Annotated in this window: 30 protein-coding genes (2 of these 30 running past the window's edge); 18 read left to right on the top strand and 12 right to left on the bottom strand. The window is 44.3% G+C overall.

Features of this window, described 5'->3' with window-relative positions; translation table 11 throughout:
- Together R8G66_06755 and R8G66_06750 are read right to left on the bottom strand one after the other, a co-directional pair.
- Positions 1 to 347: the 5' portion of a hypothetical protein gene (locus tag R8G66_06755; protein ID MDW3192043.1), read on the bottom strand. The gene continues 340 nt to the left of window position 1, outside the view; the window shows 347 of its 687 coding nt (coding positions 1-347); it begins with the start codon at positions 345 to 347; the stop codon falls past the left edge of the window.
- A 64-nt stretch (positions 348 to 411) separates the two neighbouring features.
- Positions 412 to 1,290, bottom strand: coding sequence for a hypothetical protein (locus tag R8G66_06750; GenBank protein ID MDW3192042.1), 879 nt, complete (start codon positions 1,288 to 1,290; stop codon positions 412 to 414).
- 174 nt (positions 1,291 to 1,464) lie between these two features.
- On the opposite strand from R8G66_06750, the gene R8G66_06745 reads away from it, so the two are divergent.
- From R8G66_06745 to R8G66_06725, 5 genes are all read left to right on the top strand, one after another.
- Positions 1,465 to 3,639: a S9 family peptidase gene (locus R8G66_06745; protein MDW3192041.1), complete on the top strand. Its 2,175-nt coding sequence runs from the start codon at positions 1,465 to 1,467 to the stop codon at positions 3,637 to 3,639.
- A gap of 58 nt (positions 3,640 to 3,697) precedes the next feature.
- On the top strand, positions 3,698 to 5,644 hold the full coding sequence (locus tag R8G66_06740; protein ID MDW3192040.1) for a sensor histidine kinase: 1,947 nt from the start codon (positions 3,698 to 3,700) through the stop codon (positions 5,642 to 5,644).
- A gap of 78 nt (positions 5,645 to 5,722) precedes the next feature.
- Positions 5,723 to 6,340 carry a response regulator transcription factor gene (locus tag R8G66_06735; protein MDW3192039.1) on the top strand — a complete coding sequence of 206 codons (618 nt, stop codon included), beginning with the start codon at positions 5,723 to 5,725 and terminating at the stop codon, positions 6,338 to 6,340.
- Between the two features lie 175 nt (positions 6,341 to 6,515).
- Positions 6,516 to 7,562 carry a hypothetical protein gene (locus tag R8G66_06730; GenBank protein ID MDW3192038.1) on the top strand — a complete coding sequence of 349 codons (1,047 nt, stop codon included), beginning with the start codon at positions 6,516 to 6,518 and terminating at the stop codon, positions 7,560 to 7,562.
- A gap of 202 nt (positions 7,563 to 7,764) precedes the next feature.
- Complete coding sequence (locus R8G66_06725; GenBank protein MDW3192037.1) at positions 7,765 to 9,204, top strand: P-loop NTPase fold protein; 1,440 nt, start codon at positions 7,765 to 7,767, stop codon at positions 9,202 to 9,204.
- 98 nt (positions 9,205 to 9,302) lie between these two features.
- Here R8G66_06725 and R8G66_06720 read toward each other — a convergent pair whose 3' ends face one another.
- Positions 9,303 to 20,093 carry an Ig-like domain-containing protein gene (locus R8G66_06720; GenBank protein MDW3192036.1) on the bottom strand — a complete coding sequence of 3,597 codons (10,791 nt, stop codon included), beginning with the start codon at positions 20,091 to 20,093 and terminating at the stop codon, positions 9,303 to 9,305.
- Positions 20,094 to 20,549: 456 nt separating this feature from the next.
- On the opposite strand from R8G66_06720, the gene R8G66_06715 reads away from it, so the two are divergent.
- On the top strand, positions 20,550 to 21,101 hold the full coding sequence (locus R8G66_06715; GenBank protein ID MDW3192035.1) for a DUF2165 domain-containing protein: 552 nt from the start codon (positions 20,550 to 20,552) through the stop codon (positions 21,099 to 21,101).
- Positions 21,102 to 21,313: 212 nt separating this feature from the next.
- On the opposite strand, the gene R8G66_06710 is transcribed toward R8G66_06715, so the two are convergent.
- Positions 21,314 to 21,691: a DUF2200 family protein gene (locus tag R8G66_06710; GenBank protein MDW3192034.1), complete on the bottom strand. Its 378-nt coding sequence runs from the start codon at positions 21,689 to 21,691 to the stop codon at positions 21,314 to 21,316.
- A 618-nt stretch (positions 21,692 to 22,309) separates the two neighbouring features.
- Between R8G66_06710 and R8G66_06705 the strand changes: the two genes are divergently transcribed.
- Together R8G66_06705 and R8G66_06700 are read left to right on the top strand one after the other, a co-directional pair.
- Positions 22,310 to 23,284 carry a hypothetical protein gene (locus R8G66_06705; protein MDW3192033.1) on the top strand — a complete coding sequence of 325 codons (975 nt, stop codon included), beginning with the start codon at positions 22,310 to 22,312 and terminating at the stop codon, positions 23,282 to 23,284.
- The gene (locus tag R8G66_06700) at positions 23,281 to 23,871 is read left to right on the top strand and encodes a hypothetical protein (protein MDW3192032.1); all 591 of its coding nucleotides are present in this window, start codon (positions 23,281 to 23,283) and stop codon (positions 23,869 to 23,871) included. The genes R8G66_06705 and R8G66_06700 overlap by 4 nt, the downstream gene beginning before the upstream one ends.
- A gap of 186 nt (positions 23,872 to 24,057) precedes the next feature.
- Here R8G66_06700 and R8G66_06695 read toward each other — a convergent pair whose 3' ends face one another.
- Positions 24,058 to 28,131 (bottom strand): two-component regulator propeller domain-containing protein, encoded by a 4,074-nt coding sequence (locus tag R8G66_06695; GenBank protein ID MDW3192031.1) that lies wholly within the window; start codon positions 28,129 to 28,131, stop codon positions 24,058 to 24,060.
- A gap of 386 nt (positions 28,132 to 28,517) precedes the next feature.
- Here R8G66_06695 and R8G66_06690 point away from each other — a divergent pair, with 386 nt between their 5' ends.
- Positions 28,518 to 29,408: a LysR family transcriptional regulator gene (locus R8G66_06690; protein MDW3192030.1), complete on the top strand. Its 891-nt coding sequence runs from the start codon at positions 28,518 to 28,520 to the stop codon at positions 29,406 to 29,408.
- A gap of 133 nt (positions 29,409 to 29,541) precedes the next feature.
- On the opposite strand, the gene R8G66_06685 is transcribed toward R8G66_06690, so the two are convergent.
- Together R8G66_06685 and R8G66_06680 are read right to left on the bottom strand one after the other, a co-directional pair.
- Complete coding sequence (locus tag R8G66_06685; GenBank protein MDW3192029.1) at positions 29,542 to 30,180, bottom strand: hypothetical protein; 639 nt, start codon at positions 30,178 to 30,180, stop codon at positions 29,542 to 29,544.
- 359 nt (positions 30,181 to 30,539) lie between these two features.
- Positions 30,540 to 42,941, bottom strand: coding sequence for a cadherin domain-containing protein (locus R8G66_06680; protein ID MDW3192028.1), 12,402 nt, complete (start codon positions 42,939 to 42,941; stop codon positions 30,540 to 30,542).
- 226 nt (positions 42,942 to 43,167) lie between these two features.
- Between R8G66_06680 and R8G66_06675 the strand changes: the two genes are divergently transcribed.
- A complete protein-coding gene (locus R8G66_06675) occupies positions 43,168 to 45,279 on the top strand; it encodes a histidine kinase dimerization/phosphoacceptor domain -containing protein (protein ID MDW3192027.1) in 2,112 nt (703 codons plus the stop codon).
- Positions 45,280 to 45,291: 12 nt separating this feature from the next.
- Positions 45,292 to 45,873, top strand: a complete 582-nt coding sequence (locus R8G66_06670) for a response regulator transcription factor (protein MDW3192026.1) — start codon at positions 45,292 to 45,294, stop codon at positions 45,871 to 45,873.
- Between the two features lies 1 nt (position 45,874).
- Here the strand turns inward: R8G66_06670 and R8G66_06665 are convergent, their stop codons facing one another.
- Positions 45,875 to 46,435 carry an EF-hand domain-containing protein gene (locus tag R8G66_06665; protein MDW3192025.1) on the bottom strand — a complete coding sequence of 187 codons (561 nt, stop codon included), beginning with the start codon at positions 46,433 to 46,435 and terminating at the stop codon, positions 45,875 to 45,877.
- Positions 46,436 to 46,562: 127 nt separating this feature from the next.
- Between R8G66_06665 and R8G66_06660 the strand changes: the two genes are divergently transcribed.
- Positions 46,563 to 47,687 carry a histidinol-phosphate transaminase gene (locus R8G66_06660; protein MDW3192024.1) on the top strand — a complete coding sequence of 375 codons (1,125 nt, stop codon included), beginning with the start codon at positions 46,563 to 46,565 and terminating at the stop codon, positions 47,685 to 47,687.
- Between the two features lie 313 nt (positions 47,688 to 48,000).
- Here R8G66_06660 and R8G66_06655 read toward each other — a convergent pair whose 3' ends face one another.
- Both R8G66_06655 and R8G66_06650 read right to left on the bottom strand, forming a co-directional pair.
- A complete protein-coding gene (locus R8G66_06655; protein ID MDW3192023.1) occupies positions 48,001 to 49,632 on the bottom strand; it encodes a D-aminoacylase in 1,632 nt (543 codons plus the stop codon).
- 72 nt (positions 49,633 to 49,704) lie between these two features.
- Positions 49,705 to 50,547, bottom strand: coding sequence for an AraC family transcriptional regulator (locus R8G66_06650; GenBank protein MDW3192022.1), 843 nt, complete (start codon positions 50,545 to 50,547; stop codon positions 49,705 to 49,707).
- 133 nt (positions 50,548 to 50,680) lie between these two features.
- Here R8G66_06650 and R8G66_06645 point away from each other — a divergent pair, with 133 nt between their 5' ends.
- The 4 genes from R8G66_06645 to R8G66_06630 all read left to right on the top strand — a co-directional run bounded on the left by R8G66_06645 (position 50,681) and on the right by R8G66_06630 (position 54,625).
- A complete protein-coding gene (locus R8G66_06645) occupies positions 50,681 to 51,649 on the top strand; it encodes a phytanoyl-CoA dioxygenase family protein (protein ID MDW3192021.1) in 969 nt (322 codons plus the stop codon).
- Positions 51,643 to 52,080: a Dabb family protein gene (locus tag R8G66_06640; GenBank protein ID MDW3192020.1), complete on the top strand. Its 438-nt coding sequence runs from the start codon at positions 51,643 to 51,645 to the stop codon at positions 52,078 to 52,080. Before R8G66_06645 ends, R8G66_06640 begins: the two co-directional genes overlap by 7 nt.
- Before the next feature lie 6 nt (positions 52,081 to 52,086).
- Positions 52,087 to 52,881, top strand: a complete 795-nt coding sequence (locus tag R8G66_06635) for an SDR family oxidoreductase (GenBank protein ID MDW3192019.1) — start codon at positions 52,087 to 52,089, stop codon at positions 52,879 to 52,881.
- Between the two features lie 70 nt (positions 52,882 to 52,951).
- Positions 52,952 to 54,625 (top strand): sodium:solute symporter, encoded by a 1,674-nt coding sequence (locus R8G66_06630; GenBank protein ID MDW3192018.1) that lies wholly within the window; start codon positions 52,952 to 52,954, stop codon positions 54,623 to 54,625.
- A 411-nt stretch (positions 54,626 to 55,036) separates the two neighbouring features.
- Here the strand turns inward: R8G66_06630 and R8G66_06625 are convergent, their stop codons facing one another.
- Positions 55,037 to 55,501 carry a MaoC family dehydratase gene (locus R8G66_06625; GenBank protein MDW3192017.1) on the bottom strand — a complete coding sequence of 155 codons (465 nt, stop codon included), beginning with the start codon at positions 55,499 to 55,501 and terminating at the stop codon, positions 55,037 to 55,039.
- A gap of 36 nt (positions 55,502 to 55,537) precedes the next feature.
- The gene (locus R8G66_06620; protein MDW3192016.1) at positions 55,538 to 56,521 is read right to left on the bottom strand and encodes an aldo/keto reductase; all 984 of its coding nucleotides are present in this window, start codon (positions 56,519 to 56,521) and stop codon (positions 55,538 to 55,540) included.
- A 121-nt stretch (positions 56,522 to 56,642) separates the two neighbouring features.
- Here R8G66_06620 and R8G66_06615 point away from each other — a divergent pair, with 121 nt between their 5' ends.
- Entirely contained in the window at positions 56,643 to 57,566 is a 924-nt protein-coding gene (locus R8G66_06615; GenBank protein ID MDW3192015.1) for a hypothetical protein, read from the top strand.
- A gap of 70 nt (positions 57,567 to 57,636) precedes the next feature.
- A protein-coding gene (locus tag R8G66_06610) for an amidohydrolase (GenBank protein MDW3192014.1) crosses the window boundary here: on the top strand, positions 57,637 to 57,671 show its beginning. The gene runs 1,390 nt beyond the window's last position; the window shows 35 of its 1,425 coding nt (coding positions 1-35); its start codon is at positions 57,637 to 57,639; its stop codon lies beyond the right edge, outside the window.

Raw genomic sequence — 57,671 nt, 5'->3', positions numbered from 1 at the left:
GTGTTGCTGAGCGCAAATCCAAGCTTTCGCAAACCCATATCTTCCGTCTCTCCTTGCAAGAAGTAATAGAAATTGGTATTGGTCGTTCCTGCCGTATAATTAACACTTTGAATGACCGTATTGTCTTTCTGATTATACAGTTTGATCTCGCCTTCCGTGTTATTGAAAATGTATAATTCCAACGGTGGTGCGTATTTCGTAACCATGTCGCCACTTTCGTTGAAATACACCCTTGCAGTAGAACGGATGGTCTGTCCCTGGGTGTTTACCCTTCGCACCATTTCAAAAGAAACCGTATTGTAACCCTGAAAGAAAGTCAACAGCGCCAATACTAGGCTATAGTACATACTTTTTTGAGGTAAAGATAGAAATTTTGAGCATCCGCGTGGGTCAAAAATTGTTCGTAAGGTGCTAAAAGGATCTTCCCAGTTGCAAGGCACCGTGAAGAGGAAGTAGCTCTCGAGATAGGAATTCCTCCGTTTCTAATGGTTTCCAATTGACCAGCTCCCATAATCGATCATAAATCGGTACCGCCAAGGTCAAAATGCCATTTCTTATTACGATGATCAGGTCGTTACGGATCAATCGCTGCAACCTGAGTTGTTCATCAAGTTCCAGTAAAGCGTTTACAAATTCCGGATTAGGATCCCAATCGCTTTTGGTGAGTAAAAAATATCGATCGGTTAAGCCACCTTCCCCCCTTAAGGCCTTGCACTTTTTCTCCAGGGACGCATAAGCTGGGTGACTTCTTCCGATGATCAATCCCTCTGTAATCGTAGCAACGGGCAAGGCAACACTCACGATCATACCATCGAAGAGCACCTGATCTGATCGTAGGGATTCAATGAATCGTTGCTCTACCTTGGCTTGTACTGATGAAAATGTAACTCCTTCATACGTACCCTGCAATAAGTTACGTGCTTCAAAGTGATTGTAAGCTACCCCCCACATGTCTCGAGATATCTGAGCATCATAGTCAGGCACTTCCTTCAAATATCCCAGATCATCGGCCAGGTGTCGTGACAACCCAAGATGAAATTTCTGAAAATTGATCAGCTGCAATTCTTTGTAGGCGCGGAAGTAAATGGCGGTTACGACAGAAAAGGAAAGTAGTCCTATGGTCAGCAGGAAATAAAACATATTTCCTCGCATGTTTCTAGGCAGTCCAAAATCCAGATAAGGCATCAAAAAACACACCATTGCATAGACAGCAAACACCATCAGTAAAGGGCGAAATTTACTAACGATCTGTTCCCGGTACTGTTCCATGGACCGAAGTGTCGGTTTCATTCGGTCAAAAAGAGATTTGATATGGGGTATCGGCGTTTCCAATGAAGTATCAATGATAATATGATACGATGAGTTCCCTAACTCATAAGAATGAATTTCGCATCTTCCTAAGATATGCGTTTGGATTTCTGCATACAAAAGATCAATTTCCGCACCTGAAGAAAAAACAAATACATGAAAAGAATCAGCCTATTCAGCTTCGGACTATTGTTGATCTTTGCATTTGGTTGCCAACAGGCAACTCAGAATGAATTAGCTATGACTAAAAAGGAAGTTACCTACCCCATTGCCGAAAAGAAGGATTCGGTCCTCACCACGAATGGAGACAGTCGTGTAGATCCCTATTTTTGGATGCGACTAACGGATGAACAGAAAGTTGCGAAAAATCCGGACGCTCAAACACAACAAGTACTCAATTACCTGGAAGGAGAAAATGCATACACCTCTCAGGAGATGAAAGACACAGAAAAACTGCAAGAAACGCTCTATAACGAAATAGTAGGGAGGATCAAGCAGGATGACGAATCCGTTCCTTATTTCCAAAATAAATACTGGTATTACACCCGATACGAAGAAGGCCAGGAATACCCTATTTATTGTCGAAAAAAGGGATCCCTTGATGCTGCAGAGGAAATCATCCTTGATGTAAACAAGGAGGCTGAAGGTTATGAATACTACAGCGTGCGAAGTTTGGCCGTCAGTCGTGACAACAAAATTTTGGCGTTCAATCAGGATACGCTGAGTCGAAGGATCTTTACGATTCGATTCAAGAACCTGGAAACGGGTGAATATCTGGAGGACGAAATTCCGAATTCAGATGGAGGTGGTGCCTGGGCGAATGATAATCAAACGTTTTTCTACACCAGAAAAAACAAAGTATCACTCTTGTCAGAAAAAATCGCAAGACATTCGCTTGGAACAGATGCCTCAAAAGATGTGGTGGTTTATGAAGAGAAAGACCCCTCCTTTTATATCGGCGTTTCCAAATCCAAATCCAGTCAATATCTGATCATCTCCAACACCAGTACGTTGGTGAGTGATTACTATATCCTGAATGCAGATGATCCGATGGGTGAATTCCAACAATTCAGTCCAAGAGAAGATCGGCACGAGTACAGCATCGACCATTTTGAAGATAAGTTCTATGTGGTCACGAACTGGGATGCCGAAAACTTCCGCCTGATGGAAACACCGGTTACGGCAACCGCTAAAGAAAACTGGAAAGAGGTGATCCCTCATCGTCCAGAGGTGCTGCTCAGAGGAATTGATGTTTTTCAACACTATTTGGTCATTTCTGAGCGATCTAATGCACTCACACATCTTAAAGTGATCGATCAGCGAAACCAGGTGGAACACTATTTGAAATTTGAGGAAGAAGCCTATGTGGTGTACTCCAGTAACAATCTCGAATTTGACACCAAGACCCTCAGGTTTGGCTACTCATCCCTGACCACTCCAATTTCTACCTACGATTATGACATGGAGACCCAGGACAGGGAATTGAAGAAACAGCAAGAAATAGTCGGCGGTCACAATTCCGAAGAGTACGATACAGAGCGATTTTTTGTAACTGCCCGAGATGGTGCGGAAGTTCCTGTTTCTCTGGTTTACAAAAAAGGTATGGTGAAAAATGGAAATGCTCCGCTCCTGCTTTATTCCTATGGTTCCTATGGCAGTTCCACTGATCCCTGGTTCAGTTCCATTAATTTGAGTTTGCTGAATCGAGGTTTCATCTATGCCATCGCTCACATTCGCGGTGGACAAGAAATGGGCCGAAAATGGTATGAAGACGGCAAGATGTTCAAAAAGAAAAACACCTTCTATGACTACATAGATTGTGCAAAATACCTGATCGATGAAAAATACACCAGCGCGGACCACCTGTATGGATATGGAGGAAGTGCTGGAGGCCTGCTTATGGGGGCTGTAAGTAATCTGGCCCCGGAACTATTCAATGGCATCATCGCTGAAGTTCCTTTTGTGGATGTAGTTTCCACCATGCTCGATGAGTCAATTCCCCTTACTACCAACGAATTTGATGAATGGGGTAACCCAAAAAACCTGGAATCTTATCAATATATGCTATCCTACTCACCATATGATCAGGTGGCCGAACAGGATTATCCCAACATGCTGGTCACTACAGGTTTGTTTGACTCACAAGTGCAATATTGGGAGCCGGCTAAATGGGTAGCAAAATTAAGAGATAAAAAGACAGATGATAATCTCTTGCTGCTTCACACCAATATGGGGGCAGGACATGGTGGCGCATCTGGTCGATTCAAACGGTATAAAGACCGGGCTCTGAATTATGCTTTCTTGTTGAAATTAGAGGGGATTGAGAATTAAATTAGATGGGTATTTGATACAAAAGGATTAATACGTCTTTTTTGGCTACTTTAATCTCATGAAAGTCGCCATTTCATTTCTATTCACTGCCTTATACATCAGCTCCATCGCTCAAGTTCCTTCTGATAGCCTGCTACGAAGTTGGGTCCAGGGTTTTCGAACGCATTACTACAGCGATACGGCTAAAAGCAATGCTTATGTGGATTCCATCAAATCACAGCTGGTAGATCGTACTGACACGGCCCTTTACTGGGAAGCACAGTACCTGGGGTATTCGGCATATATCAATGCAAGAACTGCAGATTTTGAACGGATGTTGCCCAAGTTGATCCGAGCTCGGAAACTTCTGATGCAAGTAGGAACAGAGCAGGAATTGCAAGACATGAATTCCCGAATCGGGACGGCTTACATCACCGCAAAAACTTACGATTCAGCACTTACCTATGTGAAATTGGCACTGGAGGGCAATCAAAAACTAGGCAACGAATCTCGCGTCAACCGCGTGCTTGGGGACCTGTTCATTATCTATTTTTATAAAGGAGAATATGAACAGGCGCTGGATTATATCCTGGAACACGTGAATAAATCGCTGCAGCTATCCGATACTACCATCCTACCGCAAGCCTATACCAATTTGGCAGCCACTTATTTCCGTCTCGATAAAGTCGATTCCTCACATAAGTATCACCTAAAATCATTGTACTGGTCACAGTTTCGAGGGTCTCTGGTCGACCTGGGCTATTGTTATCTGAACCTCGGAGAGATCCATAGCACCAAAGACAATCTAGACAGTGCGTTGTTCTATCACCAAAAAGCACAGGAAGCTTTTGAATCCATTGATTTCAAAACAGGGCTGACCAGTAATAGCCTGAACCTCGGCAAACTCTATGAAAAAACCGGAGCTCTTGCTCAAGCATTACAATACACCCAGATTTCTGCCCGAATGGCGGAAGAAATAGGAGATCTGGCCCTACTCCGAGATGCCCTTGAAGTAGAAGTACGTTTACACAAAATACGAGAAGATTATTTATCCGCGCTGGCGGTTACTGAAAGAGCCAGCAACATTCAGGATTCTTTAGATACCCAGCTCAACCAGCAGGAAATGGATGAATTGATTACCCAATATGAAACCCGTGAAAAGCAGCAAAAAATTGACCTGCAAACCGCGCAATTAGCTGCTCAAGAGAAGACCTTACAACTAAATCGAGTCTTACTGATTGCCTCCCTCCTGATCATATTACTGATTATAGCCATTGCTCTGTTAATCCACAACCGCACGAAGAAAAAGCAAGAAGCGCAGCTGCAACAGGAACGCCTAAATGCACGGGAATCTGAGATACGTGCGACGGTGGCTTCACAGGAAAAAGAACGGGCCCGTTATGCCAGAGATCTTCACGATGGATTCGGGCAAATGATCTCAATCCTAACCATGAATCTCAAAAGTTTGGCCCCAAATACTAAACCCGATGAAAGACAAGAAGTCTTTGACGCTTCGGAGCAATTACTCAAAGACATGTACAAGGAATTGAAGAGCATTTGTTTCGATCTAATGCCTCACACCTTAGTACAACATGGTTTAACTGAAGCCGTCAATGAATTCTCGGCAAGGGTCAACCAGAGTGGGCAAGTCAGGATCGAAACCAATTATTTCGGAATAGAAGATAGACTTGCCGATGTACAGGAGATCGCATTTTATCGCATCATACAAGAATGGATCAACAATATCCTGAAGCATTCAGATGCTCGTAAGGTGACTATCCAACTAACCAGAGATGATTCAGAGATCACACTAATGATCGAAGATGATGGTAGCAGCATCGATCAACAGCGACTCTTCCATGGATCGGGCAATGGCTGGAAAAACCTTCAGGCCCGAACCAACCTGATCCAGGGAACCTTGGAATTGGAATCAACGACCGGTGTAAAAGGCAATTCTCTGATCTTAAATGCACCGAGTCAATTTGACCTTCATCCCACACCTCAAAATACCCTCTCCACGGTATAGTTAATTATTATCCGCTAGTTGTTCTTTGATCCCATGAATTGGTTATCTTTCAACAAGACAAAGAGCAATCGGCACAACATGAAGATTTTCTTAACTGACGACCACACCATTTTACTCAGTGGCCTTGTGAAAATCCTGTCACTAGAAGATGGATTGGAAGTTGTTGGATCTGCTACCTCCATACAGGAGACCTATGACAAACTTACTCGTGTTACACCTGATATTCTCATCACAGACTATAACCTTCCGGATGGAGACGGGCTCACGCTCATCAGAAAAGTCAAACGGAAATATCCCTCTATCAAGATCATCGTATTAAGCATGCACGATGAGGCACACCTGGTTCAGGAAATATTAAAAGAAGGTATTTCGGGCTATTTATTGAAAAAGGACTCACATTCGGAATTGATCAATGCGATCCACGCTGCTGCTCAAGGGCAGGTTTATTTAAGTTCTGATATCAATAAGCTTCTAATATCGGGTCTGCATGGACTGAATGATCAGAAACTTCTTACGGATCGTGAACGAGAAGTACTCACACTGATTGCACAGGAATACACCAATAAAAAGATCGCTGAGGAATTATTCATTTCCGAGCGAACAGTAGAAACACACCGCAAAAACATCTTCAGGAAAACCCAGACGCATAATCTGGTTGGGTTGATCAAGTATGCTTATGCGAATAATTTGATTTAGCCTTCGTCGCTTCGACAAGCTCTGAGATCTGATCTCAGAGAACAAGAATTTATCATTTAGAATATTCTCACTTAGTCTTATCAGGGATTCATGGTAGAAGAATATACCATGGCAGTAGGATGAAAAAAGGCCGCTTCGGTGCTGGAATTTGATCTATAAATAAAAGATCAGACCCATGTCAATCCAACACAGAAATATCCTAGCGTCACTCCTGCTATGCTTGAGTTTGATCACTTATGCACAGAAAATCCCAGAAAAGAGTCTCAATGTACTTCAAATGAAATCCAAAGGTTTTTCCGAGGCTCCTAAAAAAGTATTCATCAAAAACTTCAAGATCTACTATCAGATGATCGCCGAAGCAGAAAAAACGAGTCACGGTGGCCGTCAATTTGGAGGCGGAAGCTACACAGGAGACGCAACCGCTCGATTGGCTGTCGGAGTTGAAGGGGTTGCCAGTGCAGATCTACAACAATTAACCAATGAGATCTACTCCGATTACCTGAATAAGCTGAAAGCACGGGGACTAGAGGTATATAATTCAAAGGACTACCCCAACATGGAATTCTTCGTAGAAGATCAATTACTGGAGGGCCCACGAATCAATCAAGAACAAATCAAAGGTAGCCTGATGGTCGTTCCGGAAGACTTCTCTTACTATGTTAAAAAACTCACCAAAAAAGGAAAAGAAAAAGGCAGTTTCATGTCTAATGTAGGTGGCCCACTGGCACAATTCAATTCAGCCATTTACCATACAGGATTGCCCAATGTTTCCAAGGAACTGGACGATGTGATCGTGGTTGACATCTCGATCAACGTACCTTCAATCTACCTTGATCCTAAATCGAGGCTTGGAACCGTAAAAATCAAAGGAGGTGCCTATTTGCGTCTAGAAAATGCCCGAGCCACTTATGTGTCTGGCAAGATGAAAAAGCCAGGTGCCCCCTCTCCTGACAAAGCCATTGAAGTTACTCTGACCAAGGCGGTACCGATCCCTGAAGTATTTGGATCTCAGAATTTCAAAACCCAGGCTTCCAAACAAAGAACCTCAGTTCCCGATTATGCGGCGTTCTTCACCGTACAGGACACCAAGGTGGAATTATCGAATACGATCAAATGTGAAGCGAGTGTTTACCAAGAAGAGGTTGGAAAAGTCGTCAAGGAATTTCTGGACCAGTCTATTACCAAATTAGGTCAAGGACTTAATGGTGAAAAAGTGAAGTAGGCCCAATTCAACTAAAAACGCCAAGATGCCCCTGCTACCCGGTTGGGGTTTCTTTTTTATTCAGGAGGCCAGCGCCTCCTGAAATATTCCTCCCTCGGCAAAGCCAAGGGAGTACCATTCGATCAATAAAAGAAATAATACTTAACGCCACTTCCGTCAATTAGGATCATACATATCTTACAAATTTTCCTATCTTTCGCACATGGCTAATATTCCAATTATCGCCGATGTGCCGGCACATAATCCGGGCCTTGGTTTCCCAGAGTATGCAGCAGCTTTGACCAGTGCCATCAAAGGTGGAGAACCCGCTCGATTTACCATCGGACTTTATGGTCCATGGGGCAGCGGTAAATCCTCTCTGTTAAGTGCCCTCCGAAATATTCTGGAAGAAGACAAAGGTGTCATTCCGGTCATGTTTGATGCCTGGCGATACGAAAAGTCACCCCAATTGATCGTTCCGTTACTACACAAAATCTTTAGGGCCTTAAAAGACCATAAGGACAAAAGCCTGTCGGAAACTGTCTCAAAGGCATTGAAATCGATCATGTTCAGTTTTAAGTTCAATGTCGGTGGCCTTGAAGTAGGTGTAGATAAGGAAAAGCTTCAAAAAGCACTGGGTGATGACCTGATGCCGCTGGACGAGGCATTCTCGAAACCATACGAAGAGCTGCAGAAGCTGTCCAAGTCATTGAAAGATGAACGCATCGTTGTACTTATTGACGACCTGGACCGCTGTTCACCTGACGCGGTAGTTTCTATTCTTGAATCCATCAAATTAGTGATGGACCTTCCGGGTTTCATCTTTGTGCTTGCCCTCGATTATGATGTATTGATCCATGCCGTAAAAGAGAAGTACCCGCACGTTTCTGCCGATGTTTATTTGCACAAGATCATTCAAATACCCTTCAGGGTGCCTCCTTTAGACTTGGAAGGGCAAAATTTTGTCCGGGAACTCATTCCGAATTGGGATCGTCTGCAAGATCAACTCTCTGATGATTTTGTAGAGGAGATCAGGACCATCGCCACAATGAGTTTAAATTCAAACCCCAGACAGATCAAACGTCTGGTCAATTCCTTCTTATTGCTGGACAGTGTCGTAAAACAGCGAGAAGTCAATTACGACCAGATCCGATTATTGTCGATACTGGCTTTTCAGCTTCGCTGGCCCAGTAACTTCTACGATTTTCAGGATGCCGTATTTGCCGGAGATGACGATCCTTTGAAAAAACTGCGTGAGGACGAAGAAGAACCTGAATTACAACGATTCATCTCACATTACTATAAAGGATCGATCCCTATATCGGAACTCAAAAATCTCCTTCAACTCACGGAAGTGGTTTCTTCTCAAGAGCAGAAAAGTGAGTCCGCCACGGCTAATAGTCTCACGGATGCCCGCGAGATCAATCGAGAAGGATTTCCTGCAGAGCTAGGGGAAAAGGGATTTGAAAAAAGCCCGCGAAGTGACAAACTCTACTACAACAGTAGTTTACCCAAGCTGAGGGTGTCTATTGGGAAACATGTTATCCGACTTGAACAAAAAGACAAAAAAGGTCGCTGGGATCTTTCCTCATCGTTCCTGCTGTCTAAAGAAACGGAAAAAGCATTGAAAGCACTTGATCAAATGGTGAAAGCGTACAAGTAATTGATCAAGAGGCTTTGAACCTCTTAAATTGTCATTAAAAAACAAAGAGCCATCACTTTTCAGTGAGGCTCCTTGTGCTATTGTTGCGGTGTTAAGGGCTATTTTTTCAGGAATAATTTTGACAGGCTTTCTTCTTTGGTAAGTATTTTCAACAGATAAGTCCCTCCTGTTAGATCTCTCACATCGATGTTGTTTACGCCATTTTCTCCGTGCAACACCCGGTTCCCCCGCAAGTCAAAGACACTAAACTGCACTACCTGTAATGACGATTCTATGTATAGAAAATCTGAACTGGGGTTAGGGTACACTTTAACCTGATCAACATTGAACCCTACGGATAAAGTCGTTTCTGTTAAAATAGCCTCTACAGCCAGTGTTCCTGCTTCATTGCTATTTCCTGCTGCATCTGTGGCAACTCCTGAAGCGATACTAATGGTGACAGTGCCTGTTTCTAAAGGGTTCACGACCGCTCCATAACTACTGCCGCTACCAGTGAATCCGGAAAGTGAACCATTCTCTATGGTAATATCGGACGCTTCAAATCCAGTGACTTCCTCATTGAAATTTATCATGATCTCAAATTCACCTGACACTTCCAAACTAGCAGTGGCAATCGTGACTGTTGGGGCAGTCGTATCCGCTTCTGTAAATTCGACGGACAAACTATTTGAGGCAGTATTGGCATTACCCGCGGCATCTGCCACTACTCCTGCTGCAATAGATATGTCGACAGTTCCTGATGCTGTCGGTGTAATTGTTGCCGAATAGACACTACCCGTACCTTGCAGATTTCCGGCGGTTCCATTACCCACCGTAATATCTAACAACTCAAGCCCGGTAACTGACTCACTGAAGGCTATCTCAATTTCAAAGGCACCGGAAACGGATGTATTTGCAGTAGTTATCGTCACCGATGGTGCTGTTGTATCAGGAGTACCATCGAAAGTTACGCTCAAAGTGTTTGAGGCCTCATTACCATTTCCGGCAGCATCGACAACAACCCCTTCCGCAATCGAAATGTCCACAGTTCCCTCTTCGTCGGGCGTGATGGTAGCCGTGTAGGTACTGCCTGACCCTTCAAGGCCCGCTGCTGCTCCATTGGTCACCGAAATGTCTGACAATTCGAATCCTGTCACCGATTCACTGAAATCAATATCGATCTCAAAAGACCCGGAAACCGACGTGTTCGCAGTAGTCAATGTCACAGATGGAGCGGTCGTATCGGAATTTTCTTCGAAAGTTACGCTTAGTGTATTTGACGCTGTGTTAGCATTTTCGGAAGCATCAGTAGCCACTCCTTCCGCAATCAAAATATCCACCGTTCCTGCTTCTTCGGGCGTGATGGTAGCCGTGTAGGTACTGCCTGACCCTTCAAGGCCCGCTGCTGCTCCATTGGTCACTGAAATATCCGACAGTTCAAATCCAATTACCGATTCACTAAAGGTAATCTCAATTTCAAAAGACCCGGAAACCGACGTGTTCGCAGTAGTCAATGTCACAGATGGAGCGGTCGTATCGGAATTTTCTTCGAAAGTTACGCTTAGTGTATTTGACGCTGTGTTAGCATTTTCGGCAGCATCAGTAGCCACTCCTTCCGCAATCAAAATATCCACCGTTCCTGCTTCTTCGGGCGTGATGGTAGCCGTGTAGGCACTGCCTGACCCTTCAAGATCAGCTGCAGACCCATTAGTAACTGAAATATCCGACAGTTCAAATCCAATTACCGATTCACTAAAGGTAATCTCAATTTCAAAAGACCCGGAAACCGACGTGCTTGCGGTCGTCAAGGTAACAGATGGAGCAGTGGTGTCGGCCGAACCATCGAAACTAACACTTAATGTATTTGATGCCGTATTAGCATTTCCAGCAGCATCCGCAGCCACCCCTTCCGCAATCGAAATGTCGACGGAACCTTCTTCAGATGGTGTGATTGTCACTGTGTAAACAGTACCAGAACCAGAAAGATCACTCGCTAGGCCATTCGTCACCGAAAGATCAGCTAATTCAAAGCCTGTCACGGATTCATCAAAAGTGATGGTGACATCAAATGCAGCACTGACATTTGTGTCAGAGGTCGAAAGTGTGGGTGTTGGAGGAGTGAAATCATAATTCACAGCTAGTTCTGTAGCTGCACTATTGGCATTGCCAGCAGCATCTGTGGCTACAGCAGCCACGACATTTACCGTTACTTCTCCTTCCGTTTCCGGAGTGATTGTTGTCGTGTATGTGGTACCAGAGCCTGCAAAATCACCCGCCACTCCATTATCAATCGTCAGATCATCTACGGTAAACCCATCTATTGATTCATCAAAAGTGATGGTCACTTCAAACGATGCATTGACATCAGTGGAAGCCGTAGAAAGTACCGGTGTAGGACCAGTTACATCATAATTAACAGACAGTTCAGAGGCCGCACTGTTGGCATTGCCAGCAGCATCTGTGGCCACTGATGACGCTACATTTACGGTAACATGTCCCTCGGTATCCGGTGTGATTGTCGCCATGTAGGTTGTACCAGTACCGGAAAAATCATCAGCTGCTCCATTATCAATCGCCAGATCGTCAACAGTAAACCCATCTACAGATTCATCAAAAGTGATGGTCACTTCAAACGATGCATTGACATCAGTGGAGGCCGTAGAAAGTACCGGTGTAGGACCAGTTACATCATAATTAGCAGACAGTTCAGAGGCCGCACTGTTGGCATTGCCAGCAGCATCTGTGGCCACTGATGACGCTACATTTACGGTAACATGTCCCTCGGTATCCGGTGTGATTGTCGTCATGTAGGTTGTACCAGTACCGGAAAAATCATCAGCTGCTCCATTATCAATCGCCAGATCGTCAACAGTAAACCCATCTACAGATTCATCAAAAGTGATGGTCACTTCAAACGAAGCATTGACGTCATTGGAAGCCGTAGATAGTATTGGCGAAGGACTGGTGACATCATAATTGACAGACAGTTCGGAGGCCGCACTATTGGCATTACCAGCCGCATCAGTGGTCACAGATGCTGCGACATTTACGGTAACTTCTCCCTCGGTATCTGGTGTGATTGTTGCCGTGAAAGTTGTACCAGTACCGGAAAAATCATCAGCCGCTCCATTATCAATCGCCAGATCGTCAACAGTAAACCCATCCACAGATTCATCAAAAGTGATGGTCACTTCAAACGATGCATTGACGTCATTGGAAGCCGTAGAAATTACCGGTGTAGGACCGGTTACATCATAATTAACAGACAGTTCAGAGGCCGCAGTATTGGCATTGTCAGCAGCATCGGTGGCCACAGATGACGCTACATTTACGGTAACTTCTCCCTCGGTATCTGGTGTGATTGTTGCCGTGAAAGTTGTACCAGTACCGGAAAAATCATCAGCCGCTCCATTATCAATCTCCAGATCGTCAACAGTAAACCCATCTACAGATTCATCAAAAGTGATGGTCACTTCAAACGATGCATTGACATCAGTGGAAGCCGTAGATAGTATTGGCGAAGGACTGGTGACATCATAATTGACTGAAAGTTCGGAGGCCGCACTATTGGCATTACCAGCCGCATCAGTGGTCACAGATGCTGCGACATTTATGGTAAGCTCTCCTTCAGCATCCGGTGTAATTGTTGCTGTGTAGGTAGTCTCGGAACCTGCAAATTCACTCGCTGCTCCATTATCAATCGTCAAATCATCAACTGTAAACCCATCTACTGATTCATCAAAAGTGATGGTCAGTGTAAACGCTGCGTTGACATTTGTCGAAGAGGTTGAAAGTACAGGAGTCGGACTGGTCATGTCATAATTGACTAACAATTCAGTAGCCGCTCTGTTGGCATTCCCCGCTGCATCATTGGCAGAAGAAGCTGCAAGATTCACGGTTACATCCCCTTCCGTTTCCGGAGTAATTAGTAAAGTATAACTGTTCTCGGAACCAGATAAGTCACTGGCAACACCATTACCAACGGTAAGGTCTACCAATTCAAAACCTGTTACCGACTCACTAAATGTAATGCTCACTTCAAATGCGGCATTGACGTCTTCATCCGTGGTTGAAAGAGTTACCGTAGGTGAAGTCGCATCATAATTGACTTCAAACGTAGTTGCGGCAACATTGCCATTGCCAGAGGCATCCTGAGCCACCGCTGCTACTACATCGACAGACAATGCCCCTTCCAATTGTGGTGTCAGGGTAACTGTATATTCCGAATCACTCCCACTGAAATTACTGGCATCTGCGTTAGATAGTGTCAAATCATCGATGGTAAATCCGGAAACGTCCGAGCTGAAAGTTATGGTCAGGTCAAAACTTGTTGCATTGGTCACTGCTGAAACTGTAGAAGAGAGTACGACAGAAGGACTCGTTGTATCATAAGTAACCGTGCTTCCATCAGTCGTTGCCGTTACTTCAGTTCCCACATTTCCAGCTTCATCAGCAAAATTGATGGTCAATGTTACCTCTCCTTCTGTATCATTATTCGTCATGGTATAGGTAGCCTCATAGGTGGTGGAACTCTGACTGGTCACAGTAGCTGTATTACCAGCAATGGTCACGGTTGGGTTCGCGGACAGGGCCTCTGAAGAAGTAATCGACAATGTGATCTCGTCCCCTTCTCTTGCCAGATTATTGGAAGCATTGTTAGAAGCGATGGATACATTGGTCAACGTGGGTTCCTCCGTATCAACTACGATGGCTTGATTGGCACTCAGCGATCCAGCGGCTCCAACTGTAGGCAAAGTAAGGTCCGCATCTACACCTGCAGGTGATTGAATGGTGTAATCGCCAACGTCAATGGAGGTAGAATTATAAGCCAAATCCGAGGAATTATGTCCTTCTATTACTGTATAAGTAAAGGTCACTGTCGAACCGGAGTTCGCACTCTGAGTAATGACTTGATCCGCAGAACCGGTTTCCAGCGCAAAACTTGGAGTTACTCCTGTACCACTGGAAGTAACATCACCATCAAAAGTGACGACAATGTCCAATACATCTCCTTCCGTATATGTTCCGTCTGTTGAAGTGACATTTGTAATTTCCGGCAGGTTATTGACGGTCAAAGTAAAGCTTTGATCATCCGAGAGTGTGCCATCGGAAACATTCAATACGATATTGTGATTTCCAAGCTCACCCTGGGTTGGCGTTCCTGTGATCTTAGGGCCTTGAGGTGTTAATTTTCGAATACGCCCATTATTCTGATCCGCTACAAAAACACTACCATCAGGACCCACTGCTACTGCAGAAATCGTATTAAACGCAGCGTCACTCGCTACTCCCCCATCTCCGAAAAAGCTTCCTGTATTATCATCATTTGCAATGATCGATACTTCATCGGAATCAATATTGTATACTTTGATTTGATTGGCAGGACTAAAGGAAGTAGTTCCATAAATATTACCGAGGTTATCAATGGCAATATCCTGGGTAGAAAAATGGATATCACTTGCGGCCGTTAGATCAGTCTTGTTATCACTCGCATCGATCTTGAGAAGACCAGTGGAGCCATCGTTTACTGCGTAGATATTTCCATCTTTATCTACCACAATATCAAATGGAAAGGTAACGCCTGTTGCTACCGTACTGATCATGCCATTTCCATCGATTTTCCTCACTGTGTTGTCTGACTGATCCGCCACGAAAATATTACCATCCTGGTCCACGAAAATCCCGCTATTCTGATTGAAAGTCGCAGCAGTGGCATTACCACCGTCCCCTGTACCAGCAGTACCTGAAATACCGGCAGCACCAGCAATTGAAGTTATCATGCCATTAATATCCAGTTTGCGAATGGCTCCTTCTACTGATATGAACAGGTTCCCTTCCGGTCCAACATGCAAATCGTTGATATTTGTAATTTGCGCATCAACTCCAGGTCCAGAATCTCCGGTATTGGCCGCGGTTCCATCTCCAATGATGGTAGAGATATTGCCATCAGTATCTACTTTGCGTATATAGTTTTCATGCGCGATGTAAATGTTTCCTGCCTGATCTGCAGCAAGATCATCCGGTGATCCGATTCCGGCTGCAGTAGCTACTCCTCCATCTCCATTAACCGTAAAGCTACCGTCTCCAGCAACAGTAGAGACCAGGAACTCGCTGGCTTCAAAAGTCAACCAATCAGGTAGTGTCGTCACGTCGAACGCAATGGCATCACCATCCATATCTGTTCCTTCCATGGTGTAAGTAAATGCCTGATCTTCGGTCGTAGTGGATGGTGCGGTGCTGGTAAACTCCGGTGCATCGTTCGTGTTTTTGACAAAAACGTTTAGCTCACTGGTAAAATCTGCCGTTCCGTCATTCATAGTGAATTCAACTGTATTGACTCCCACATCTTCATTGGTTGGGTTGCCAAAGACCGTGATGGCATGATAATGTTCCGTGATCGAATTGAATCCCAGGTCAGCTACCAGCAATGCGCCATTTTCAGGGTTTTGGATCATGCCTACAGGCGTATCGAGTGTGCTGGCTAAGGTAGAAACGGTCACCGTAGCTCCGTCAATATCCAATCTTCGGATCTGTCCATTTCCACTTTCAGCAACAAATAGCACAGAACCATCTCCATTGGTGGTGATTCCTGCAGGCTCATCAAAGAGCGCTGCACCACCATCTCCATCGGTAAATCCGATTGTGGCTGAAGTACCCGCCAACAAAGTCCTGGTCGTTCCATCAATACTGTATACCGTATGATCACCAAAATCAGTCACATAAAGTACTCCTGCATCATCCATGGCCAGTCCATAAGGCTGCGTGAAGGTAAAATCTACTCCACTACCATCTTTTAAGGTCGTGATCATGCCCGCACTAAGCTTCTTGATCACCACGTTGCCAGCATCTGTAATGTAGACATCACCATTAGAAGCCACCAGAACATTGGTCGGTGTATCAAAAGTAGCCGTCGCATTACTGGCAGCACCAGTAGCATTGCCTGCCGATCCATTTCCCGCAATGGTGGTTACGGTAACATTACCATCAACATCTGTGATCTTCCTTAAAGCATGGTTATCCTGATCAATGACATAGAGGTCACCATTGGCAGCTGCATCTATCGCAAAAGGGGTTTCAAAAGCGGCATTGAGGCCATCTCCATCTGTAAATCCAGGTGAATTATTGGCCTGTCCCGCAATCTGTGTTTGTGAACCACCTAAATTATCAACCCGGTAAATAGCGTTATTATCCTGACTGGTAAAGAAGAATTGATCATCGCTATGAACAAGATCTGTCACTCCTGTACTGGAAACAAAAGTGAAAACTTCTGTAGTAAGGTCTGCTGACATCCAGGAAGGTTTATCAGTAACGGATAGATTGACCAGGTCTCCATCAATATCGCTCACATAAGTGATATAATCGTATCGCACTTCTTCCGTAGCAATCGTCGTGGAACCCAGTCTAGGGCTTAGTGTAGGTGTATCATTCACATTTGCTACGTCGATGGTAAACATCTGATCCACACTTTCTGATCCATTAGTCGCTGTAAGCGTGATCTCATGTGTCCCAACTGCTGACTGATCCGCAGATCCTGTCAATCGCGCTCTGTTGGTTTCGATCGCTCTGATGCGTAAATTCCCGGCATCTGAGAATATCACTCTTCCATTTTCATTTATGGCCAATCCTTCAGGGTTAAGAATGGCCGCTGAAGTCGCAGGCCCGCCATCTCCAGAAAACGCAAGGACACCATTTCCACCAAGGGTCCGAATCATGCCGCCTTTATCAATCACCCGGATGCGATCATTTTCCCTTTCTGCGATAAATACATTACCATCCCCATCAACAGCAATGGCATTGGGGTTATCTAATTGCGCACTTGTGGCTGCTCCGCCATCTCCAGAAAACCCATTTGTACCCGTTCCTGCAATCGAAGAGGTCAAACCAGTAATCCCATCAATTTTCCTTACCGCATGGGATTGAGAAGCGATGTAAATGGAACCCACATTATCAATGGCAATCGCATTAATCACAAAGCCTGAATTGCTTGGAGTTACCCCAGAAACGAATGTACCTGTTCCATTTCCAGCTACGGTACTAATATCTCCGGTTGAGAGGTCTACTTTTCGAATTCTTAATTCTTCAGCAATGTACAAATCGCCATCAGGTCCAACAGCCAGCGAGATCGGCCGATTGATCATGGCAGAGGTAGCTGCTCCTCCGTCACCAGAAAATCCTTGTGTACCATTTCCAGCGATGGTGGAAATATTACCACTTGCATCTACTTTTCTTATCCGATAATTGAAATCATCAGCGATGTACGCATTCCCAGCATCATCAAATGCTATACTTGAAGGAAAATTGAGCGTAGCACTGACAGCCCCACTACCGTCCCCTGAGAATCCTGAAGAACCTGTTCCTGCAAATTGACTGACCAAATTGTCCGTACCCACTTTTCGGATCATGTGGTTATTGCGATCTACAATGTACAGATTGCCATCACCATCGTAGGTCACATCCCTTAAGAAAGGTCCGAACTTGGCACTTAAAGCATCGCCCCCATTACCCGTAGTTCCTGAGCTTCCTGTTCCAGCAATGGTCATAATGGTATCATTGGTGATTAATTCCAACCATGTGGGTAGCGTAGAACTGCTAATGTCATAGGCAGCCCCATTAAGGTTTGACGAAACCTCGATATCATAATTAAAATCATCTCCCTGAGCAATGGAAGTCCCCGAAGCTGTCGTTTCGAAACCTGGGACCGTATTGATCAACGTATATTGTTGATCCGTGCCTGGTGCAGCTGCGGATAAAGCATTGTTGGTGACCAGATCAGTGAGTGATCCATTGTAGGTTAAACCCAGTGTTCCATTACTGCCGCTAAGACCTGTTACGGTATAATCGTAGGTTTTCGAGTCAACCATTTGCCCGGTTCCGACCGTACCTGTACCTGCTGCAGTTCCATTGAGTACGAAATCAGCACCCCCGAAAGAGGTAGGTTCTATGTCTTCCGTAAACGCCACTCTAAAGGTCACCTCTTCACCTGAGAAGATTTCATTGGCAGGACTTTGCCTCAAAATGGTAACAATTTGTGGAGGGATCAGGTCGATGTATATCGTTCTGTTTTCGCTGATGGATCCAACAGCCCCAGGCTCGACTAAGGTCAGATCCGCGGCTTGCCCATTGCTATTTCCCGTAATGGTACTAGCTGTAGCCAGGGTAAGTGCGCCTGTACCCGTGTAGTCCAACTGGGTATTAAGATCAGATTGTGTAAGGTCATAGGTAGCCGTGAAGCTCTGAGCACTATTCTGGGTAACAATCGCACTCCTGTTGGCGACCACAAATTCGAGTTCGAGATTCATGGACCCAGTAAGGGTCACATCCCTGTCAAAATTGACATCTATGGCCAAGGTACGATTTGAACCTGCAGCAGTATACACATCGTCACAACCCGTGGTACATAAGATACTCGCTACTCTGGGAATCCCCGTATCGATGGCAAAATTCTCCGAATCGGTGGTTCCAGTACCAGCGATGGCCCCCGAGGTGATACCCGTATTGTCTAAAGTGATCACATTACTGCCATCTACCACATCCGAAGAAGGGGTGAAAGTAGCCGTAAATGTGATGTTCCCATCAGAAGAACTCACCGATGTAAGTGTACCATTAGGTATGGTAAGATCATCATTGGTAAATCCAGCGATGGTACCCAGGAAAACAAAAGTCACTTCAGCTGTTTCACCCATCAAAATATTGTCATCATCAACCGTTATGGCAGCTGTGGTTAAAGCAGTTTCTGCTGTTACGAAAAGTGTAGTAGATGATTCAGCGACTGTATTACCAGAACCATCCGTTAAGAAAAGTTTATACTGTCCTGGATCAGTTGGTGCGTAAATGACCGGTTGATTAGAGCTTGTACAAATGACTTCAGGCATTGGGATACAGCCAGGCGGATCAGGCATACCCGTGATCGGATCTGTACCACACATCACAGCTGGCTGCGGTATACAAGCAGGGTCATCTTGCACCAATATTGTGGTTCCTTGGGTAACCGTAGCACCTGTTGTAAAATTTGTAGTTCCAGCAGGAGCAAAAAACATGGTATTGTCAATTCCAGAGTTATTTAGAAATAATTGTGCTCCTCCGCGCACCATTTTACTGGTCGATAAAATCAAATCAGGGTTCTGAAAGGGAGGCAAGTCGACTTCCGCATCGGCAGTAGCCGCATCATTATCTACCCCATCAACCTGAGCAGCGCCCGCTGGAAAATCAACTGTAACTGTACCATCACCGGTAGTAGAAACAGATAATTCATACACTTCCGTGGAAGCCATCGAAAGTCCCGAAACTGTACCATTGGTAATCGTGAAATCAGTGCTTTCTAGATTGGTGGGTGTTCCGTAAAAAGTAACATCAAAAATGAAGGGGTCAGTAGTACTTACTTCATCCCTGGCAGCAATGGACACATTGGTACCGATATCCAAAATGATGGAAAAACCAATATCAAAATTGGTGAATGGGGTACCATTAAAAGTTGCAAAGCCTGTACCACCAGTATAGGTATTTGGATTCGTATTGATCAGCGTTCTTGGATTGATGTTCGTTACAGACCATGTATACTGAGACCCCTGGGTTACCGGTATCGGGGTAGGTAAATCCACCTCCGCTGTAACAGAAACCACACTCGTGTTTCCAACAAAATTATAGGTGAACGATTGCAGCAGGGTACCACCTGTTCCTTCTCCTTCGAAGATGCTGACCGTTCTGTTTCCAGCTGGACTGTTACCTCCTGCATCAAACGTGAATTTCACCAACCGGCCATCCTGAGTTGGCGTAAATGACTGCCAGATATCATTGGCCTGGCCAAAGCCCGAAGCTGGGGTTACGAGGATATCCTGTACTTCATTGGGTTGGGCATAAGCACCGATACTCATCACTAGGATGAGTACCGGTACGCTTATCTGTCTATGCATAGTATGTCTGGCGGCTGCAAGAAATTCTTCTAGAATCCTTTCACAGAATCGTATCAATTGTCGCATGGTATATTATCTAAACTACTCAGGTTAACGCATGCAAGGTAGGGTTAGACAACCCACAGAATTCGGACATTCTACCCCCTAAAAAGCGACATGATCAAACAAAAAATAGACGAATAGGCCGTGGAATCACCCTTTTGAGTGAAGAAATACGATCTAACTAAACATCTGTGTATGTGCTAGAGGAATATCGTCGAATTATGATTTTCAACACTTAATACACCACGTTTCAGGTACAACCTAAGGCATCAATCTTTTTATATTTCAGACGTCTCGACAATCATGGCACGAGCTCACATAACCAATTACGGTTTTTACCATGTTATGAGGTGTGATCCACATGATAAAAATCAATAGCGTTGTTTTTGAGTATATTCAAAATTAAAAAAAGGAATGTACTCCACAGGATTGTTAATCAGACTCACAAAAGTTGTTTCCGTATTTTCTTTAGGCCTCATGGCGGCATTGGTTGTATTCGGGAATATTACTGACTATAACACGAACTACCAGTTTGTAAAACATGTCTTTATGATGGATACCACCTTTCCATCAGCAAATATCCACTATCGCAGTATCTGTGGTCCTTTAGTTGTAAATGGAGGATATATTTTCATCATTATCATGGAAGCGATAATGGCTTTTTGTTGTTTAAAAGGAAGTTGGAAACTCTGGAAACATTTAAAAAGTGCTCCCGAAGTTTTTCATGCAAACAAAAACTGGTCAATTGCTGGCTTGTTGATGGGTATTGTTATCTGGTTTCTGGGTTTTCAGGTTGTTGGTGGAGAATGGTTTTCCATGTGGCAAAGTCAAATTTGGAACGGACTGGCTGCTGCGGACCGAATCGTGACCTTTATTACTCTTGTACTTATTCTATTGCATTTTAAGGAAGAGAAAGTGCAGAATGACCAAACCAAAGAACATCAGCAAAATGAAACAACATTTTGATCCTCTGCCGATCAATCATTCTATTCAATTAAAATCTTTTCCACATGCGGTGATGTTGGTGAATTGCTATCACTGATTATGGGTGAACTCTGATCTGTGCAGGTTACTAAAGCCCCTACTCGTAGCAGTTTACCATGAAACCTTTGATGGTGTCAAGTGTGAGATTTGGTGATATAAAAAAGAGCCGTTTGCTGTAGTTTCATACCCTTGAACTACCTCTTCTCTTCACGCAAAATCTTTTCTATTTTGCGCCCTTTAGCCAACTCATCAATCAGCTTCTCCATTTGCCTGCATTGCTTGTATATATCAAACTCCTCTTCTATTTCTTCAATTCGATAGCCGCATACGACTCCTTTGATCATATGAGCGTTTGGATGAATTTTCGCCTTTTGGAAAAACGTTCTAAACGTTGCTTTTTCATCTATGATCGATTGTAAATCAGCCTCATCAAAACCAGTAAACCATTCTAATACCTGATGGAATTCTTCTTTGGTCCTGCCATTCTTTTCTAGTCTATTCCAATAGAGAGGATAGATAGACGCAAAGATCATATTTGCCACTTTTTCGTTCTTTTCGGCTGTGACTTTCATAATATCAGGTTTTTGAAGCGATTGGTGCTGCGTAGTAAATAGCAAAAATTAATTTCCAATTAAAGATAACCTGCTTCTACTAAGGATCACGATCAGCCCGATTTTGTAAACAAGCTGAATGGTGATCAAGACCTTTTGTAAGGTTCAAAATATTAGGCTCAATCTTACCCGTGAACTAAAAAATAGTCCCATTTCGTATGAAAAAAGGAGATATTCTACTGAAAACCGAAATTGAAGCATACAACCTTTTCAACTTAATAAACTTTGAGACATGAAGCTAAGTCTAGCAGCGATTTCCGCTCCTCTGAACATTTTAGTTCCTTAAAAGTTTTACGTTAAAATGCCGCGTGCATTTTTTGTCTATGCTGGTTGTACGCAATGGAGGTTCGCCTCCATTGTTTTTTTTATCAAATCCTGATCTATTCATAATACGATCGATGGTCGCGAGGAGGTTTAATTACACACAGCTTTCGAATAGGGCTCAAAATCAGTGACAGGATTAGCTAACAGCGGGAAAAAGAACCTTTTTCTATTATGTATTTGCCCGTAATATTCCACATATTGCAATGGACGCATTCCAATAAATTGACAACTGGTCTTCAGATAAAAATCAATACCATGCACCGCAACGTATTCATATTAGTTTGTTTTTTAAGCCATTGGGCATCGGCACAAGACCTGGATTCATTTCGGACCCCTTTTGAGCGCTATCCAATGGCCACTCAAAACTGCGAAAAGATCATCACTGAAAGTGGAAGTTTGATCTATTTTGAAAAAGACGGCTTTCCAGCGGGGATCGACTCGGTGACCATTACCTATCGTGAGTTTTTCTCCACGGCAGACATGATCATTCACGACATAGCCATGCATACACGCACATTCGGTGACCCTTTCCAGCTGGCGTCTACGGGCATGTTTGAGATTTACGCACTCAACGGAGAAGATACCATTCCATTTGACCCATCAAAACGAATGGCCATTTTCCTGGCGAGTGCACCTGGACAATTACGTAAGCAGGTTGCTCCTTACAAGTATGATCATAATGCCGGCGAATGGAAGTCCAGTCCCGGTCAAATAGCGCAACGCAGCATCGCGGAAGATGATGACCTCTGGGGAAGTTCTTCGGTCTCATTTGAAGAAGGAGATGGTGTCTTCTTCGATGCTTTTGACGGTGAAGGTGGTGATTGGGAAGAGGATCAGAGAAGGAGAATTGAAGCTTTTCAAGTGATGAACATCAGCTCTTTTGGTTTGCACAACTATGATTACCTCATCGATGGTGTAGAGCGGAGATTGCTGCAACCTAACTTTGTCACCAATACTGGAGTACCCGTCGTATCACAGATCTATGTGGTTTATGAAGCGTTTAATTCGGTCTATTATTTCCCGACGTACACTTGGGAATCGGAATTTAGTCTTTTAGTCAATCAGGAGTTTAATCTTTTTACCATCGATACATCCGGAATGATCTGGAAATTTACCGATTCGGATTTTACTGCTGCCGAATTGAGTCACGGCGCATCAGTAACCTTCACGCTGGAAAAAACAGGCATTCCTGACTCCAAAGAGTCACTCACGCAAATGGCTGGATTATGATCAGGAAAACCATTTTTGCAATGATCTATTGCACATTCATAGGTCTACATTTGTATGCTCAAAACTCACCAGCTGTCGTGTTTGCCAGTGAAAAGCAAAACAAGATGGCTAGTCAAATTCCCGGATTGCTTTTGAAGGCACTTATGAAAGGTGACATTGCTGCCTATTATCCTCAACAAACGAACCTACCGGTAAATTATGTTCAGGTGCTTGACCATTTTGGCCAGCCGGATCAGGCATTGGCCATGCTGGAAGATGCACCCTCATGGTTTTGCTACCAGAAACCCCGGAAGGTAGACCCTGACCTAAACGAATGTTTTTCTGATCGCTTTGAGCTTTTGGAAGCGATGAAGCGAGACCGGGTTTCGCAAATGTCTAAAAGGGAGATCATCGGTATACGTCTGATCCACAATGCCGTTTGTTCACCTGCCGCCATTGACCGATACGGACCTGTTTTCCGGATTCAGGATATCAATCAACTGAGTGGGCAAGCATATGCGATCAACAACCCCAACAATGGAGCGATACAATACTCAATCAAGGATTTGCTGGCATTAAGGCTCTTTGCGGCAAGAACTAAAAAGTGAGGATTGGGTGATGAGTAAGAAAGGTTTTCTAAATCTCTTTCAATTGCGTTGCTACAGGGTTTGATGTGATTTCAAATCTATATTGCAATCATAAAGGAGTCTCCATTGATCAAAATTCATACCCTAAACATTGAACAAAACTCCTGATAGGGCCGTCGAAAACCTCTATCAGAGATTGCGATCCGCTCATAGCATACTCGATGGACGCTTGCCGAATCGGGCGATAAATTGGGATGAGAAATAGTCTGTTTTTTCGAATCCAACTTTTCTCGCGGCATCAGCCACAGAAGGGACTTCCCGATTGGCCAGAAAACGATAAGCTTTTTGAAGCCTGATCTCCTTGATGAAACCCAGCGGAGAAAGTCCCGTTATTTCCTTGACCTTTCGTTGTAACTGCCTGGGACTTAGGGCTACTTCATCGGACAAGTAAGGCACGCTCAGCAATTGATTATCCAGGTTTTTCTCAATAAGATCCTGCAGACTCACTAAAAATTTCTGATCAATGTTCAATGCTTTGCTATTCAAATTTCCTATCGCATCTGTTTCATGTCGGGCTACTCTGTTTTCCAGAATGTTCTTTACCCTGGCCAATAATTCGGCTTTATTGAATGGTTTTGTAAGGTAATCATCAACCCCTTTGGTCAACGCAAATAGCTTATCTTCTTCTGCAGCACGGGCAGTGAGCATGATAACTGAAAGGCCTCGCCATTCCACATTAGCTTTCAAAGCATTGAGCAATTCAAATCCGTCCATGCCTGGCATCATTACATCGGAGATCATTAAGTCCACGCGTTCTTTGTCCAGGTACTTCAATGCGTGCCTTCCATCTTGTGCTTCCAGAATCCGAAATTGCCCTTCAAAAACGTTGGCGATGAATCGTCGCATAGCAGTGTTATCTTCAGCCAGTAGCAGTGTCGGCTGATCGATATTGAAAAACTCACTATAATTTATCACCACTTGACGAAGCGCCTGATTCAAATCTGCACCTGCATCTGTTTCTAATTCGTCAATTAACTGAAGCTCCGCGGGTTTGAATGGAAGTTTCAAAACAAACTCACTGCCGGTGCCCAATTCACTCATGACATGAAGCGATCCATTCATCAGTTTACTTAATTCCATACTAAGGGCCAACCCGATACCTGTTCCACCTTCTGCTTTTCCATCCTTCTTCGATTGGTAAAACCGATCAAAAATATGAGGCACATCAGTCGGATCTATCCCCCGTCCTGTATCTTTTACAGCTACTTTCAACCACCCTTCTTCTTTCGTGGCACGTAAACTGATCTTATCTCCTGGCTGGGTAAACTTCCTGGCATTTGAAAGCAGGTTATTAATTACTTTCTTCACCTTCCGGCCATCCAAATACAGACATGTATCCTCAGGAAGTTCAAAATCAAATTCGGCAATTACTCCCTTCACCTTCAAGTCATAATGATAGGCATCAAATAAGTCCGTCAGTAATTCTTTCATTGGAAGGGGGTTTTCGATCAGTGGCAACTTACCCGCTTCCAATTTGGTGAGGTCCAGGATCTCTTCTACCAAACCGAGTAAAGATTCTCCATTTTGATTAGCCGTTTTGATTAGTGTCAAAGCCTCCTGGTTGAGTGTCTCGCCTTCTCTTTCAAGGAATGTTTCCAAAGGCCCATTGATCAAGGTGAGCGGGGTTCGAAGTTCATGGGAAATATTGGCGAAAAACTTGGTTTTCACCTTGTCCATTTCCTTGAGCTCTTCAGCCTGACTCGCAATGAGCTCACGGTCTTCCTCCGCTTTTTCTTTTTGTAGCTTCAATTCGCTGGTCCGGTCACTGACTTCCTGTTCCAGTAGCTGTTTTTGTCTAGAGATCTGTCTAAGACGATAACGATAAAATCCCACCAACAAGAAAATGACTATCAAGAAGATCGTACTCCGAAACCAGACGGTCTGCCAAAACGGTGGCAAAATGTCGATATTTAAAATAGACGGTTTCCCCCACAAACCATCACTATTCCGGGCCTTGATGGCTAGTTCATAAAAACCCGCAGTTAAATTTGGTAACGACAGTTCGCGGTTTTGATTCAGGTCTTGCCATGGTTGATCTTCAGACAGGCGGTATGCAAAAGCATTGTTATCCGCCTGGATTGCAGTCGGAGCGGTAAAGTTGAGTTTTAGGTAATTCTGATCATAGGGTAATCGGATACGGGTCTGATGCTCCAATCCATCCGGTAACCATTTTCCTCCAGGTTGAATCAACTGATCATTGACCATTAGGCTTTCAAAAAAGATCCCAGGCTGCTCATCATTGAAGGTCAAATGCTCCACATCAAGCACATTGAACCCATTTGTGCCTCCAAAATACAATTTACCACTAGTCCCCTGATGGATTGCAGGACGAAATAGCGGTCCCTGGAGACCATCTTCCTGATTAAAAATATGAAACTGCTGACTGGCCAGATCCATGGTTACCAGACCGTTTTTCGTGCTGATCCAAAGCTTCTGTTGCTCGTCGATTAACAGCGCTGTGATTCCCTGACTTAACTCCTTGTTCTTCGAGCTTACAAACTTAGATTCAGTAGTTTCCCAATTAAACCGGACCAGTCCATTAGACACTGTTCCCAGCCATAAGATCGAATCAGGTGCTGATACTATAGCTGTAATCGTTGGCTCGTAAAATTGCCCTGTATGATACAAAAACTGCTCATATTCACCATTCGAGGGATCGAGCAGAAACAGACCACTTCTTACAGAAGCTACCCAGAGCTTACCATCAGGACCTGCCGCCAGGCTAGTGATCGAACGAGAATCCTGATAAATATCGGAATTACCTTCTTTAAAAAACTGTTCTTCTTCTCCGGTGATCAGGTTTACTCGCAACAGGCCTTGTGAAATGGTCCCCATCCAAATTTCACCCGAATCAGCCATGTAAGTATCTGTAATGATTGCTCCATTAATCAGCAATTTTGAGTGGAACTTCTGTATCAGGTTAAACTTTTCATCCAATCGATAGATAGATCGGGACGACATTAAATAGGTCCGATTATTGTGCTGTTCGAAAAAGAAATACTCGCTTTCATTCGCGACCTTCTCCGTGATGCATTGGTAAGTCCTGTCAGGAACGTGATAATGAAGTAATCCTTCAGAAGTACTGAGCAGTAGCAATTGTGGTGTACTTTCAAAAATGTTGTCCACGATAAACTTGGTGCCATCTTCGGATAAATGGTGGGCAAACTTTCGAAGTGCCGGGTGATAATAATTGAGTCCTCCTGCACCTTCACAGCCGACCCAAATGCCTCCTGAATGATCTTTGAACATGTCCCAAACCTGATCACTGGACAATCCATTGCTGCTATCAAAGTGCTTAATGAATCGATTTTGATTCCGATCCAGGACATTGATCCCACCACGGTAAGTACTTACCCATAGGTGACCATCCGGACCTTCTAACATGTCCCATACATACTGATCAGAAAGGCTGTCGAAAGCATCATGAGGCTCAAAAAATGTTTGTAACGTCAAATCTGATGAATATCGAGCCAGGCCCGCGTCGGTACCAAACCACCAATCACCAATAGCATCCTGAAATACCTTTCTCACGATTCGAGCTCGGGACTCCAGGTTGTCTCTGACATAGATAGAAGTGAACTTATCCCAGGAATCAGGTTCGTAAATACGTATTCCACCGCCATCGGTTCCTACCCATATCCGACCCTCATTGTCTTCATACACGTCATTGATACGGTTATAGGAAAAGGTTTTACGATCGAAAGCATCGGCAAATTGACGATCATCCATGAGTCGTTGAAATTGCCCAGTGGTTCGGTCAAACAAGTTGAGTCCATTTTGTGTACCCACCCAGATCCTGTCTTGGGAATCCACGAACACCTTTCGTACATAATTGTCGCTCAGACTATTGGGATCGTCCGGATCATTTCGAAAATGATGCCATTGGTTCAACTTCAAGTCGTAGGCATTGAGTCCCAATTCAGTGCCCACCCAAATCACGTCTTGCTGATCAATGGCCAGGCCAAATAACAGATTATTTGTAATGCTATTTGTATCGCCAGGTACATGGAGATAATGCGAGAAGTTTTGGCCATCAAATCGATTCAGACCTTGCTCTGTGGCCAGCCATAAAAAACCATGGCTGTCTTGCGCAATATTCCTGATCACCTGATTGCTCAGTCCCTCTTCCAGGTGCCATTGTTCAAAGTAAAAGTCGCCTTGCGAATAGGTATGGCTGGCCATCAACCATAAAGGAAGCACTAAAAAAGTCCACTTCTTCAATTCACTCCTGGGTTTACCCTCCGAAAATGCCTCACAAATTCAGGACAGCTGTCAATATTTCGATGAATGGACGTAACTGCCACCTGTCCAGGCCTTTTCAGAGTTTTAAGTGTGCGAAATTAAGAAAAGGGGAATGATTGGTGAAGTAGCAAGTAGCTGTTTGATTTTTGAGAATGATCAAGATTGCATTGAAAATGCTTAATAAGACTCGGTAGCATTACAAATGCTATCGAGCTGTCTCCAGGCCCAACCCTTTGTTAGCCCCTGTTACTAATGCGATCTTATTCATTTGTCTCTGTTTAAAATTTGATGGAGCAAGAGTAGGAATTACCTGTTATCAAAAGAAATAGTCTATTTTACCTCATGATATAAATATTTTAATATCTATGATCAATTTGGAATGGTACCGGACTTTTAAAGCCGTCTATAAACACGGTAATTACTCAAAAGCGGCGGAGGAATTGTACATGAGTCAGCCGGCAGTCAGCAATCAGATGAGTATGCTGGAAGCGAATGTTGGCCACAAATTGTTTGTGCGAAAATCCAAAGGCGTAGAGGCTACAGAAAATGCGAAGTTCCTGAACAACCTGATCATTGAATCACTGGACACATTGGAAGAGGTAGAGTCGATGTACAGTCGTCGCCTCAAAAAAGAAGAGAAGCTACATGTACTAGGGATCAGTGAACATTTGTATAAAAGCTTTTTATCCAATCGATTAACCGGCTTTAAGCACTTGAGCATCCGTTTCGAGGAGAGTCATGATGTCCTGTTTAACCTGGTCAATCAACAAGAAATTGATGCCGCAATTGTTCACCAGGAAGTTCAAACTTTTGATGTGCTTTCCTGCAAGATCTTGAGTTCACCGCTGGTCATTGTCGGGCATCCGGACATTGATACAAGTGATATCGATCAATATTTGCAACATGATGATCTCAAGAAAACTCAGCACTGGCTAGAGCACCAGATCTGGTTCTCACACATGTCTACCAACCCCTTTATCAAGCTCTTCTGGATGCATTGTTTCAACAAGAAAAGACCCAAAGTATTCACCAATTACATCATTCCAAATGAATACTTTATGCTTCAGGAATTAACTCAAACCAAAGGAATTGGTATAACAGTACTGGAAAATGCCAAACCATTTCTGGCTAGCGACACCCTCAAGCTCATCTGGCAATCCGATACTTACCCTGATAGAAATTATTACCTGATCGCTCACAAGAAGCAAAAGCTATTTTTCGAGTCGGTAAAAGGGGCCTTAGGGGTCGATGAATAACCATCAGCCACATCACAACTTCTACAAAACAGAATGGATTCAAAAGAACTCTTCTTTAATCTCGACCATATACTACACTGATCAGGTAGATAATTATTCGTGTTCTTTTGAATCCTCAAAAACTACCTTGAGATCAATCGAAGCAACAAACAGGGAATTCCATCAAAAAATCTCCTCGTACCTGGCTTGCTCCACTAGTATTTAAGATGGTGGCTTTAAACTCTCCCTTGAGCCAGACTGTCAATTCGGATTCTCCAGCATAATACTCCGTGATCGTGAAGAAGGAGGTCTCCGGTTGATCAAAATACCAGGAAGCATAGCCCTGTCCCGGACCACCCACATATTCGTCTTCGACGATCTCTATGTTAAAACCTTTTCTACGTTCGATTTTTTCCAGATCAATGACCTCTCCAAAGGCATATTGGCCTTCACCTTGGGTAATTTCAATCAATGTCTCATCTCGATTGTTAGCTTCTCGAGAATAAGCGATCCTAAAAGTTAAAACTGAAGTATCGCTCGTAACAGAAGCTCCGAATTCTTTAGAAAATTGGGCATCCGATGTTGCCGGGGCCAATAAACTGGAAGAAAAAATGGAATTATCCACACCATCAATCAGGTTGTATGATTCATCACCGACGCTAATGTTGAGAAAAGCTACGGATCCTTCCGGAAGCGGTTCTAAAGCTAAAGGAACGATCTCCTCCTCCTCGCTGCATGAAATGAAACACAAAGCACAGAAGAGTAAAGTAAATGAGAAATAGGTCTTAGTCATTGTCATATATTTTGAGTTTAGTATGTTTTAACAAGTTTGGTAAATCAAATATGTTGCCAGAAATAAAAGACAATTCATTTAGAAGGAATACAAGCGATAATCAGAAATCAATTCAATGCCTTGATTTTCAATAAGATACCAACAATGACCTTTTAGTGAAAAATACAATTCAGCCTATTTACACCTTAACTTAAATGTCTCTAAATATGAGAGACCAAGCACGGTGGCGGACAGTCTCTGCCGCATATGGCATAAGTCATACATCGGTTATATTAGATCAAACTTTTCCACAGATATAAAAGAAAAGCCCCGACTTTCATCGAGGCTTTCTGCTGTTTGGCGGCGGTTGTGGAATTTGTCTATCGCTTAATAAATCGTTGTTGTAGGTTCAAATCAATACCATTAATCAGGATCACATAGGTACCCTCCGGAATATCCAATCTTTCACTTAAGTCCATTCGTTGGAATTGCTTCGTCCGGATGAATCCAAGTACTTTTCTGCCATTCATATCGAAGACACGGAATGTCAATTCACCTCGGTAATCATTTTCAATTGTTAGGTTCAACTCATCGACTACTGGATTCGGGTAAATGGTCAATGCTTGTTCAGCATCCAATCCGACATTAAGTACTTCCTCCACTTCCAGTGCGACCGTCCCATCTTCACTGATCAGTCCAGTCACATCAGCTTGTTCCCCTTCTTCGACAGGAATCTCAGTTTCTACACGACCAACACCGGGGATCTCTACGCCAATCCGGTAGTCTCCAGTAGGCAAGCCTTCAAATATGATGAAGCCATTTTCATCCGTCAGTCCATCGGCGATGTACTCTCCTTCGGCTGTGGAAAGTACTACCTGCGTGTTCGGAATAGGATCCCCCATCTCCACCCTGCCCATGATGAACCTGCTTTGACCATTTGTGGTTCCTTGCGCCTGGAATTCAATCTTACCGCCTGTTTCAGGGTCAACTAATTCCACAGCAGGTGCTGGTTTGGATTGCATATTGATCACCAGGCCTGATACATCTGCGGCCAACTTCAGTATATCAGGTGCAGCCGTCTGATCAAGTATCGGAGATACATCCCCTAAGAAGGTAGATAGATAGGTTGTTTCCGTCTGAGGAACACCTACCCCCAGGAAATACTCTCCTTCCCTTACATTTTGGAAGGTGAAATTCCCTTCGGCAGAGAGTGGTACGTTGATGGTCTCATTGACATTATCCAATGCCACCAAGTAGGCTATGCCATTGGAAAAACCATCTCCATCTGCCAACGCACGGCCAGAAATATTATAGACATTAAAGACCTCAATGGAAGCAGTAGCAAAAACCGCATTCGTTTCGTCCGTGGCGGCTAGTGATGCCCTCACTACCACTGTTCCCGCTCCGGCGAAGGATAGCTCGTTGCCGGTTATTTCACCAGGTCCACTTTCAACGCTCAGGACGACATCCGTTTCCGTAACTGTGGTTGCCCCTTGCGCGTCGAAGGTCACCGCTATTGTGACGGTCTCATTCGCCGGTGATTCGGCCGGAAGTGTAATAGTAACATTTGGGTTGATCAAAGTAGGGTCTACCAGGTTGAAGCTTTCTGTATCTTCTGAAGCGTTGAAATCATCCGTTTCTTCGATTACTGCCTTCACCACAACCAATCCTGGTTGTGTTCCAGGTGTCAACGTGGATCCATCAATCGTCGCATCTCCTTCCAGGACCGACCAAACTACTGTTGCATTTTCGGGATTGGTTATCGCGCTCAAGGGGAAAGCGGAAGCACCTACTACTACGTCACCCACCGAATTGATTTCAATGGACGAATTGGGTTTGTTATTGATCAACTCATTAATCGTAATGGTCGGTGATGCCGAGAATGTCAGCCCTCCTTCATCGGTCACGATGATCGTGACGTCATAGGATGATTGATCATCGAAATCAAATACAGCGTTAGTCAATAATTCATTTCCGGAGATTTTGAAATTCGTTTCCGATTCCGGCAAACTATATACATGAGTAAATGTGGCGTCTTCATCTGTAGAAGTCAATGTTCCAACTAATGTCCCAACATCTGCTCCTTCATCGACCGTCCCTCCACCAGTAATAGAAAATGAGGTAGGGGCTTCATTCACATTAGTTACCGTAATGGACATGGCCTGATCTACCTCATTGGTTCCATCACTCGCGCGTACAGTCAATAGATAAACGTTGTTATCGTCTGCATCATCAGGCGTTTCGAAATCCGCAGCACTTTTAAAGGTAAGCTCAGCTCCGTCTAATTCGAATAATTCGGCATCTTGCCCTTCGACCAGACTGAAAGTTGACGTTCCTACTGCCTCTTCAGAAGAGACCGTCAAGGTGACCACTTCAGTTGTGTTCTCCAATACACTTACTTCACTATCGGAGGTAAAGACGGGCACTTTTGTCAGATCCGTTACCGTGACAATCATGCTCAATGTGATGTTATTTGTACCATCACTGGCCTGGACTTCAACCTCATAATTATTGTCACCATCGGCATCAGCAGGAGACTCAAAATCAGGAGCCAACTTAAAGGTTAAATCCGATTCGGATAATGCAAATGCTTCCTGATCAGCTCCTCCGGAAATGCTATAAGTAATCGTAGCACCAACATCCGGATCAGTGGCCGAAAGACTGGTTACTATGGTTGTATTTTCTTCCACACTTACTTCAGTCGACGTATTGAAAACGGGTGCTTCATTCACATCCGTGACCGTAACTATCAAGTTCAATTCTGTAGCATGTGTATCATCAAACACAAACACCGTGACTTCATAGTCATTGTCAACTCCATCATCCGCAGCATTTTCAAAATCTGGTGCAGTAATAAACGAAAGCTCGTTGCCTGTGAGGCTGAACAAGTCTTTATCTGTCCCATTCACGATACTGTAAGTCAAAGTCGCTGTACCATCAGGATCGGTAGCATTCAAGATAATTGGTCCTGCTGTGTTTTCCTGAATGGTTTGTGCACTAGCTGTACTGATGATGGGTGCCTCATTCTCATCAGTTACGCTTACAATCATGTTTAAAACAACATCATTGGTCCCATCGCTGACCTGAACATCGACTTCATAGTGGTTATCCCCATCGATATCAGACGGAGTTTCAAAATCAGGGGCAGAAGTGAACGTCAAGGACGATCCTGAGAGACTAAATAGTCCTTGATCAGCTCCTCCAACAATACTGTAAGTCAATACTGCATCAGTATCCTGATCTGTAGCGGATAAAACTGCCACTTCCGTGCTGTTTTCCACGACATTGACATCCGCTACCGTATTAAACACCGGGGCTTCATTTTCATCTGTAACCGAGATGGTCAGGGTCTGATCAACATCACTGCTACCATCACTTACTCGTACAGTCAAGGCATAAACATTATTGGCATCTTCATCCGTGGGATCTTCAAAGTCCGGAGCACTTATAAAAGTGAGTACGGCTCCATCCAGGTCGAATGAACTCGCATCCTGGCCATCCACCAGGCTGTAAGTCAAAGTCCCTCCTCCTTCACTGGTAGATGCTACCAGGGTGATCACATCTGATGTGTTTTCAACAACGCTGATTTCACTATCAGAGGTAAATGTTGGAGCAGTCGTCAAATCGGTAACAGCTACGGTCATGTTCAAATCGGCAGTATTGGTACCATCACTTACTTGAACACTCACCTCATATTGGTTATCTCCATCCGAATCAGTGGGTGATTCAAAATCAGGGGCAGACACAAAGGCCAAATCAGATCCTGACAGGCTAAATACCGCCTGATCCGTTCCTCCTGTGATGCTGAAGGCCAATGTTGTTCCAGCGTCCTGATCTGTAGCAGATAAGGTGGCAACAGTCGTGCTATTTTCTTCGACACTTACGGCTGCATCATTGTTGAATACCGGAGCTTCATTTTCATCTGTAATCGTAACGGTCAGGGCCTGATCAACATCATTGGTTCCGTCACTTACCCTTACGGTAACCTCATAGGTATTATCCCCTCCCACATCATCGGCACTTTCAAAATCCGGGGCTGATACAAAGGCGAGCTCACTACCTGACAGGTTGAACAGATCTTTATCAGTCCCATCGACAATGCTATAAGTGAAGGTAGCATTTGCATCTTCGTCAATAGCCGATACAGTGGCAACACCAGTCGTGTTTTCCGTTATGGTAAATGAACTCTCTGAACTGAAAACAGGTGCTTCATTTACGTCAGTGATAGCAATCGTGATCTTTTCGGTTAAAGTATTTCCGCCCCCATCATTAACGGCAACATCTACCGTGTAGCTTGTTTGGCTTTCAAAATCAAATACATCCACCGTAACCAATTGACCTTCAGAAATGTCGAAGGAAGCATTGTCTTCCGAATTTTCCACCAAACTGAAGGTATTGGTATTTGCGCCATCAGGGTCCTGGGCACTTAGGCTTCCAATGACTGTTCCTGAAGCAGCATTCTCTGCTACTGTTGTGTTGCTCAATGCGATATCCGAAGGACTCTCACTGACATCTCCCACATTGATGGTAAAAGTCTCTTCGATGGTAAAGAAGGTATTCGAGTTTTCCACGCCATCTGAGGCGCGGACCTTCACAGTTAAGGAAGGATTAGCTTCAAAATTAAAACTTGCTGAAGATTGCAATTCTAACCCAGAAAGCTGGAAGTTGTCAGCACCTTCTATGATCTCAAAAACAAGGTTATCATTGGTTTCATCCGGATCGACAGTTGTCAATGTGCCAATAACCGTGCCTGCTGCTTCATTTTCATTAATGCTTGCAGCGCTTAATTCAATGGCGGTTGGTGATTCGTTAAGATCAGCGATATCAATGGACAAGGTCTGTTCAAATGTCGCATTTGAATCGTCAGTGGCCTGGATACGAATACTTTTGGTAGCTCCGGATTCGTGATCAAATGTGGCCAGTGTTTTTAATTCACTGCCTACGATCTCGAAGCTGCCATTATCCGTATCTCCTTCCCCGCCAACCAACGTAAACGTTTGATTGTCCCCAGAATCATTATCAGGGTCCTCTGATGAGATGGTCGCTACCACGATTCCGATACTGTTGTTTTCATCAACAGCGTTGGCATTCAAAGTAATGGATGTAGGTGCATCATTGACATTTTCCACATCAATGGTAAACGAATAATCATTGGACAATTCACCATCAGTAAGGTTGAGATCAAAGTTGGAAGTCCCAACGTCTGCATCCTCAGGTGTACCATAGAAGAAGGTAAACGGCGCATTATAAACTGCAACCGCATTAACACCATCGGAATCCGCATCACGGGTAAAGTAGACTTCACTTCTGGCATTGGCCGCAATCTTGCTCGCCTCGTAAGTCACCGTTCCTCTCCATAGTTCCTCTTCTCCACTGGGAGTTACGCGGACCAAAACATCTCTTTGTGTACCAGCAGCATCCGCTTCCACATAGAGCACATAAGATTGGTCACTTGAATACTTCACAAAATCCGAGATAAAATACAGATAAGGTGAATTTGTATTGTCAGTCGTCAATGCCAGCGTAACTGCTGTTGCCGCGTCCCCATCAATATCAATGGCGCTCATCTCATTTCCAGCACTGAAATGGATCAGGTCATCTTCTCCAATATTGAATACTCCAACGAAACCCACTTCTTCTTCAAGTGTGGTTTTACTGCTCCCATCCAGACCGATTCGTACAATATCTTTGGTACCATCCGCCTGAGTTTCTACCAAAACGAGGTAATCGTCATCATGATACCCCCCTGCCGTCACCTCTCCTGTAGCGCTGTATACCGAAGTAACTGTGCCATTGTCCATCTTTTTCACCTGGTATGAAGAACCCCCGAAGTTATTATCTGAGAAATAAATGACGCCATTATCATCGGTATCCACAAACGTGATGGATGTCGCATCGGTCGTCAATAGTGTGGAAGTGGTCTCAGTATCATCATCGTATTTCAAAAGGTTCGTTGCAAAACCACTGGCACCTAAGATGGTCATATACAAATTGTCATTATCATCGATTTCCAGGTTGTTTGTACCATTTTGTGCCAGAAATTCTTCAACAATTGCAGGTTGATCTTGCTGAATGAGCCAATCAGCCCCTGATTTGGAATAGGTGATGTTATCTCCATCAAAATCAAACCCTCCAGGGGCGAAAGTGTACAGTTGTCCTTGTGTGGCAGTTCCAGTTGGTGCATTCAATAACTGAGGTGCGCTGTTGGTCAAGTCATTGATAGTAATGGTCAGATCTTTCTCAAAGGATTCTCCAATCGCATCGGTCGTCTTGACCCGAATGATTGCAGAAGTGAACTGACTAGCATTGAATAGGGCTTTGGTTTTGAGGACATCCCCGTCAATTTCGAAGAATGCATTGAAATTTATACCACTCACAAATGAATATGTGAAGGTGTTGTTGGGATCGGAATCCGTAGTAATGAAGGTACCAACTAAAGCACCGGGTATTAAACCTTCATCAACAGAACTATTGCTCAAGGTGATGTCTGTCGGTGCATCATCAATGATGGTAATGGTGAAATCCTCATCATGGGTCAATTGCCCCACGTCCTCGGTTGTGACGGTCAGCGTATAGCTAGTCGCCATTTCAAAGTCCAATACCGCAGCTGTTTGCAATTCATCGCCTACCACCTGAAACAAGTCCGAGCCTACACCAGACAGGGCATAGGTGTGGCCATCGCCGGCATCTTCGTCAGTGGTTGTAAGCATGCCAAGCAGGGTTCCTGCGTCCAGGTTCTCGTCAATTTCCATGTCACCGGACAAAGCAATTGCTGTTGGGGCTTCATTTATGTCATTGATGGTGATATCAAAAGTCTCTTCCACAAATTCACCTGCGACATCCATGGACCGGACCCGAATGGATTTGGTACCTGGATTGGATTCGGCATCATAAGAAATCGTCGCCAACAAGCCATCATCCACGATCGTAAACTCACCATTATTTGCATCTCCCATGCCCGAAACTAAAGTATAGGTATAGGTATCACCCGTTCCGTCCGGATCCAGCGTATTGAAAGTTAGTAAAGCAGTTGTCGTAGGATTGTTTTCATCGATGGAATTGCCACTAATTTCCAGGCCTGTAGGCGCGTCATTGATGAAATTTACGTTTATGTCAAAAGTCTGAGTAACAACCTCATTCTGATCATCAAGGGTGATGGTCACATTGTTCAGCCCACCATCGGTCGCGCCAGGTATTCCAAAAATGACCTGATTATCCGCATAGGCAAATAGGTCAGATGTACCCGCAGTGGCATCATTCGTGATGTAAAAAATATCATTGGTTGAGCCAAATCGGGTGAACCCTGAGATCTCAAATGTGTTGACATCATCTGTGGCCGTGAAAAGTTCTAGACTCACCGAAGAACTGTTTCCAAGGTAGCCGTAACTGTCGTAGATATTGGCCATTTGATCCAATGACTCGTAGAGAATATAAGCATTCCCAAACGCATCCACGACCAAATCCTGTACGCTGTATACCCTTTCATCTGAAAAGATGGTTCGCGTGGTGAATGTTCCATTCAACTCCAAGTCCGCAATAAACTCCGAATGGTCATCAGGTTGGAAATTGCTTCCCCCAAGGAAATAGATCTTACCATCCAAACCTACGTTAATTGATTCAGCTTCGGATCCACTGATCACCGACGTAACCATTCCAGCGTCATCTACAATAGAGATATCTCCTACTAACACACTATTGTTGAACCTTCGCTCAAGTATGACCACCCCATTTTCATGGCTATCAATATCTTTTATGCCATCGAACGTACCTAAATCAGAGAAGACTATGGGATCTGCATTCGGATTCACTTTGTACAGTTTCTCCTGGTCGCTGGAGTTGGTCAAAGCGAAGTAAAGCTCACCGTTAGTATTCGAGGTGATTAACGGGCCAATGAAACTTGGCATTGGATTCAGGCTTGAGAAATCAATGTCTGACACTTGAGTTCCATCATACTTGATAACAGAAATACTGCTTCCCTGAATGGTATAAACCGCCTCATCGGTCACGGTTGCATCGGTCTTGGACAAAGGTGCGACACCTGGTACACCACTGGCTATGTTCAAAAAGGATGTGGCCGTATGAGGTACAGACGTATCTAACCAATCAGGTAAAGTGAACCCATATGTAAAAGCGGTACTCTGAGAGTGTATTGCGCTTGGATTGTATATGTATTGGGCTCCTTCTGTTGCAGCTGTTACCGGATCTGCTTCGAAATGAAGTGGGCCAAGTACCTCGATAGTGAAGTCCTGATCGGTAGTAGTTGCCCCGTCACTTGCTCGAAGTGATACTGGAAATTCTCCAACGATGGATGCATTTCCGTTCAATGAATAAGTAGAAGGGGGAATCACAATTTTTCGTACTTCCTGAGGAATAGAACTTGTGTTTGCAGAAGAACCTAATGTCCATAGATTACCATCAGAGTCAAAATACAGCGCTTCCATCCGTCCCCAAAGGGCTGTATTCTGATCGCCATCCACGGAGGCCCCTGCATTAAGGCCTATGAAATACTCCCAGGAGGAAGTACCTGGTGTCATTTTAAGGATAAATGCGGTACTATTGAAATAAACATCCCCCAATACATCCACCTTTAGATCTCCTCCGAATGGTATAGAAGTGACATCTGAAGTAGTTGGATCTGGTGTAATGGAGGTGATTGTCCCGTCTGCGGTTACAAATCGTACAGTACTTCCGTCCCTGAACCAAATCGTACCATCCGGAGCTACATCCATTCCAGAAGGGTTCGCAATTTGTCCTACGCCAACAGGGCCATCTGTAACCGACCTGTTAGCAGTACCTGCCACCACGGTTGCCACTCCATTTTCTATCTTATATAGCTTTGATCTGGAGATGGCATATAAATCATTATCGTTTGAGACAGCAACTTCCTGCACCTCCTCAACCTCCACCAAAAAGGTTAATACATCATTGACAATCGTATAGATCCCTCCATCGAAATTTGGGCCTCCACTGAATATCGCCACATAAATGGTCCCATCTGGAGCTATATCCATGCCTGCGGGGCTAAAAATAGGTTCCGCACTGTTTGCATCGGCAATCACAGTTTGTACACCATTCACATCCATTTTATAAATGACATCATCAAACCGATCCGTATAGTAAAAATTGCCTGCAGCATCTACGACAAAGTCTCTGGCATTCTGTGGTAAGCCCGTCTGTTCAGTTGTAACAAGGACCGTTTCAGGTGCAGGAGGATTAATGTTGAAGTCTAACCATGCTGGGATCGTAATCCCTTCTACTGTAACGAATGATTCTTCATCATCCGTTACGGCAATATCGTAATCAAAGTCATTGTCACGGTCCAGCAAAGTAGTTGGTGCAGACGTGAACACCGGCACATCATTTACATCCGTGATGGTTAACGGAAAGATCTGTTCAAACATGTTGCCGCCATCTGATACAGATAGTCTGATTGAAAGCGAAGGCTCCGTTTCAAAATCCAATCCTGAAGCAAGTAACAAATCAGTTCCACTGACAGTAAAAGAGGCATTGTCCGTATCTCCAGCCCCGGCAACTAAACTGAAGGTGGCCCCCATACTTAATGAACCGTCTGGGATGATCGAGGATACGACCCCTCCTACTACCACATTTTCTGCTACCGAAGTATTTTGCAAGCTGAATGCCTCACGTATAGTTACCGTTTCAATAGCAACACCCGGCCTTAAACAAAAATCGTTGTTCGGGGTGACACGCACTTCGATCTCGTCACCTGCCACCAAACCTGTGGCATTGAAAGATTCAGTTGTGGCACTAGAGACTGTATTCTTAAACCACTCATAGGTATAGGTTCTTGTGGGAGAGTTCTCCTCAGGGCTTACGGTCGGCGTAAATACAATGTCTCCGGGAAATGGAAAAGGATCAGTAGCAACCACCACAATGAATTCGTTTACACTTAACGTACCTTCGATCGCTCCAATGTCAGATGGTGATAATCTTAAAGTACCCAGTTGATCTTTCATTGGTGCGTAGGTAGCATTTGCCAGACCAATGGCAGGTCCACATTCAACGGGTTCGTAAACCAATAGCCCGTTGCCCCCGGGATCTGACAATGTCAAGCTCTGTATAACTTCCAAAGTCGTAGAGGTCAGGTCATTATTGTCACCAATGTCAATACCAATGTTGTTCCCAGACCCTGTATAATCCGGTGTTGCATTGCTAAAAATATTGACGCCATTTACTTCGTCCAAAACCAGGTTATTGGCGAAAACAACCTGATTATCGGTACTGATGGACAACACATCCTGCACCCCTACCATGGTGTTATTGATAATATCTACATCAACACCGTCCAATGTTACCACGGGGTAGTCCCCAGCAAAGTCAGCAAAACCCCTGACCCCAGTTTCTGAGAATGTGTTGTTACGGATCGAAACATCAATATCCAACCCAGGTTCCGAATCTAAGGCAAACACTTCCCTGTATTGATTAATAACAGAATTTTGTTCAATGGTAACCGTACCGCCCGCAACGCCTGCATTAAAGAACACCTGCATGGTTGACAGATCATTGTCTTGAAATAAATTCCCCTGAATCAGTATCTCCTGAAAATCAGACTCACGAAAATTTATCACTATATTGTGGTGCACCGCGTTTTTGAAAACAGAATTAGCAATTTTAATGGCCCCAGTTATTTCCGTATCGGTTCCCTCAACGTCAATATCGATTTGACGCCCGCCTAAAAGTTGAATGCTGTCTATATTCACATAATAATTTCCTCGATTGTTATCGACATCAAAGTTTCTGTACCTGAGCACTTCATCACTCGACGAATTGAAATCAGAAATAATGACATCATACATGACCAATGAATCCGCAAATACATCGATGCCATTAAAGTTGAAACCACTCGTATTTTCCAGCTTGAAACCTTCCAACTTATGGTATCTTCCAAGCATTGCAGTGGATACATTTGTAGTAGTTCTGATAATGGTTTCATCACTACCATTGCCGATGATATGCACTGGGCTTTGTGTGAAAAGTGCCTGATCCATCGAAATAATGGACCCTTGAGGAAGTTGCCTCAAATCCATCACAGTGATGATATCATTGCAAGGTAGATTCACAGTTTGAGCAAGATGGTAGGGTAAAGAACCTACATCCGTCCTGCCTGGAAGAACGTTTGTAATTACCACGGTATCTACCTTTATACGTTGAACAATAAGGCTATTTGAAGTAGCCACCGGCCTAGGGAAGCAGGAAGAAGATTCCGTCAATTCAAGGGTTATCTCATCCCCTTCATTAACAGCTCCGGTAAAAGTATCTGAAGTTTCACCTTGCACCGGAGCACCATTCAAAAGCCATTGATAAGCCGGAATTGTATTTACATTTTGATGCTCGGATGTAAAGGTCAGCGATTCTCCGTCGCACTGGAGTATCAAATCCGTTGAAGCGATCGTAGCGACAAGATCTGCAGCATTCGTCACCGTAAGCGTTGCACTCTGAGAAGTCACGTCGTTCAATGACCCTCCTATTTGTACCCGGTACTGATAATTGTGAAATGCCCTGGGCACGCAGGTAAGGTCAAGAGTAGCCGTTTCAGCTCCCGAATAGTTGGAATCATCAGTAATATTTGAAAAACCATTCCCATCATCCACTTGCCATTGATAGGACTCAACCGTACCTGTGGTCGTAACCGTAAAAGCCGCATCCGTACCTTCATTGATATTCAACTGGTCCGCAGGGTCGGCAGTAATTGCAACGTCTGTAATAAACGCAATGGTGCCATGTGTATCTGGACTCGCTGTAGAAGTTATGTTACCTGAAAACGTAAAGAAGGTCATGGTAACTGTACCCGTATCGTTGAAGACCCCACCACCTCGGCCTTGTCCAGTTCCTCCTGAAGGTTCCGGTGAGGCATCGCCGCCCGCACCACCTGTTGCAGTATTATTTTCGAAAGCGATGTTCTCTAAAACAACCGTACCATTTCTTATGTACAAGGCACCTCCTAAACCGGCACCACCACCACCGCCAGCATGGGCAATACTAATCGCGTTAGCACCACTTCCTCCAAAGGCACCTGCAGCACCACCGTTTCCTAATCCGTTGACATTTCCGCCGCCAGCTCCGCCGCCGCCAGCTCCATACCCTCCGGAGCCACCGTCTGCACCTCCAAAATTAAAATTTCCAGTTCCGCCACCACCACCGGCGCCATAACCTCCGGTACCTCCAATAAAAGCTCCTGGTGGTAATTCAGCGGCGACACCTCCTGAATTTTCAAAAGGACCATCACCACCAACACCACCGCCTCCAAAGCGATCATTTCCGCCTGTTCCGCCTAAAACTGAGTTTCCCGAAAACAGGACATTCGTCATCGTTACATTTCCATTATTGACAAACATACCCCCGCCCATACCAGCACCTCCTCCGGCATTGCCATTGGGGCTTTCACCTTCTGCATACCCATTTTGGATTGTTAATCCATCAATGGCTATCATGGGTGCATCAGTAGAACTTTGAAGGATACCCCCAATAAAGAAAGGCCGCACTTGATTGTTTCCATCGATGATCGTGGAAGAACTCCCCGCTCCATTGATGGTCAGGTCTTCGGTAATATTGGGTAATCCCGTTGAAAGTGTAATGGTACCCGTGATTCCAGTTAGATCGATGATATCGGCTCCGGGATTGGCTTCGGCATCCAGTATCGCCTGCCGTAAAGTGCCGGCTCCTGAATCATCGGTATTGGTTACAGTAAAGGTAGTTTGGCCTAGTGTGGCGAAAGGCAAACAGACCACAAAGAATAGTGGGGCAAGAATTCGGTGCATCATGGTTAATTAATAATTGTCACATCATTAAGCTTCCTCAATGTAGTCTGAGCGATATCAGGATGAGAATTAACCAACAACGGATCAGGGCCTAAATCACTTGAACGAGTGATACCCCTCACTCAAAATCACTCGAACGAGTGAGACGTCCCTTCATTTGAAAATGCCTTAAAAGGCCGAAATTTGAAGCAAGTTTCTACTAACTTACCGTGTAAGCTCTAGGCTAGATATGTTGAAAATCTTTTGTACATCATGGTTACTGTTAGCCGTAATTTTCGGCATTGAGTTACAGGCACAACAACCTAAACTGGATAGTCTGGATCAAGTGCTCTCTCAGTATACCGCAGAAGATACGACAAGAGCCATGATGCTGATTGATGCCTCGGAAACAGCTTTTGGCAGGGACTTTCAACAAGCGTTGGCATACGCGGAAGAAGGGCTTCAACTAGCGCATTCACTTGACTATTCCAAAGGCATTGCCTATGCCAGTCTCATGGCTGGTCGCTCTTGTATCTACTTGAGTAAAATGGATCAGGGGTTAAGATTTCTTTCAGAGGCCAAGGAAATTTTCCGAACCTTATCCGATACTTCCGGGTTGGCGGATGCGACCCGAGCAGAGGGTATCATCATACTTAACCTCGCCAAATACAACGAAGCCATTGCGCTCTTTGAAGAGGGTGCGAGACTTTCCAGAATTGCCGGAGACCTGGCTGAAGAGGCTTTTTGTGTCATGGATATTGGGATCGCCTATATCTACCTCAGTGGTCGCGAGAAAGCACTGGAATATTTTCTAGAGGCTTTGAAGATTGCTGAAAAAAGTCAGGACAAAAATGCCATTGGCAACGTCAAAAACAGCATCGGCCAGATCTATTACGAGCAATTGAAATACATGGAAACCAAACAAATGATGGAAGAAGCATTGGAACTGGCCCTGGATATTGATAATCCTATTTTGATTTCTGACTGCTACTTCTATCTCGCTCGAGTATCGATGCATGACAGACGGTTTAATGCTGCACTTGAATTAAATTCACGATCGTTGACCATCGACTCCCTACAAGGAAATTTAAGAGGTCTGGCACACAAACATGTATTGAACGGAGATATTTACCTGGCCGACAATCAACTTGGGATGGCCTCTAGCTCATATGACATTGCACGGCAATTCACAGAGCGTTTACAAGACAAAGAACAAACCCTGGCGCTGGTATTGATTCGATTGGGCAAAGCAGCCATTCAGAATGGCAGGACTCAACAAGCGATTGCTTTTCTAAATGAAGCAGTGGCTGTGGCACAACAAGGCCAATTGTTGTACTGGGAGTATGAAGCCTATGAAAACCTGTCGCAGGCTTATGCACAATTAGGAGATTATCAACAAGCTTATGACCTACATCAAAAATATGCGCAGGTGAAAGATTCGGTAGTAACATCAGATCGAGACAAGAATTTCAACCAATTACAAGCACAATACGAAGACGAGAAAAAGAAAGCGGAAATTGATCGGCTCAGCAATGAATCAATCATACAACAACAACAAATTGATTTACAGCAATCTGAAGCCGCACAAAAGGCCCAACAAACCGCTTTACTGCTCGCGGTTCTTTTAGCGGTAATAGTGATTGCCGTAGTGCTATGGGTCTTATTCCGAAATAAAACCCGAAGCAACGAACAATTGGCCCTTCAAAACGAGAAGATCGAACAACAAAATGAACAAAAAGAGATCCTACTGAAAGAAATCCATCATCGGGTCAAAAATAACCTACAAGTCATTTCAAGTTTGTTGAGTCTTCAGTCACACAACATCCAGGATCAAACGGCTTTATCTGCCGTAAAAGAAGGACAAAACAGGGTAAAGTCCATTGCTCTCATTCATCAAAAACTGTATCAGCACGAGGACATTTCCCGTGTGGACTTCTACGAATATGTCACGGAATTGATCCATCATTTGCGGGCCACCTTTCGCACCACCAGTGAAGTAGACATCATTGTGAATACCCATGACCTTACCCTGGACATTGATACAGCAGTACCACTTGGTCTAATCGTCAACGAGCTGGTTTCAAATAGTTTCAAATATGCCTTTGAAGGCAAAGAAGAAGGAAAAATCAGTATAGAACTAAGCAGTGCTGACGAAAGTGAAGAAAGACTTCTGATGTCGGTAGCTGACGATGGCATCGGAATCCCCAGTGAGGTAGACATTGATCAAACAGATTCATTAGGTTTGAAACTTGTTCGAATGTTATGTACCCAGTTGGATGGTGACATGACTTATTCAAATGGAAACGGATCCAGATTCGACCTAACACTCTCTAATACCAGTTTAAGGAAAGTAGCAGAATAATCGTTGATTGGAATGGCGAATAAAATCAAAGCCCTAATTGTTGAAGATGAAGTAATCATCGCTGAGGACATCAAACAGACGCTAATCAGCCTTGATTATGAAGTAGTGGGTATTGCGACTAAATACACCAGAGCCATAGAACTTTTGGAGAACAAGTCGATCGATGTGGCCCTGGTAGACATCATGTTGGGTGGAAGTAAAAATGGCATTGACGTGGCCCATGAAATTAAGAATCGATTCAAAATACCCTTCGTTTTCCTTACATCTCATGCAGATGCAGCAACCGTCAAAAAAGCGAAGGAAACCCAACCCAATGCTTATTTACTGAAGCCATTCAGTAAGGACGACTTGTTTACAACACTTGAAATCGCTTTAGTGAAAGATGAGGAAAAAACAATCACTCCTATTTCAGGGTTGTCCGATCGGGAAATGGACGTCTTTAAGGCTTTGTCTGCAGGACACACGGATCAGGAAATTGCGGATCAATTGTTCATTTCACTAAATACCGCGAAAACTCACTTGAAACATATCTACAAGAAACTACAGGTAAGAAACCGACTGGAAGCAGTGTCGCTTGCTACTCGCATGAACTGATTCAATCGCGCCAGTCACCAAAGATCCAGTTGCCTTTTTCCTTGGGATCATCTGATGAAATATAGGTCTCAAAGGCAAAGATCAGCTCATTCCGGGACAGTCTGCCATCCTTATTTACATCCAGGTTGACAAATGACTTACCCGAATATTTGATATCGATATTATAAACAAGGAATAAGTCTGCGTACTCTCCATCTGATATGTAGCCATCGTTGTTTTCGTCGAACACATCAAAGAAGAAACCAATCATGAATTCTGTGAAATTGTCGAAGAAATCAATGTCCTTGTTATTCACAACATTTTTATCGAAGAAATCGAGCCATTCGCCCAATACGATCACCTGATTGCCTTGATGTGGGATCTCATCCAGCAACATATAATAAAACCCGACACAACGATCTACAAGGAATTTATGTTCGGAACCTTCAAAGGCATAGCCCAATTCCTGGCTGAGATCCACCGCTATATCCGAAAAATCATCAAGTTCGAGGATGTCGTTCTTATCCAGGTCAAGGAGTCGAAAAAAATGAGTGAGCTTATGTCGCTGAAATTCTGTAAGCATGTTCGGTTGACTGGAGAGTAGCACAATATTAGCAAAATATCCGGCTTTATGGTAAGCTTTCTGCGAACTACAGAAGGTCTGTGAGTTAAGAAAATTTGGCTAACTTCCGATACAAATAATATGTCTTATGAGTGTCAGTCGAAGAAAATGGTTAAAAGGAATTGGATTGACAGGAGCCGCTACCTTATTTGGTCCTGCATTACTGGGAAATGATCTTTCTGAAACGGAGATCAAGCGATTCCGTCCAAGGCCAATGGAAGACCTCATTCGCTTGAGTTCAAATGAAAATCCTTACGGCCCTAGCGACCGGGTTCGTAAAGCTATGATCAAAGCTTTCGACATAGGATGCCGATACCCGGGCTCATACAGCCTGAAATTACATGAAATGATTGCAGAGAAGGAAGGGGTAACGACTGATCACATCTGTATCACCGGAGGATCTACGGAAGGTTTGAAAGTTGTAGGTCTTACTTATGGCAAAGATGGTGGAGAGATCATCGCAGCAAAACCAACCTTCCTGGCCATGATGACTTACGCCAAACAATGGGGCGGCAAGGTCAACTGGGTACCAGTGGATGATCAAATGATGCATGACACGGATGAGATGGAAAAACGCATCAGTTCCAAGACCAAATTGCTATTCTTGTGTAACCCCAATAATCCTACATCAACCCTACTCCCTGCTGATGTACTTCGTGACTTTTGTGAAACAGCTTCTCAGAAAACAATGGTTTTTAGCGACGAAGCCTATTATGATTTTATCGATGACCCCAATTATCCTTCCATGGTGGAGTTGGTCAAACAGGATAAAAATGTGATCGTCTCAAAGACATTTTCTAAGGTATATGGTCTCGCCGGATTGCGGATTGGCTACATGGTTGCTAAACCGGAAATCGTTAAAAAAATGCGGACAAATCTCATGGCATTCACCAATATGATGGCGATTGCGGCAGCAGAAGAAGCAATACGCGATCAAGAATTCTATGAATTCAGTTTAAAGAAGACCCAGGAAGGGAAAAAGATGATCTATGAAACCCTGGATCAATTGGGGCTTGAATATGCTCCTTCTCAAACGAACTTTATCTTTTTCAAGTCGGGCGTACCCATTACTGATCTACAAAGCAAAATGAAAGCGCAGGGTGTATTGATTGGAAGGCCTTTCCCTCCTTTTGATAGGTGGTGCAGAATAAGTACTGGTACCATTGAAGAGGTGCAGCGCTTCAATCAGGCACTCACGAAGGTATTAGGTTAATCGCCGATGTTCTTACTAAAGGACACGACCTGAGGTTTCAATCCCAGTAATCGTCTAACTTTAGACTTCAAGGTAAATGCGGCGATGTTGATAACGCTAACGATAAGGTTCATGAAGTAAATCTCACAGTTTCTTAAACTTAATTTTACATCTATTGACTGAAATAACCAAAATTCACGATGAAAGGGAAAATTATGATTTAAGTAGGATCACATTAAAATTTTGAATCTAAAAATGATCCTATATTTTATTAAATACATCTTATTTCAGTTCATTATACCCGACTGAAGATACATGGCCAAATGGTCGGCAATTAGTTCCCCATATACCCTGGTCCCTTCACAAACCGACCCGGTTTTGCACCGGTATGTGCTCCATTATCTAGTACCTGGGTACCATTGACAAAAACGTGAATCATGCCTTCGGCGTACTGATGAGGTTCCTGAAAGGTGGCTTGGTCTCGTACTTTCTCCGGGTCAAAAACGACCACATCGGCATAATGACCAACCTGAAGTCTGCCACGCTTCTTTAGCTTAAGATTATCAGCTGGCAAGGACGTCAATTTTCGGATACCTTCCTGCAAGGTGAGCACTCCTTCTTCTCTGGCAAATTTCCCTAGCACACGAATGAACGAACCGTAGGCCCTGGGATGGGTACTTCGATTGAGAAAAACACCTTCATTCGTGAATGATCCGGCATCCGAACAAAAGCTCACCCATGGTATGACTATTTTCTTCTTGATGTTTTCTTCGGACATGGAAAAGTAAACGACCTGAATACGGCTCTGATCTTCCAACATCAGGTCTACTGCTGTCTCGGCCGGAGACTTTCCTAATTCCTCCGCTACTTCATGCAGGTACCTGCCGGTGTACTTTCGCAACTCAGGATTTTTGAAACCAACGAATAATATGCTCTCAGGAGGATTTCGGAACGCCAATTCATCAATCGTTCTTTGACGCGCTTCTGAATCTGCCAGGCGCTCCAACATGATATCGACACCACCTTCACGAGACCAGTCCGGCAGTTGTACATGCAATCCGGTAGAACTTGCATTGTAGGTATAGATATCGGCTGTTATTTCCAGTCCAGCGTTTCGAGCAGAGTCGATTTTGGCAATCGCCAGATCCATCTTATGCCAGTTTTGCTCCCCAGAAGCCTTCAAGTGATAGACTTCTGCTGGAATCTTTCCATACTTGCTGATAAAGATGAGTTCATCGATGGATTCCAACAACTGATCTCCTTCATTTCGAACGTGAGAAATGTACATTCCTCCATATTCACCTGCGACAGCCGCCAACTCTGTCAACTCCATCTTGTCCGCATACATACTTGGAGCATAAAGCAGCGAGGAAGAAATACCAACCGCTCCTTCCTCCATGGCTTGCGCAGTGAGTTCCAGCATCTGTTCCATTTCCCTTACTGTGGCTGCACGATTTTCATACCCAATGACATGTTGTCTTATGGTACCATTGCCCACAAATGAAGCCACATTGGTCGATACACCCCTATCTTCCAGGTGCTGGAGGTATTCTCCTAGGGTGGTCCATGCAATATCAAACTTGATATCGGACTGACCTTCCATCATTTCTTGCTTCATGGACTCACTTAGTGGTCCCATCGACCGGCCTTCACCCATTATTTCCAAAGTAACTCCTTGTCTGATATCACTTTGCGAGCGACCGTCTTCCAGCAAGGTAACATTGGCCCAGCTCAACATATTGATGAACCCCGGAGCAACGGCATTACCCTGTACATCAACTTCCTTGACTCCTTTCTGTTCGGACAAATCGCCTATCGCAGCAATTGTATCCGCATGAATCGCCACATCACCTTTAAATGGATCACCGCCCTCACCATTATAAATGGTGGCATTGCGAAGGATAAGATCGTATTTGGGCTGACAGGATAGAATAAGCAGGAAAAGTGCAAGAAGTAATGTTCTCATTAGGTTAAGGTTGATTGATCAATAGACCGGTCCGATTTAAAAAAATCGAACTCAGATTAAAGATACGCTTTCTCATGAAACCTGACGATCCCGGAAGGCTCGCGGAGATTCACCAGTCAGGCGTTTGAACATGCGACTGAAGTAGGAAAGGCTCTCGAATCCGGTTTGGTAGCCTACCTGACTCACGCCTTCTCCACTACTAAGTAAGAGCTTGGCTTGCGTGACGCGATATTGGTTCAGGAAATCCAAGTAAGATTGCCCCGTTGCTTTTTTGAAGTAGCGACAAAAGGCTTCACGCGACATGCTACACAGTTCCGAGACCTCATTCAATGTCACTTTTCGGGCATAGTGCTCGTCCGTAAATGCATAGATTTTTCGCAACCGCTCCTGTTCAGAGTTTCTGTACGGATTGACATATGGGTTTTCATGAAGCTTTTCTTCTTCACAAGAATGAATCAATTGTTGTAACAGTTCCATCAGTTTCAAATACTGAGCAAAGGGATCTAAGGACTGGAACGCCAATAAGGATTTCCCTATTTCATCTTTGACTGGGCCCTGAAAAGCAATCCCATGCACGGATCTTTTGAATAATTGTGATATGCTAACCAATTCTGGCGTCTTATGGATCACTTCCTCGATGAAGGAAGTATTGAAATGCACAACCACCTTTTCATAATCGGTCTTTACACCATGATCAAAATTCAAGTGCGGAATATTTGAACCGATCAACACCAGGTCGCTCCCTTCAAAACGAGAAATATGATTCCCTACCCTTCTGTGTCCATCACACCCTCCTATATAGACTAATTCATATTCCGGATGAAAGTGCCAAAAGAACAGATCACTTAATCTAGGGTTGTACATCAGGTTAAACGAGTTGTTTTCCTGATCAATTTGCTCTAATTCGACCCTCACTTGAACTAAATTTTATCTCGAATAGGTGTTTTCATTAAAAAATATCAATATAGTGCAAATATCGATCAACTTCCATAAAATAATTGTGCTTTTCTCATGACAACTTTGATCTAAATAAAAATTGAAAAGAATCATGGAAGCTGTAGCAACGAAAATTCCTAAGAATCAACACGAAGACATTCCAGGCAACCCATCGACTGCCAAAAGCAGCAACGTTCAACTAAGACAAGACGCCACCAAAGACACCTTGAGGGTTCTTACCGAAGAGCAATGGCAATTCTGGAAAGAGAACGGATATGTGGTGATCAAACAAGCGGTCCCCCGTGAACAGGCAGAGACTACTGCCAACTTCCTTTGGGAGTTTGAAGACAAAGACCCAAATGATCAGGAAAGCTGGTATACTCAAGCCAGAGCAGCTATCCAGATGAAAGAACTGGCTGGAACAGGCATGGTTGAGGTGTATAACAATCAGCACCTGTGGAATAACCGCCAGACACAAAAAGTATACGACGCATTCGTAGATATCTGGGGTACGGAGAAACTTTGGGTAACCATCGACCGGGCGAATCTCAACTTCCCAATGCGTCCGGGACACGAATACAAGGGATTTATTCACTGGGATTATGATCCTGAGACCAAACCTCAAAACGTTCAAGGGGTACTGGCGCTGGCCGATCAAACGGACGAGAACATGGGTGGGTTCCAGTGTATCCCCTGGCTGTTCCGTAACTACGATACCTGGAAACTGACCCAACCCGATGACCGGGATCACTTCAAACCAGACATCACCGGGATCGAAGATAAATTGGTAAAAGTTCCTTTAGAAGCAGGAGACTTACTGATCTTCAACAGCAGCGAACCTCATGGCATCCGTCCAAATCGTTCAGGAGACAAAGTACGCATCGCACAATATATTTCTATGATGCCTGCACAGGAAGATGATGCAGAATTGAGAAAATGGCGTGTAAATTCCTGGAAAAACCGGGTAGCACCGGAAGGTTATGCTTTCCCTGGCGATCCAAGGAACTGGGAACAGACCAAATACGATACGGCTGAACTCACTAATTTGGGAGAAAAATTATTAGGACTTACAAAATGGTAAAGTACACAAAGATCGGGTTTGGGATGCTATTCATCGTAGGCATGATGGCATCCTGCCAAAGCCCTCAACCCACACAAACTGCGGAAGCATCTGTTAATCAAGAAACCTCTCCTATGCAAGAACCAGAGAAACTCAGACATGTGGTCCTTTTCAAATTCAAGGATGAAGCACCTGAAGAAGAAGTAGCCAAAATCCATCAGTCTTTTCAAGACCTACAAACGGCGATTCCACAAATCCGGGATTTCGAATGGGGGATGAATGACAGTCCGGAGAATTTCCATCAGGACTTTACACACTGTTATTTCATCACGTTCGACACGGAGTACGATCGCGATAGCATTTACACACCACATCCTGCGCATCAGGCGTTTGTCGCCAGTCTTCAACCCCATCTGGAGAAAGTGTTTGTGGTAGACTATTGGGCCAACTAAATCAAAATGGACTTAAAACTTGAGGGCAAAACCGCGTTCATCACCGGCTCCACCAAAGGGATTGGATTTGCTATTGCCAGGCAGCTATTGGCAGAAAAAGTACATGTCATTCTCAATGGCAGGTCAGCGTCGGCAATTGTAGAAGCAAAGACACAATTACAAACTGAATTTCCAAAAAGCCAAATCTCCGGTTTCCCCTGTGACTTTGCGAATTCAGAGGATATTCAGCAATTACTCGAAAACCTACCTCCTGTCGATTTATTGATCAACAATGTTGGAATCTATTACCCAGGATCATTCACGGAAGCCAGTGACGGAGATTGGACTCGTCAATTCGAAGTGAATGTCATGAGTGGTGTACGGCTTTCAAGATATCTCCTACCAAAGATGCAGGACAAGAACTGGGGCCGGATTGTGTTCATCAGTAGTGAGTGTGCCAGTCTGGTACCGGAAGACCTGATCCCCTACAGCACCACCAAAGCGGCCTTACATGCGATATCCAGAGGACTGGCCCAAATGACCAAAGGAACCGGAGTGACGGTAAATACAGTCGTGCCTGGTTCTACCCTGTCTGAAGGGGCACAAAACTTCCTGAGTGAAGTAGCTCAGAAGGAAAACAAAACGCCCGAGCAAGTCGAAAAAGAGTTTTTCACGAACGTACGCACCTCCTCCTTGCTCCAAAGATTTGCTTCTGTAGAGGAAGTCGCTTCAGCAGTTGCCTATCTGTGCAGCCCCTTGGCTGCTGCTACCAATGGCTCAGTCCTGAAAGCGGATGGAGGTAGTACCGGTGGCGTGATGTAGCCTTCGACAGGCTCAGGCTGACATGGAAATTGAAAAGAAATCTATCTTACGAAACGAACAACCTTAACCTATGCTAGAAAATTTCGGAATCATTGACCTGGGCATTGTCCTGCTTTACTTCGGAGTGATCTTATGGATCTCCAAATGGGCGGCCGACGAAAAGAACAAGACCTTATCCGCAGTAGATTATTTCCTTGCTGGAAAAGATCAGGGCTGGCTGGTCATAGGAGCCTCTTTGTTCGCATCAAACATTGGTTCCGAAATCATCCTGGGTGTATCCGGAGCAGGAGCACGTGGCAATATGCCTGTGGCCAATTTCGAGATCATTGCTTCGCTGGTCTTGATCCTGTTGGGTTGGGTTTTTGTCCCCTTTTATCTGCGCACAGGCGTCTTTACAATGCCGGAGTTCCTAGAAAAACGCTATTCAAGGGCCTGTAGAAACTACCTTTCTGTGATCTCTGTGCTAGCCTACGTCATCACGAAAATTTCCTTGATCATCTTCGCAGGCGCCTTGGTTTTCGAAACGATCGGCATCCCTTTTTGGACTGGAGCAATTTTCACGGTACTGGCAACTGGGCTTTACACCGTGCTTGGCGGCTTGAAAGCAGTGATCTACACCGACATGGTCCAGGCGATCATTCTATTGATTGGCACAGGAGCCGTGACGCTATTTGCTCTGAATCAAGTGGGAGGCTGGAGTGAAATGATGGAAACCTTGTCTGTTGCAGCTCAAAACCCAGCGAACCCTTCTGTAGATCGGTTTTTCAACTTATGGCGACCTTCCAGCGATACCGAATATCCATGGACGGGCATGCTGTTTGGCGCACCCATTCTGGGAGTTTGGTACTGGTGTACGGACCAGTACATTGTTCAGCGGGCACTATCCGCAAAAGACGTCAGTCACGCACGAAAAGGCGCCTTATTAGCTGGGTATTTAAAACTATTGCCGGTATTCATTTTCTTCATTCCAGGTGTGATTGCCTTTGCCTTGATGCAAAAAGGCATGTTGAGCTTTTCCATGGATGAAGCCGATAAAGCGCTCCCCGCCATGATCACAGGATTTCTGCCTGTTGGTTTAAAAGGATTGGCCATTGCCGGACTCTTAGCTGCATTGATGAGCTCGCTTTCTTCCGCATTCAATTCTAGTTCTACGCTGTTGACCATTGATTTCTACCAGAAATTCAAGCCCGATGCCACTGAAAAAGACCTTGTGCGTTTCGGACGAATTGCCACAATCGTTTTGGTAGTAATCAGCCTGGGATGGATCCCATTCATGCGCGCATTGATGAGTGGTGGTATCTTCCTTTACCTACAGAGTGTACAAGCTTACATCTCTCCTCCCATCGCTGCAGTCTTCTTGCTTGGATTGTATTTCCCATGGATAAATGCCAGGGGTGCAATCATTGCGTTGTGGAGTGGGTTTGTTTTGGGAATTGCCCGATTGGTCACCGAATTCATGGCCAATGAAGGGTCTTTAATTGTAAGTGAAGGTTCATTACTTGACAAACTCCTGGGCATCAACTTCCTGCACTACGCGCTATTCCTATTCCTGATCTGTTCAGGGATCTTGATGGTTTGCAGTAAACTACTTCCCGACACGAGACCTGTCCCTGCGTTCCTGACCATGAAAAAAGGTGAAGAAATGGGACCGAATGTCCGTACGGACAGGTTGCTGACGATCATCTTGATTGTTTGTGTACTGTTCCTGTGGTGGTTGTTTAGTCCTCTCGGATTGGGGGGTTAAATTACATCTGTGGTTACCGTATTATTCATCATGGCCCTGGGTGGTTTGATTATCTCTGTTTCAGAAATCATTGGAAGACGGAAAAGACAAAAGCGTGAAGCTGAAAAAGATCATAATATCAAATTCCGGAGGAGGTTTAGGTAAATAGATCCCTATTTAACGCAATTTCCGCTCCCAATGATATCCTAGCCGCTCCTTGGCTAGTCTCTCTTTTGTGGACTCAGATTGGAGTTCTGGGTGGATTTCTCCTTTAGAAGTAAAATGCCAGCATCCACAATGCTGGCATTCATAAATATTAATTGGGCCTGAGCCCTCTTGATGGAATTGTCTGGCATGATGACTCATAAGGGCTTCCTCGGCAATAATTTCCGAGTCGAAAGACACCTTCCCTGTCACCCTGCATTTCATGACTTAATCATTGAAATGATAAAGCATCACCAGCGTTCCTGTATAGGCGGGCTTCTTTTCTCCTACTATCTCCATCACCGCTCCTACTTCCGCCCTGATGACTCCTCTCAAGTTTTTCAAACCTTCAAGATGTGCTTTCAATATGATTTCGCTTCCAACAGGCACGGGTTTATTGAATTTCAACTTTTCAATCCCATAATTCACCATCATCTTCAGGTTATTCACCTCAAGGATCTGGTTCCACATGTGAGGGATCATAGAAAGGGTCAGGTAACCATGGGCGATCGGATGTCCAAATGGACCTGCTGCCGCTTTTTCGGGATCGGTATGGATCCACTGGTGATCAATGGTCGCATCGGCAAACAAATTGATTTGGTTCTGCGTGACCTCATGTGGTGCAGATTCCCCCAGATCCTTGCCGATATAACTTTCAAACTCCTGGAAATTGTTGATGATGATCTTGCTCATATGCTCTAAAAACGAGCCGCAAATTTAGAAAAAACATTACCAAAGATGATGCACTAATGGCTTTATATGAGTCTTATATATCTGATCTATAGCGGCTTTCTGATCTTCCGTGATATCTGGAAAATCCAACGCGGACAAGTTTTTGGATTGTTGACTCGCATTTGAAGCCCCGGGGATCACACAACTCACTTCCTCAAACATCAAAATCCACTTCAGTGCGGCCTTGGACAAGTCTTCTGAAGAAAAGATGGCTTTTAATTGTTCAACGGCTTTAAGCCCTGTCTCATAATCCACCCCTGAAAACGTCTCCCCTTTATCAAACATTTCACCATTTCGATTAAAGTGACGATGATCATCTTTTCCAAAACTGGTCGTGGCACCAAACTTTCCGGTCAATAACCCGCTGGCCAAAGGCACTCTGGCAATAATGCCCACGTTTTTTTTCCTGGCTTGTCCGAAAAACAATTCTGTAGGCCGGTGACGAAACATGTTGAAGATGATCTGAACAGTCCTCACATTATCGAACTCAATGGCTTTGATGGCCTCTTCTATCTTTTCCACACTCACGCCCAGGTTTCGGACCTTGCCTTCTTCCCTCAGGCGGTCAAACAATTCAAAGATCTCTGGCCGATAATACACTTCCGTTGGTGGGCAATGCAACTGCACCAGATCCAAGGTTTCCACCTGCATGTTTTTCAAGCTTGCTTCCACAAAACCTCGTAATGCCCCCGGTTGATAAGCTTCATTGGTATGTGGCTGCAACTGTCTTCCACATTTGGTGGCCACAAAAATATCTTCACTACGCTCTTTCAAAACTTCTCCAATAACTTTCTCACTCAACCCGTCATTGTATACATCTGCTGTATCGATGAAGTTGATTCCCTGATCTATGGCTTCATGAACGATTTTTGCCGCACTGGCATGATCAAACGGATCGCCCCATTTGCCGCCCAACTGCCAGGTTCCCAAACTTATTTCTGAAACGGATAATCCGGTTTTTCCAAGTGTTCTATAATTCATGTCTACTTTGATTCAGTGATCAACAAAAGTAGAATAGAAGCCTCTTTGAGAAAATAAATGAGGGTATTCTCGTTATCCAATGTTTTGATACGACATTTGACCTGAATTAATTACTGCTGTCATGCAAAAACGCATTTCCAAACTACTAATACTCATCGTACTTGTCCTGTGCTCCATTTCTTGTAAAGATGACGAAACCCCGATCGTCAAGAAGTTTGAACTGACCAGCACCAACAACAACGAACAAGTGATTGCGGCCATGGAACATGCTTTGAGCATATGGGAATCACATTTGGAAATTGACGTACCGATCAAGGTAAATGTTTTTTTTACGCCGATCAGCGTTGGTTTTTTGGGCAGATCCATTCCCAATGGAAGAAGAGATTTTGATGGAGCTCCATTTACCAATATCTGGTATCCGAGCGCTTTAGCTAATCAACTAACTGGGACAGAATTGAATGAAGGTGAATTTGACATGGACATACTGATGGACGGCACAAGTGACTGGTATTATGGCACTGATGGTAATCCAGGTCCTGATCAGTTTGATTTTGTCAGCGTGTTTTTACACGAAATATGTCATTCTTTGGGGTTTGGCTCGCTCGCAGACATTGTAGAAGGACAAGGTGCCTGGAGTGTCAACATCGAATCTGACCTTTACACGCCCAGTTTCCCGATCCCCGATCTGGAAAATCGACCTACGATCTATGACCTTTTTCTGGAAAACGGGCTATTGTTCCGATTGACTGACGAATCAAGGTTTGGTAACCCTTCTTTTGAACTAACCCTCGAATTTACTGGCGGAGACTTATTTTGGGGTGGAGAAATCGCCCAGTCTGCTAATGGCGACCTCCGACCCCAGATCTATGCTCCATCTACTTTCAGACCCGGCTCCTCAATTGGACACCTGGACGAAGCCACCTATGAATCCGGAACGAGCAATGCCCTCATGACCCCTACCTTCCAACGCGGCGAGGTGATCCACGAACCGGGTCCGATCATTTTGGGCGCATTGCAGGACATGGGTTGGACCTTGAAGCAGTAGAACTAACTTAAAGCACCGGGCATTTCGCCAACTTGAACTATCTTCCAGACTAGTTATTAACCTGGTTCTTATGAAGTACTTATTTACCGTCACACTCGTTACGGT

The organism is Cytophagales bacterium (assembly GCA_033344775.1).
Classification (GTDB): Bacteria; Bacteroidota; Bacteroidia; order Cytophagales; family Cyclobacteriaceae; genus JAWPMT01.
Note: the sequence above shows the minus strand (reverse complement) of the source record. Positions and strands in the feature narration are given on the sequence as shown.

Coding starts and splice junctions, on each gene's coding strand:
- R8G66_06750 (MDW3192042.1), bottom strand. CDS start 1,290: ATGAAACCGACACTTCGGTCCATGGAACAGTACCGGGAACAGATCGTT.
- R8G66_06745 (MDW3192041.1), top strand. CDS start 1,465: ATGAAAAGAATCAGCCTATTCAGCTTCGGACTATTGTTGATCTTTGCA.
- R8G66_06740 (MDW3192040.1), top strand. CDS start 3,698: ATGAAAGTCGCCATTTCATTTCTATTCACTGCCTTATACATCAGCTCC.
- R8G66_06735 (MDW3192039.1), top strand. CDS start 5,723: ATGAAGATTTTCTTAACTGACGACCACACCATTTTACTCAGTGGCCTT.
- R8G66_06730 (MDW3192038.1), top strand. CDS start 6,516: ATGTCAATCCAACACAGAAATATCCTAGCGTCACTCCTGCTATGCTTG.
- R8G66_06725 (MDW3192037.1), top strand. CDS start 7,765: ATGGCTAATATTCCAATTATCGCCGATGTGCCGGCACATAATCCGGGC.
- R8G66_06720 (MDW3192036.1), bottom strand. CDS start 20,093: ATGCATAGACAGATAAGCGTACCGGTACTCATCCTAGTGATGAGTATC.
- R8G66_06715 (MDW3192035.1), top strand. CDS start 20,550: ATGTACTCCACAGGATTGTTAATCAGACTCACAAAAGTTGTTTCCGTA.
- R8G66_06710 (MDW3192034.1), bottom strand. CDS start 21,691: ATGAAAGTCACAGCCGAAAAGAACGAAAAAGTGGCAAATATGATCTTT.
- R8G66_06705 (MDW3192033.1), top strand. CDS start 22,310: ATGCACCGCAACGTATTCATATTAGTTTGTTTTTTAAGCCATTGGGCA.
- R8G66_06700 (MDW3192032.1), top strand. CDS start 23,281: ATGATCAGGAAAACCATTTTTGCAATGATCTATTGCACATTCATAGGT.
- R8G66_06690 (MDW3192030.1), top strand. CDS start 28,518: ATGATCAATTTGGAATGGTACCGGACTTTTAAAGCCGTCTATAAACAC.
- R8G66_06685 (MDW3192029.1), bottom strand. CDS start 30,180: ATGACTAAGACCTATTTCTCATTTACTTTACTCTTCTGTGCTTTGTGT.
- R8G66_06680 (MDW3192028.1), bottom strand. CDS start 42,941: ATGATGCACCGAATTCTTGCCCCACTATTCTTTGTGGTCTGTTTGCCT.
- R8G66_06675 (MDW3192027.1), top strand. CDS start 43,168: ATGTTGAAAATCTTTTGTACATCATGGTTACTGTTAGCCGTAATTTTC.
- R8G66_06670 (MDW3192026.1), top strand. CDS start 45,292: ATGGCGAATAAAATCAAAGCCCTAATTGTTGAAGATGAAGTAATCATC.
- R8G66_06665 (MDW3192025.1), bottom strand. CDS start 46,435: ATGCTTACAGAATTTCAGCGACATAAGCTCACTCATTTTTTTCGACTC.
- R8G66_06660 (MDW3192024.1), top strand. CDS start 46,563: ATGAGTGTCAGTCGAAGAAAATGGTTAAAAGGAATTGGATTGACAGGA.
- R8G66_06655 (MDW3192023.1), bottom strand. CDS start 49,632: ATGAGAACATTACTTCTTGCACTTTTCCTGCTTATTCTATCCTGTCAG.
- R8G66_06645 (MDW3192021.1), top strand. CDS start 50,681: ATGGAAGCTGTAGCAACGAAAATTCCTAAGAATCAACACGAAGACATT.
- R8G66_06640 (MDW3192020.1), top strand. CDS start 51,643: ATGGTAAAGTACACAAAGATCGGGTTTGGGATGCTATTCATCGTAGGC.
- R8G66_06635 (MDW3192019.1), top strand. CDS start 52,087: ATGGACTTAAAACTTGAGGGCAAAACCGCGTTCATCACCGGCTCCACC.
- R8G66_06630 (MDW3192018.1), top strand. CDS start 52,952: ATGCTAGAAAATTTCGGAATCATTGACCTGGGCATTGTCCTGCTTTAC.
- R8G66_06625 (MDW3192017.1), bottom strand. CDS start 55,501: ATGAGCAAGATCATCATCAACAATTTCCAGGAGTTTGAAAGTTATATC.
- R8G66_06620 (MDW3192016.1), bottom strand. CDS start 56,521: ATGAATTATAGAACACTTGGAAAAACCGGATTATCCGTTTCAGAAATA.
- R8G66_06615 (MDW3192015.1), top strand. CDS start 56,643: ATGCAAAAACGCATTTCCAAACTACTAATACTCATCGTACTTGTCCTG.